The sequence below is a fragment of the Oerskovia merdavium genome (genome assembly GCF_014836755.1).
Lineage (GTDB): Bacteria > Actinomycetota > Actinomycetes > Actinomycetales > Cellulomonadaceae > Oerskovia > Oerskovia merdavium.
Window position 1 is genome coordinate 26547 of record NZ_JACSQF010000018.1, and the last position, 56717, is coordinate 83263.

At 72.3% G+C, this 56717-nt stretch carries 53 protein-coding genes and 2 pseudogenes (1 of these 55 only partly in view); 25 read left to right on the forward strand and 30 right to left on the reverse strand.

The features are described 5' to 3' along the window. Nucleotides 1-85: 85 nt before the first annotated feature. From H9641_RS15735 to rpmB, 5 genes and pseudogenes are all read right to left on the reverse strand, one after another. The gene (locus H9641_RS15735) at nt 86-367 is read right to left on the reverse strand and encodes an HU family DNA-binding protein (RefSeq protein WP_191805381.1); all 282 of its coding nucleotides are present in this window, start codon (nt 365-367) and stop codon (nt 86-88) included. 391 nt (nt 368-758) lie between these two features. Further along, nucleotides 759-1064, reverse strand: coding sequence for a type B 50S ribosomal protein L31 (locus tag H9641_RS15740; protein ID WP_191805382.1), 306 nt, complete (start codon nt 1062-1064; stop codon nt 759-761). Between the two features lie 48 nt (nt 1065-1112). Then, nucleotides 1113-1418 (reverse strand): 30S ribosomal protein S14, encoded by a 306-nt coding sequence (rpsN, locus tag H9641_RS15745; RefSeq protein ID WP_191805383.1) that lies wholly within the window; start codon nt 1416-1418, stop codon nt 1113-1115. A gap of 10 nt (nt 1419-1428) precedes the next feature. Continuing rightward, a complete protein-coding gene (gene rpmG / locus H9641_RS15750; RefSeq protein ID WP_056761099.1) occupies nt 1429-1596 on the reverse strand; it encodes a 50S ribosomal protein L33 in 168 nt (55 codons plus the stop codon). Next, nucleotides 1596-1825, reverse strand: a pseudogene (gene rpmB / locus H9641_RS15755) (50S ribosomal protein L28). The gene rpmG and the pseudogene rpmB overlap by 1 nt, the downstream one beginning before the upstream one ends. Before the next feature lie 113 nt (nt 1826-1938). On the opposite strand from rpmB, the gene H9641_RS15760 reads away from it, so the two are divergent. Next, nucleotides 1939-3204, forward strand: a complete 1266-nt coding sequence (locus H9641_RS15760; RefSeq protein ID WP_191805384.1) for a CobW family GTP-binding protein — start codon at nt 1939-1941, stop codon at nt 3202-3204. Nucleotides 3205-3324: 120 nt separating this feature from the next. Here H9641_RS15760 and H9641_RS15765 read toward each other — a convergent pair whose 3' ends face one another. The 5 genes from H9641_RS15765 to H9641_RS15785 all read right to left on the reverse strand — a co-directional run bounded on the left by H9641_RS15765 (nt 3325) and on the right by H9641_RS15785 (nt 13037). After that, a complete protein-coding gene (locus H9641_RS15765; protein ID WP_191805385.1) occupies nt 3325-7659 on the reverse strand; it encodes an endo-alpha-N-acetylgalactosaminidase family protein in 4335 nt (1444 codons plus the stop codon). A 52-nt stretch (nt 7660-7711) separates the two neighbouring features. Next, complete coding sequence (locus H9641_RS15770; RefSeq protein ID WP_318244633.1) at nt 7712-9622, reverse strand: glycoside hydrolase family 35 protein; 1911 nt, start codon at nt 9620-9622, stop codon at nt 7712-7714. Beyond that, nucleotides 9619-10566 (reverse strand): carbohydrate ABC transporter permease, encoded by a 948-nt coding sequence (locus tag H9641_RS15775; RefSeq protein WP_318244634.1) that lies wholly within the window; start codon nt 10564-10566, stop codon nt 9619-9621. The genes H9641_RS15770 and H9641_RS15775 overlap by 4 nt, the downstream gene beginning before the upstream one ends. Then, nucleotides 10563-11516 (reverse strand): carbohydrate ABC transporter permease, encoded by a 954-nt coding sequence (locus H9641_RS15780; RefSeq protein WP_191805386.1) that lies wholly within the window; start codon nt 11514-11516, stop codon nt 10563-10565. Before H9641_RS15780 ends, H9641_RS15775 begins: the two co-directional genes overlap by 4 nt. Nucleotides 11517-11726: 210 nt before the next feature. Continuing rightward, a complete protein-coding gene (locus tag H9641_RS15785; RefSeq protein WP_191805387.1) occupies nt 11727-13037 on the reverse strand; it encodes an ABC transporter substrate-binding protein in 1311 nt (436 codons plus the stop codon). Nucleotides 13038-13351: 314 nt separating this feature from the next. On the opposite strand from H9641_RS15785, the gene H9641_RS15790 reads away from it, so the two are divergent. Next, a complete protein-coding gene (locus tag H9641_RS15790; RefSeq protein ID WP_318244635.1) occupies nt 13352-14416 on the forward strand; it encodes a LacI family DNA-binding transcriptional regulator in 1065 nt (354 codons plus the stop codon). 29 nt (nt 14417-14445) lie between these two features. Here the strand turns inward: H9641_RS15790 and H9641_RS15795 are convergent, their stop codons facing one another. From H9641_RS15795 to H9641_RS15820, 6 genes are all read right to left on the reverse strand, one after another. Next, the gene (locus tag H9641_RS15795; RefSeq protein WP_191805388.1) at nt 14446-14883 is read right to left on the reverse strand and encodes a hypothetical protein; all 438 of its coding nucleotides are present in this window, start codon (nt 14881-14883) and stop codon (nt 14446-14448) included. A 346-nt stretch (nt 14884-15229) separates the two neighbouring features. Next, on the reverse strand, nt 15230-16540 hold the full coding sequence (locus H9641_RS15800) for a Dyp-type peroxidase (protein ID WP_191805389.1): 1311 nt from the start codon (nt 16538-16540) through the stop codon (nt 15230-15232). Beyond that, the gene (locus H9641_RS15805) at nt 16533-17141 is read right to left on the reverse strand and encodes a copper chaperone PCu(A)C (protein ID WP_191805390.1); all 609 of its coding nucleotides are present in this window, start codon (nt 17139-17141) and stop codon (nt 16533-16535) included. Before H9641_RS15805 ends, H9641_RS15800 begins: the two co-directional genes overlap by 8 nt. A 150-nt stretch (nt 17142-17291) precedes the next feature. Continuing rightward, the gene (locus H9641_RS15810) at nt 17292-17996 is read right to left on the reverse strand and encodes a copper resistance CopC family protein (RefSeq protein ID WP_191805391.1); all 705 of its coding nucleotides are present in this window, start codon (nt 17994-17996) and stop codon (nt 17292-17294) included. A gap of 100 nt (nt 17997-18096) precedes the next feature. Further along, the gene (locus H9641_RS15815; RefSeq protein WP_191805392.1) at nt 18097-18759 is read right to left on the reverse strand and encodes a hypothetical protein; all 663 of its coding nucleotides are present in this window, start codon (nt 18757-18759) and stop codon (nt 18097-18099) included. 10 nt (nt 18760-18769) lie between these two features. Next, nucleotides 18770-19384, reverse strand: coding sequence for a hypothetical protein (locus H9641_RS15820; RefSeq protein WP_191805393.1), 615 nt, complete (start codon nt 19382-19384; stop codon nt 18770-18772). A gap of 48 nt (nt 19385-19432) precedes the next feature. Here H9641_RS15820 and H9641_RS15825 point away from each other — a divergent pair, with 48 nt between their 5' ends. After that, complete coding sequence (locus H9641_RS15825) at nt 19433-20671, forward strand: amidohydrolase (protein WP_191805394.1); 1239 nt, start codon at nt 19433-19435, stop codon at nt 20669-20671. Between the two features lie 147 nt (nt 20672-20818). On the opposite strand, the gene H9641_RS15830 is transcribed toward H9641_RS15825, so the two are convergent. Then, nucleotides 20819-22219, reverse strand: a complete 1401-nt coding sequence (locus H9641_RS15830) for a glutamate decarboxylase (protein ID WP_191805395.1) — start codon at nt 22217-22219, stop codon at nt 20819-20821. Between the two features lie 245 nt (nt 22220-22464). Between H9641_RS15830 and H9641_RS15835 the strand changes: the two genes are divergently transcribed. Together H9641_RS15835 and H9641_RS15840 are read left to right on the forward strand one after the other, a co-directional pair. Next, nucleotides 22465-23148 carry a TetR/AcrR family transcriptional regulator gene (locus tag H9641_RS15835; protein WP_191805396.1) on the forward strand — a complete coding sequence of 228 codons (684 nt, stop codon included), beginning with the start codon at nt 22465-22467 and terminating at the stop codon, nt 23146-23148. A 109-nt stretch (nt 23149-23257) separates the two neighbouring features. Further along, the gene (locus tag H9641_RS15840; RefSeq protein WP_191805397.1) at nt 23258-23992 is read left to right on the forward strand and encodes a glucose 1-dehydrogenase; all 735 of its coding nucleotides are present in this window, start codon (nt 23258-23260) and stop codon (nt 23990-23992) included. A gap of 63 nt (nt 23993-24055) precedes the next feature. On the opposite strand, the gene H9641_RS15845 is transcribed toward H9641_RS15840, so the two are convergent. Beyond that, nucleotides 24056-24445: a TraR/DksA family transcriptional regulator gene (locus H9641_RS15845; protein ID WP_404821959.1), complete on the reverse strand. Its 390-nt coding sequence runs from the start codon at nt 24443-24445 to the stop codon at nt 24056-24058. Then, on the reverse strand, nt 24442-25320 hold the full coding sequence (locus tag H9641_RS15850; RefSeq protein ID WP_191805398.1) for a DUF3626 domain-containing protein: 879 nt from the start codon (nt 25318-25320) through the stop codon (nt 24442-24444). Before H9641_RS15850 ends, H9641_RS15845 begins: the two co-directional genes overlap by 4 nt. Nucleotides 25321-25452: 132 nt before the next feature. Here H9641_RS15850 and H9641_RS15855 point away from each other — a divergent pair, with 132 nt between their 5' ends. From H9641_RS15855 to H9641_RS15880, 6 genes are all read left to right on the forward strand, one after another. Then, nucleotides 25453-26001 (forward strand): SRPBCC family protein, encoded by a 549-nt coding sequence (locus tag H9641_RS15855; protein WP_191805399.1) that lies wholly within the window; start codon nt 25453-25455, stop codon nt 25999-26001. A gap of 126 nt (nt 26002-26127) precedes the next feature. Then, nucleotides 26128-27054 (forward strand): quinone oxidoreductase family protein, encoded by a 927-nt coding sequence (locus H9641_RS15860; RefSeq protein WP_191805400.1) that lies wholly within the window; start codon nt 26128-26130, stop codon nt 27052-27054. A 110-nt stretch (nt 27055-27164) separates the two neighbouring features. Continuing rightward, nucleotides 27165-27587 (forward strand): MmcQ/YjbR family DNA-binding protein, encoded by a 423-nt coding sequence (locus H9641_RS15865; RefSeq protein ID WP_191805401.1) that lies wholly within the window; start codon nt 27165-27167, stop codon nt 27585-27587. Between the two features lie 516 nt (nt 27588-28103). Continuing rightward, nucleotides 28104-29387: a sensor histidine kinase gene (locus tag H9641_RS20805; RefSeq protein ID WP_191805402.1), complete on the forward strand. Its 1284-nt coding sequence runs from the start codon at nt 28104-28106 to the stop codon at nt 29385-29387. Further along, entirely contained in the window at nt 29384-30055 is a 672-nt protein-coding gene (locus H9641_RS15875; protein WP_191805403.1) for a response regulator, read from the forward strand. The genes H9641_RS20805 and H9641_RS15875 overlap by 4 nt, the downstream gene beginning before the upstream one ends. Before the next feature lie 155 nt (nt 30056-30210). Continuing rightward, entirely contained in the window at nt 30211-30510 is a 300-nt protein-coding gene (locus tag H9641_RS15880; protein WP_056644373.1) for an SHOCT domain-containing protein, read from the forward strand. 107 nt (nt 30511-30617) lie between these two features. Here the strand turns inward: H9641_RS15880 and H9641_RS15885 are convergent, their stop codons facing one another. After that, the gene (locus tag H9641_RS15885; protein ID WP_191805437.1) at nt 30618-32114 is read right to left on the reverse strand and encodes a dicarboxylate/amino acid:cation symporter; all 1497 of its coding nucleotides are present in this window, start codon (nt 32112-32114) and stop codon (nt 30618-30620) included. A gap of 1045 nt (nt 32115-33159) precedes the next feature. Between H9641_RS15885 and H9641_RS15890 the strand changes: the two genes are divergently transcribed. From H9641_RS15890 to H9641_RS15905, 4 genes are read left to right on the forward strand one after another with little or no spacing between them, the layout of a single operon-like run. Further along, nucleotides 33160-34092 (forward strand): ABC transporter ATP-binding protein, encoded by a 933-nt coding sequence (locus tag H9641_RS15890; protein WP_191805404.1) that lies wholly within the window; start codon nt 33160-33162, stop codon nt 34090-34092. Next, a complete protein-coding gene (locus tag H9641_RS15895; RefSeq protein WP_191805405.1) occupies nt 34089-34934 on the forward strand; it encodes an ABC transporter permease in 846 nt (281 codons plus the stop codon). The genes H9641_RS15890 and H9641_RS15895 overlap by 4 nt, the downstream gene beginning before the upstream one ends. 22 nt (nt 34935-34956) lie before the next feature. Next, complete coding sequence (locus tag H9641_RS15900; RefSeq protein WP_191805406.1) at nt 34957-36426, forward strand: sensor histidine kinase; 1470 nt, start codon at nt 34957-34959, stop codon at nt 36424-36426. Beyond that, the gene (locus H9641_RS15905; protein ID WP_191805407.1) at nt 36423-37097 is read left to right on the forward strand and encodes a response regulator transcription factor; all 675 of its coding nucleotides are present in this window, start codon (nt 36423-36425) and stop codon (nt 37095-37097) included. Before H9641_RS15900 ends, H9641_RS15905 begins: the two co-directional genes overlap by 4 nt. Nucleotides 37098-37738: 641 nt before the next feature. Here the strand turns inward: H9641_RS15905 and H9641_RS15910 are convergent. Further along, complete coding sequence (locus tag H9641_RS15910) at nt 37739-39766, reverse strand: penicillin-binding transpeptidase domain-containing protein (protein WP_318244636.1); 2028 nt, start codon at nt 39764-39766, stop codon at nt 37739-37741. Nucleotides 39767-39949: 183 nt separating this feature from the next. Beyond that, nucleotides 39950-41155, reverse strand: a complete 1206-nt coding sequence (locus tag H9641_RS15915) for a MalY/PatB family protein (protein WP_191805408.1) — start codon at nt 41153-41155, stop codon at nt 39950-39952. 69 nt (nt 41156-41224) lie between these two features. Here H9641_RS15915 and H9641_RS15920 point away from each other — a divergent pair, with 69 nt between their 5' ends. Continuing rightward, the gene (locus tag H9641_RS15920) at nt 41225-41461 is read left to right on the forward strand and encodes a hypothetical protein (RefSeq protein ID WP_191805409.1); all 237 of its coding nucleotides are present in this window, start codon (nt 41225-41227) and stop codon (nt 41459-41461) included. A 27-nt stretch (nt 41462-41488) separates the two neighbouring features. Here the strand turns inward: H9641_RS15920 and H9641_RS15925 are convergent, their stop codons facing one another. The 5 genes from H9641_RS15925 to H9641_RS15945 all read right to left on the reverse strand — a co-directional run bounded on the left by H9641_RS15925 (nt 41489) and on the right by H9641_RS15945 (nt 45668). Continuing rightward, on the reverse strand, nt 41489-42328 hold the full coding sequence (locus tag H9641_RS15925) for a DedA family protein (RefSeq protein ID WP_191805410.1): 840 nt from the start codon (nt 42326-42328) through the stop codon (nt 41489-41491). A gap of 182 nt (nt 42329-42510) precedes the next feature. Then, nucleotides 42511-44253, reverse strand: coding sequence for a polyamine aminopropyltransferase (locus tag H9641_RS15930; protein WP_318244637.1), 1743 nt, complete (start codon nt 44251-44253; stop codon nt 42511-42513). Nucleotides 44254-44255: 2 nt separating this feature from the next. Beyond that, nucleotides 44256-44480, reverse strand: coding sequence for a DUF350 domain-containing protein (locus H9641_RS15935; RefSeq protein ID WP_191805411.1), 225 nt, complete (start codon nt 44478-44480; stop codon nt 44256-44258). A 94-nt stretch (nt 44481-44574) separates the two neighbouring features. Beyond that, on the reverse strand, nt 44575-45312 hold the full coding sequence (locus tag H9641_RS15940; RefSeq protein WP_191805412.1) for a DUF4178 domain-containing protein: 738 nt from the start codon (nt 45310-45312) through the stop codon (nt 44575-44577). After that, nucleotides 45312-45668 carry an S-adenosylmethionine decarboxylase family protein gene (locus H9641_RS15945; RefSeq protein WP_191805413.1) on the reverse strand — a complete coding sequence of 119 codons (357 nt, stop codon included), beginning with the start codon at nt 45666-45668 and terminating at the stop codon, nt 45312-45314. The genes H9641_RS15940 and H9641_RS15945 overlap by 1 nt, the downstream gene beginning before the upstream one ends. A 308-nt stretch (nt 45669-45976) precedes the next feature. On the opposite strand from H9641_RS15945, the gene H9641_RS15950 reads away from it, so the two are divergent. The 4 genes and pseudogenes from H9641_RS15950 (at nt 45977) to H9641_RS20315 (ending at nt 51076) form a co-directional block, all read left to right on the forward strand. Further along, nucleotides 45977-48289, forward strand: coding sequence for an arylsulfatase (locus H9641_RS15950; RefSeq protein ID WP_225220589.1), 2313 nt, complete (start codon nt 45977-45979; stop codon nt 48287-48289). An 80-nt stretch (nt 48290-48369) separates the two neighbouring features. After that, nucleotides 48370-49350, forward strand: coding sequence for an HAD family hydrolase (locus tag H9641_RS15955; RefSeq protein WP_191805414.1), 981 nt, complete (start codon nt 48370-48372; stop codon nt 49348-49350). A 152-nt stretch (nt 49351-49502) separates the two neighbouring features. Then, a pseudogene (locus H9641_RS20310) lies at nt 49503-50492 on the forward strand (SulP family inorganic anion transporter); the annotation flags it as partial. Nucleotides 50493-50674: 182 nt separating this feature from the next. Further along, entirely contained in the window at nt 50675-51076 is a 402-nt protein-coding gene (locus tag H9641_RS20315) for an STAS domain-containing protein (RefSeq protein ID WP_225220578.1), read from the forward strand. Here H9641_RS20315 and H9641_RS15965 read toward each other — a convergent pair. Continuing rightward, nucleotides 51063-52214: a serine hydrolase domain-containing protein gene (locus H9641_RS15965; protein WP_191805415.1), complete on the reverse strand. Its 1152-nt coding sequence runs from the start codon at nt 52212-52214 to the stop codon at nt 51063-51065. The genes H9641_RS20315 and H9641_RS15965 overlap by 14 nt on opposite strands. A 77-nt stretch (nt 52215-52291) precedes the next feature. Here H9641_RS15965 and H9641_RS15970 point away from each other — a divergent pair, with 77 nt between their 5' ends. The 3 genes from H9641_RS15970 to H9641_RS15980 all read left to right on the forward strand — a co-directional run bounded on the left by H9641_RS15970 (nt 52292) and on the right by H9641_RS15980 (nt 54444). Then, on the forward strand, nt 52292-52876 hold the full coding sequence (locus H9641_RS15970) for a sugar O-acetyltransferase (protein WP_191805416.1): 585 nt from the start codon (nt 52292-52294) through the stop codon (nt 52874-52876). Nucleotides 52877-52949: 73 nt separating this feature from the next. Continuing rightward, a complete protein-coding gene (locus H9641_RS15975; RefSeq protein ID WP_191805417.1) occupies nt 52950-53372 on the forward strand; it encodes a hypothetical protein in 423 nt (140 codons plus the stop codon). Between the two features lie 37 nt (nt 53373-53409). Next, the gene (locus H9641_RS15980; protein WP_191805418.1) at nt 53410-54444 is read left to right on the forward strand and encodes an LLM class flavin-dependent oxidoreductase; all 1035 of its coding nucleotides are present in this window, start codon (nt 53410-53412) and stop codon (nt 54442-54444) included. A 79-nt stretch (nt 54445-54523) separates the two neighbouring features. Here H9641_RS15980 and H9641_RS15985 read toward each other — a convergent pair whose 3' ends face one another. After that, nucleotides 54524-54898, reverse strand: a complete 375-nt coding sequence (locus H9641_RS15985; protein WP_318244638.1) for a UBP-type zinc finger domain-containing protein — start codon at nt 54896-54898, stop codon at nt 54524-54526. Next, a complete protein-coding gene (locus H9641_RS15990) occupies nt 54895-55584 on the reverse strand; it encodes a hypothetical protein (RefSeq protein WP_318244639.1) in 690 nt (229 codons plus the stop codon). Before H9641_RS15990 ends, H9641_RS15985 begins: the two co-directional genes overlap by 4 nt. 314 nt (nt 55585-55898) lie before the next feature. Between H9641_RS15990 and H9641_RS15995 the strand changes: the two genes are divergently transcribed. Both H9641_RS15995 and H9641_RS16000 read left to right on the forward strand, forming a co-directional pair. Beyond that, entirely contained in the window at nt 55899-56054 is a 156-nt protein-coding gene (locus H9641_RS15995; protein WP_157257399.1) for a hypothetical protein, read from the forward strand. A 161-nt stretch (nt 56055-56215) separates the two neighbouring features. Next, a protein-coding gene (locus H9641_RS16000) for a helix-turn-helix transcriptional regulator (protein ID WP_191805420.1) crosses the window boundary here: on the forward strand, nt 56216-56717 show its beginning. 2465 nt of this gene lie beyond the right edge of the window; only the first 502 of its 2967 coding nucleotides appear in the window; the start codon lies at nt 56216-56218; its stop codon lies off the right edge, out of view.

Below are 56717 nucleotides of genomic sequence, written 5' to 3' on the forward strand. Positions count from 1 at the left end.
GCGCGACGACGTCGGGCACCCGGGCCTGTGTGGATGGTGCGGGGCGCGGCCCCGCGGTGCGGCACGCCTCAGCGCGCCGCGGGGATCACTTGGTGACGGCCTTCTTCAGGAGGCTGCCTGCGCTGATCTTGACACCGAAGCCTGCGGGGATCTGGATCTCCTCGCCGGTGCGGGGGTTGCGGCCCGTGCGAGCGGCACGCTCGACGCGCTCGACCGAGAGCAGACCGGTGACCTTGACGGCCTCGCCGTTGGCGAGCGACTCGACGAGGACTTCCTGGAACGCGTTGAGGGCGTTCTCAGCGTCGGCCTTCTTGAGGCCGGACTTCTCGGCGATGGCCGAGACGAGCTCAGACTTGTTGAGCGACATGCGGATCCCTTCATCGGTTCACGCCTCGCGGTGGGCACCGCGCGACGTTGAGGTCTCAGTTTGCCAGCCGTGAGGCGGGACTTCGTGGACAACACTAAGGAATCTACGGGGGTTTGCGCGCGTTTCCGCGCCGACAGCGTTTCTCTGAGCGCGGAATCTTGCCTGTTTTGCCCCAGATGTGACCCACTGAACGCCCCCGACGCCTCCACGACGGCCCCTGCGCACAAGATCCGCACACGAGCGCGGCGTCCGACGAGGCCCTCCGCACCCTCGATCAGCACCGCCCGGCAGCCCCCGGCACGCCGAGAGCCGCCCACCCCGCAGGGTGAGCGGCTCTCCCGACCACGGTCACGACGCCCTGCCGAGGACGCCGGCCGTGCCGGACGACGACTCAGCGACCGTCGCTCTTCGCGGCGCCTCCCGTGGCGCCCTTGCCGTAGCGCTGACGGAACTTCTCGACCCGCCCTGCGGTGTCCACGACGCGCGCGGTGCCCGTGTAGAACGGGTGGCTCGCGCTCGAGATGTCGACGTCGACGACCGGGTAGGTGTTGCCGTCCGTCCACACGATCGTCTTGTCCGGGCGGCCCGGACCCGATGCGCTGGTCCCCGCGAGCGTCGACCGCGTCAGGAACGCGAAGTCGGCCGAGATGTCGCGGAACACGACCGGTCCGTACTCGGGGTGGATGTCCTTCTTCATGGGTGCTCCTCTACGACTCTCGACTGCTGGGCTCTCGACGGGCGTCGACTACCAGCTGGACTTGGTGACACCCGGCAGCTCTCCGCGGTGCGCCATGTCGCGCAGCCTGATGCGGGAGAGGCCGAAGCGTCGGTTGTACGCGCGCGGACGACCGTCGACCACGTCGCGGTTGCGCAGGCGGGTCGCGCTCGCGTCGCGCGGCTGCTTGCGCAGCTCGGTCGCGGCGGCCTCCTTCTCCGCCTCCGAGGCGCTGGGCGACGCGACGACCTTCTTGAGCTCGGCGCGCCGCTCGGCGTACCGGGCGACGATCACCTCGCGCTGCTCGTTGCGCGCGATCTTGGACTTCTTGGCCATGCGGCTCCCCTTACCGTTCCTCGCGGAACGCGACGTGTGCCCGGGCGACCGGGTCGTACTTGAGCAGGGTCAGCCGGTCCGGGTCGTTCCGGCGGTTCTTGCGGGTCACGTACGTGTACCCGGTCCCTGCGGTCGAGCGCAGCCTGACCACGGGTCGCAGCTCGGTGCGTGCAGCCATCAGACCTTCTCCCCTCGAGCGATGATGCGTGCGACGACCGCGTCGATCCCTCGACGGTCGATCGTCCTGATCCCCTGGGCGCTCACTCTCAGCCTGACATGCCGGCCCAGTGACGGCACCCAGTAGCGCTTGTGCTGGATGTTGGGGTCGAAGCGTCGCCTGGTCCGCAGTGCGAGATCGAGCGGCCGAACCCCGGCGAGGTGCCGAGCACCTGGCAGACGGCGGACATGAGCTTCCCTTCGGTGGGTCGTGGGACCCGAGAATACTTAATGAGAACCATTCTCGTCAAGAGGTATGCTCTCGACTGATGAGAACCGTTCTCTGTAGAGGTGGAGCGTCCAGATGCCCGCAGATATTCCCGGTGCCCCCGGCACGGCAGCGAGCCGCAGCGCGGCCTCACCGGGCCGCGTCCCGCTCAGCGTGCTCGCCACGATCGACCCGGTGCTGCGCGACACCACGGTCTTCGGGCTCGTGACCGACACCCCGCGGTCGGTCGTCCTGCGCCACGACATCCGGGCCGAGGACGGGACCCTGCGCCGCCTCGTCGTGGACGCGACCGGGGTCGTCGAGGACACGCTCGTCGACCTCGAGCACGCGTGCCTGTCGTGCGCGGTCCGCGAGGACGCGATCCCCACGCTGCGCGACCTCGCGCGCGACGGGCGCTGGGACCAGGTGCTCCTCGCCCTGCCCGTCTCGGCCGAGCCGCTGCCGGTCGCACGCGCCCTGGGCGGCGCGACCACGCCCGGCGGCGCGCTCGACGGGCTGCGGCTCGCCACGGTCCTCACTGTGGTCGACCTCGCCGCGGTCGAGACCGACCTCCTCGACGACGACCTGCTCGAGGAGCGCGGCCTCGCCCTCGCTGCCGCCGACCACCGGTCGGTCGGCGAGGTGCTCGCGGCCCAGGTCGAGTACGCCGACCTCGTGGTCACGACGGGCGTGCCCGCCGCGAGCAGCTCCGGCACGCCCACCCGACGCCCCCTGCCCGACGGCGCCTCCCACCCGGGAGCACCCGCGGCGGTCCGCGCGGCGCAGGACAGGCGACGCGCGGGCTCACGCACCGGGTCCGGGCTCGTCGACAGGCTCCGGGCAGACGACTCGACCCGGCTCGACGGCCTCGACGGGCTGCGCTTCGCAGACCTGTCCTCCGCGACGCACGACGCGGCCCACGCCGAGCGGCGCGCGCACCCGCTCGGGGTACGCGCCGTCGTCGGGCAGGACGAGGAGACGGGGACCTGGACGCTCGACCTGGCCTCCGACCTGCCGTTCGACCCCGAGCGGCTCCTGCACCAGGTCCGGCGCCTCGGGACCGGGCGGCTGCGCAGCCGCGGCGTGTTCTGGGTGCCCAACCGGCCCGACTCGATGTGCGCCTGGGACGGCGCGGGCGGCCAGCTGAGCATCGGCGAGATCGGGACGTGGGAGGACCTCGCGCCCCGGACCCGGCTCGTCCTCACGGGCGCGTCCGACTCGGCCGACGACCGCGACGAGCTGCTCGCGGCGTTCGCCGAGATCCTCGCGACGCGCGACGAGGTCGCCGACGGCGGGCTGCGCTGGCTCGGTCGCGAGGACGTGCTCGCACCCTGGCTCGGCGCGCGCACCAACGCGGTCTGACGACGAGGAAGGCCCCGGGAGCCGTCATGGGTCCCGGGGCCTTGCTCGTGGTGCTCGACGCGCGGCTCACGCCGTGCGCCGACCGTCCGCCGGGAGCACCCCCGGCGGACGCCTCGCGGGCTAGCCGCAGCTCGTGGCCGCGTACTCGCTCTCGATCGTGGTCGTGACCTCCTTGCCGTCGACCGTGGCGGTCGCGGTCACGGTCGCCGTGCCCGCCTCGATCGCGTCCTTGCGGGTCGCGAACGTCTGGCTGGCGCTCTTGCCCGGCTGGACCTGCTGGAAGGTCTTGGTGCCGAACGGCGTGGTGATCTTCACGTCGACCGGGAAGTCCTCCTCGTTGACCGCGCGGACCGCGAGCTGGACGCGCGAGGCCGTGCACTGGGCCTTGGCCGTCGTGGTGACCTCGAGCTCGGGCTCGGGCTCGACCGGGTCGGCGCAGGACACCTTGGCGGAGCCCCAGTCGGCGTGGTCGTTGCCGTTGCCGTCGCCACCGTCGGCCACGATCAGGTCGAGGTAGCGGACGCCGGTGACCGGGACGTTCAGGTCGACGGTCTTGCCGCCGCCCTTGAGCACCTCGGTCTGGGCGAGCTGGGTGCCGTCACCCACGACCTTGAACTGCACCGTGCCCTTGGTGCCCTGGACGTCGTCGACGCCCACCGTCGCCGTGAACGCGTCGCACTGCGCCGCGAGGAAGACCCGCACGGACGAGCTCGCGTGCGTGCCGAGGCCCTTCTCGTGGACGACGCCGCGCAGCGTGAGGGGCTTGCCGTCCTTCTCGCCCTGCTCGCCGTTGGACAGGTCGCGCTCGACCGGTCCCCACCCGTTGGTCGTCGACACGAACGGCAGGTCGCTGACCCAGTTCTCGCCACCGTTCGGCGGCACGACGACCCACACCGACTGGCCGGCCTCGACCGACCGCTTGCCGACGGGCGCAGCCGTGGTCGTGTACGTTCCGCCCGAGGTGAGCGTGTAGGCGTCGGCGGTGATCCTGCCGTGCGGGGTGACCTTCCACGTCGTGGTCAGGACACCGCCGGCCGGGAGCGTCGCCGCGGTCGAGGCGTTGGTCGCCTCGACCTCCCAGCCCTCGGGCACGTCGAGCGTCACGGCGACGTCGGCGACGGCCACGGGCTCGTGGACCGTGAGGCGCGTCGTGACGGTGCTCGCGACGTCGGGCTCGAACGCGACCGGTCCCGGGGACACGGTCAGCGACGCGCAGGCCGGGGTGGCCTCGGCCGGGCCCAGGTCCACGACGCGGAAGTCGTCGAGGATCAGGTCGGACTGGTTGCCGCCCGCCGTGAGCTTGCGCAGCCCCACCCAGGTGTCACCGCAGCCGCTCGCCACGACGTCCTCGGAGAACGTCGCGGTCGTGCGCTGCTGACCCAGCGGGGTCGCGTGGGTCTCGACCGACGCCAGGGCGCCGCTCGCGACCGAGTCGTAGCCCGTGACCCACTGGTACTCGCCGCCGTTGCCCGACTGGTAGTCGAAGGTCACGCGGTACTGGCGCCCGGCCTCGAGCTTCACGGTGCTGGGCACCGTGCGGTAGACGAGGCCCTTGTTCTCCTCGTGCGCCTTGAGCGACCAGGCTCCGGACAGCGCGTCGTCGACGAGCTTGCCGTTCCAGCCGGCCTGCGTGTACGGGGCGTTGCGCTTGGCGATGTGCGTGCGCGGGTCGGTCACGCCGCCCGCGTCGCCCTTGACGAACGGTCCCCAGCCCTGGGGCACGTTCTCGAAGTCCTCGAACGCGACGACCGTGCCGGTCTCGCCCTCGACGGCCGGGGCCACCGAGCGCGTGGCGCTCACGACGCGCAGGTCGTCGACCCGCACGACGGCGTCGCCCGCCGAGGCGGCGACCGTCAGCGTCGGGCGGGCAGGGCCCGTGACGTCGACGAGCACCTGCACGCGCTGGTAGTAGCGGTTGTTCTTCTCGTCGGCCGCGACCAGGTTCTTCGCGGTCGAGCGCTCGACGACGGTGCTCGCGGTCTGCGCGACTCCCTCGCCCGAGACGGACAGGGTGGTCGAGCGGGACTTCCCGGGCTGGACCTCGACCCACGCGCTCACGGCGTAGGTCCCGGTCGAGAGCTCACCGAGCTGCTGGCTCAGCGACGAGGCGCCCGCTCCGAGCGTCGCGACGCGCTGCCCGTTGGACAGCGTCTCGATCCCCGTGGTGCCGGTCGTCTCGTACGCGTCGAGCGTCGCGGCGTTGAAGCCGTGGTCGACGATGCCGCTCGCGGTGCCCCACGCGACGTCGTCGGCCGAGGGGGTCGTGACTCCCTGCGGGTACAGCACGTAGGGCTGGCCCGCGGTCGCCTCGACCGTGACCTTGCCGCCCGTGACCGGGACGTCCGCGACCTTCTCGCGGCCCGTCGTCGTGAGCTTGTACACGGTCAGGCTCGTGGCCCCGGAGAACTCGTCCGTGAGCGTCCACGTGGTCGAGCCGCCGGCCGGGTTGTAGTGGTAGAGCTTGCTGCCCTCGGCGGCCTCGCCCTCGAGCCCGGGGGCGTCGGACGCGTTCCACGGCAGGAGGTAGGTGCCGCCCTGGGCGACGACGGCGTCCCCGACGAGGATCTGCCGGTCGGCCGCGGTCGTGCCGCGCGCCGAGACGTCACCCGTGAAGTCGATCCGGTCGGTGCCCCAGCGCACGATCTCCTGGTGCTGGAGGAACTTGGTCGGGACGTTGGTCGTCCAGATGTTCTTGTAGAACGCGTTCCAGTCGGTCTGCCCGGTCCAGCCCTCGAACTCGACGAGCCGCGCGTTGCCGAGCAGCGGGTGCGGGTTCCAGGTGTCCTTCTCGGCGTTGTCGATGAAGCGCACGATCTGGGAGTTCAGGCCCTTGTTCGCGGCGCCGCCGTAGTTCTCGTCCGCGGACCAGTGGCTCCACAGCGAGCTGGCCTCGAACTTGTCCGACCACTCGGTCGCGATCTGGAGGTCGTTCGCGCGGGCCGCGTCCGCGAGGGCGCGCGCCTGCCAGCCGAAGTTGTAGTAGACGTCGACGTAGAGGAGGTCGAGGTTGCCCTGGGTCTCGTCGGCGAGCTGGCCGATGCGTGCGGCCAGGTCACCGCTGTTCACGTCCCGGCGCTGGTCGATGTAGTACGACTGGCCGAGCCAGTTCCAGCCCTTGGCCGAGGGGTCGACGAGCTCGTCCGAGAAGGCGTTCGCCTCGGCGTAGGCCTCGGTCGCGTTGATGTGGACACCGAAGTCCGCGTTCCAGTCGCCACCCTGCTCGAGCAGCGTGTTCATGTCCTCGAGGCCGCCCGCGCGCTCGTTGTAGTTGCCGCCGTAGTCGGGGTGCGCGGAGTCGTGCCCCTCGGAGCCGTAGCCCTTGAGGAGGGCCATCTGGCCCAGCCCGTCGGTCGCGAGCGAGATGCGCTTGACGTCGTCGAGCGTGCGCAGGAACGGGTGCGTGGCCTGCGAGGCGAAGTTGAACGGGATGTGGGTCACGACGCGGTCGGCGACCTGGTCCGCGCCCAGCGCCTTGGGGGCGGTGGCGCGGAAGGCGATCGCGCCGTCCTGCCAGTCGACCTTGTCGTCTGCGTTGGCGTCGGCCGTCACGACGACGGTCGCGTACGGCAGCTCCTCGGTGACCGACGAGCCCTGGGCCCGGTAGGTCCACGCGCCGCTCCAGACGCCCACGCGCACGCCGCCGTCGGCCGCGCGCGCCTGGCGCTGCAGACGGTTGCCGTCCGCGGCGGCCTTGCCGTTGGCCTCGTCGTAGACGCTGTTGGTCACGATCGTGGCCGACAGCGCGCTCGTGCTCACGATCGCGTACGCGGACCCGACCGGGTTCGCGTTGACGGGGGTCTGCCCCGTGACGGACGTGAACGTGTCGCCGACCTTGCCGCGGTCGGGGCTGATGACGGCCGAGGCGACCACGGCCGACGGGTCGGCCGACGAGACCGAGAGCAGGTCGTGCCCCGGGACCTCGATGGTCCCGACGCGGAACGCCGCGGTGTCGGTCACGCCCGTGACGCGGAACGTCACGGCGCTGCCCTCGACCTCGAGGCGCGTGTCGATGCTGACGCCCGCGAGGTCGGGGAGCGTCAGGCGGTAGTCGCGGCTGGTCTCACCGGGCTCGCCCGCCTCGACCACGACCGCGCGGTCGGTGCCGTTGAGGCGCACCTTCGTGACGGTCGCGGTGCTGCCCGCGAGCGAGGCGCCCGACGCGCGGTCGGTGTAGCTCAGGACGCGTGGGAAGTCCGCGGCGACCTGGACGTCGAGCTGCGCCGAGCGCAGCGTGGCCGCGCCCTCGACGCTCGCCGCCGCGACCTGCTCGGCCGTCAGGCCGAGGGCCGAGAGCGACGTCGCGCTGCTCGCCGGGGTGTGGCTCGCCGCGGCCGCGGCGGGCAGCGCCGCGAACGGCACCACCACCGCGGTCGCGAGGGCCACGAGGCTGCGGGCTCGGCGCGAGGCGCCGCCCGGCTGGGAACCGGCCCGAGGGCCAGGGGAATGTCGAACCATGTGCTGATCTCCTTCGATAGCAGTTCATCGGCCGTCCCCCGACCGACGGGCGTCACAGCTCTTCGACGTACTCCTCGGGCTCACCCAGGACGGCCGAGGCCGTCAGCTCGAGGTCGTGACCGACCGCGTGCAGCTCGAGGACCGTGACGGTGTTGCTCCCCGCGCGCAGCAGCGGCGCGGGGACGTAGAGGGTGTGCTGGGGGCCGCGCTCCCAGTAGCGGCCGAGCAGCACGTCGTTGACCCAGACGAAGCCCTTGGTCCACCCGGGCAGGGTCAGGAAGGTGTCGGCGGGCTCGTCGAGGTCGAGGGCCGTCCGTGCCAGGACACCCTGCGGCCCGACGGCGTCGCGGGGCCCGCTCGGGGTGGCCTCGGCGTCGGGCTCGCCCGCTCTCCACAGCTCGTCCACGGGCAGCAGGTCGAGAGGCAGCGACCGCGACGTCCAGCCGTGCACGATCCGGCGCTCGACCAGGACGTCGCCCAGGATCCCCTTGTGCTCGCCGAGCCGGGGCCCGTAGTTGATGCGCCCGAGGTTCTCCACGAGGATCTCGACCCGCACGGGCATGCCGTGCCCGTGGACCGTGAGGCCCAGGTGCGAGGTCTCGCGCTCGAGGACGCCGACCTCGCGGCCGTCGACGTAGACCGTCGCCCGGTCGTGCAGGCCGAGGACCGAGAGGGTGCTGTCCCCGGGCGGGAGGACCGGGGTGGCCGTGTGGAGCACGAGCCCGGCGTTCTGGCCGAGCTGCTCGAACGTCAGCGGCGACGGAGCGACCGTCGCGGCGCCCGATGCGCGCAGCGCGGGCAGGAGCGGGCGCGTGGTCACGGGCGGCAGGGTGCGCGCTTCGAGCTTGGGCGACGGCGCGATCCACCGGTCGTCCTGGGCGTCCTCGGGGATCCGGGTCCCGTGCGACGCGTGCTCGGACAGCACCTTGCGCAGCGCGAAGAACTTGGGGGTCACGCTGCCGTCCTCGGCCACCGCGGCGTCGGAGTCGTAGCTCGTGACCGTGGGCTGCAGGCGGGTCCCGTCGTGGTTGGCGCCCGCGGTGAGCCCGAAGTTCGTCCCGCCGTGCGCCATGTAGAGGCTCACCGAGCCGCCGAGGTCGAGGAGCTCGCGCACGTCGGCCGCGGCGCTGTCCGCGCCGCGCACGTGGTGCGGGTCGCCCCAGTGGTCGAACCAGCCGTTCCAGAACTCGGCACAGACGAACGGCTGCTCGCCGCGACGCGCGGTGAGCTTGTCGAGCGCCTGCCCGGGGCGGCTGCCGAACGTGGCCGCCGCCAGCACGCCGGGAAGCGTCCCGCCGTCGAGCATGAGGTCCGTGGGGCCGTCGGCCGTGAAGAGGAGCTCGTCGATGCCGCGCTCCACGAGCGCGTCGTGGACCCACGCCATGTAGGCGTGGTCGTCGCCGAAGCTGCCGTACTCGTTCTCGACCTGGACGGCCACGACCGGGCCGCCGCGGTTCGCCTGGAGCGCAGCGAGACGGGGAAGCAGCTCGTCGAACCAGGCCGCGACAGCGTCGAGGTAGGTCTCGTCGCTGCACCGCAGCCGGATCCCGGGGGTTGCGGTGAGCCATGCGGGCAGGCCGCCGTTGTCCCACTCGGCGCAGATGTACGGCCCGGGGCGCACCACGACGTCGAGGCCCAGGTCACCCGCGAGGCGCACGAACCGCTCGACGTCGCGCCACCCCGTGAAGTCGAACGTGCCGCGCGCGGCCTCGTGCCAGTTCCACGGAACGTAGGTGTCGACCGTGTTGAGGCCCATGGCGCGCAGGCGCAGGAGGCGGTCCTCCCACAGGTCCGGGTGGACCCGGAAGTAGTGGACCGAGCCCGAGAGCATCCGGTGCGGCACACCGTCCCGCACGAGGGTCGCGCCGTCGGCGCGCAGGGTCGACCGGATCGCGCCGGCGGCGCGCTGGGCCCGGCCGCGGGCGGGGCCCGAGGCCCGGTCGGCTGGGTGGTGCTGGCTCACTTGATAGCCCCCGCTGCAAGTCCGGAGCGCCAGAAGCGCTGGAGGGAGAGGAACGCGACGATGAGCGGGACGACCGCCACGAACGCGCCGATGATGACCATGTGCCGCTCGATCTGGCCGGCCTGGACCAGGGCGTTCCAGCTCACCAGCCCGACCGTGACGGGTCGCAGGTTCTCGGAGATGAGGACCTGCGAGGGGAGCAGGAAGTTGTTCCAGATCTCGACGAACTGGAAGAGGAAGATCGTGACGAGCGCGGGGGCCATCATCTTGAGGCTGACCCCGAAGAAGATGCGGCCCTCGTTCGCGCCGTCGAGACGCGCGGCCTCGATGACCTCGTCCGGAACCGAGCTCGCGGCGAAGATACGGCCCAGGTAGACACCGAACGGGCTCACGATGCTCGGCAGGAGCACCGCGAAGTAGGTGTTGACGATGCCCGTCGCGGAGAACATGAGGAACAGCGGGAGCGTGAACAGCACCTTGGGGATGAGGACAGCGCCGAGGACCACGCCGAACAGCAGGCCCTTGCCGCGGAACTCGTACTTGGCCAGGGCGTAGCCGGTCGCGACCGCGATGAGCGTCCCGAGCCCCGCGCCGACGATCGAGTAGAGCGCCGAGTTCGCCATCCAGACGGCGAAGATCCCGTCCTTGTAGGCGAACAGGTCGCCGATGTTGCCGAACAGGTCGAAGTTCGAGAACCACAACGGGCTGCCCGAGAACGTGAACCCGGCGTCCTTGGTCGCCGCGACGAACAGCCACCACAGGGGGAACAGGAAGTACACGGCGGTCAGCGCCAGCACCGCGGTGACCGCGATGCGGCTCGTGGCCGTGGTCTCGATCGAGTCCTTGCGCAGGCCGTCCGGGGTCCCCTTCGGGGCGGAGCGCTTGCGGCGCAGGCGGTTGCCCGCGGTCTTCTCGGCCACGACGGGCACGCTGCTCGTGGTCACGAGGACCTCCTGGACGTCAGACGGAAGAAGAGGACGGACAGCACGGCCACGCCGACGGCGAGGAGCACCGACTGGGCTGCGGCGTACGGGTAGTTGGCCGACTGGAGCGACGCCTGCGCGGCCATGATCGGCGTGTAGCTCGCGTCGATCGCCCCGGTGCTCTGCTTGAGCACGAACGGCTCGTTGTAGAGCTGCGCCGAGCCGATGATCGAGAAGATCGTGGTGAGCAGGATCGCGGGCCGCACGAGCGGGATCTTGATGCTCCACGCGGTGCGCCACGGCGAGGCCCCGTCGAGCTTGGCGGCCTCGAGCACCTCGCCCGGGACCCCCTGGAGCGCGGCGTAGATGATGATCATGTTGTAGCCCGTCCAGCCCCACGTCACGACGTTGGCGACGGCCCACAGCGCGAGGTCCTGGCTGAGGAAGTTGATGCTGATGCCGAACACCTCGAGCACCTGGTTGACCGGGCCGTTGGTGGGCGAGTACAGGAACGACCACATGAGCGCCGAGACGACGGTCGGCACCGCGTAGGGCGCGAAGCTCGAGAGCCGGAAGAAGCCCTTGGCCCGGGCCGAGGCCGAGTCGATCAGGAGCGCGATCCCGAGCGCGAGGACCAGCATGACGGGCACCTGCACCACGCCGAACAGCAGCACGCGGCCGATCGAGCTGATGAACTTCTCGTCACCCAGCGCGTACGCGTAGTTGAACAGGGGGTCGAAGATCTCCTGCGTGCCGCCCAGACCGAGCGCGTCGCGCTGGATCCGGAACAGGCTCTTGTAGAGCGCGAAGAGGATCGGTGCGACGTACATCCCGACGAACAGCACCACGAACGGTCCGACGAACCAGATCGCGTACCGGCTGGTCCGGCTGCGCGGGCGCCTGGGCGGCGTGGCCGCCGTGCGCTTGGTCTCCACCGGCGGCGGTGCCGCCGACGTCAGGCTCGTGGTCATGGTGGGTTCCTCAGGGGGATGCGTCGTGGTGCCCGACGACGTCACGCGCCCAGGTGCACCGGTGCTCGGAGGTGCGTGGCGTCGTCGGGCCTTCTGCTGCTGTGTTGCTGTGCTGCTGTGCTGCTCAGGTGCTGCTGTCGCGCTGCCCGGTGCGACCCGGCCGTCGTGGCCGGGCCGCACCGTGCGTGCGGGTCGTGCGGGGCCGTCAGGTCACTCGTTGACGGCGATGCCCTGCTGCTTGAGCTCGGACTCGGTCGCCTCGCGGGCTCCCGTGAGCGCGGTCGCGACGGTCGCGCCGCCCTCCTTGGCGTAGGCCTGCTTCATGCCCGTGGCGAGCGTGCCGACCAGGGTCGAGACGCCGGGGCCCCAGGCCCAGTCCTCGTTGACCTGCCCCGAGGCGGTCTTGAAGACGTCGGCGACGACCTGGCCGCCGAAGTAGTCGTCACCCGAGGTGAGGAGGTCGGACTCGAGGCCCGCGAGCGAGGCCGGGTAGACGCCGCCGCCCTCGATGAGGGCGTCGACCGAGCCCGGGTCCGTGCTGAGCCAGTTGGCCACGGTCCAGGCGGCCTCGGGGTCGTCGCAGCCCTTGAGGACCGCGGAGAGGCTGCCGCCCACGTTGCCGGTCTTGGCGTCCCCTGCCTCCCACTGCGGGAGCTCGGCCACGGCCCAGTCGCCGGCCGAGGCCGCCGCGGAGTCCTTGAGGATGCCGGAGAACCAGGCCGCGCCCACGATCGTGGCGATCGAGCCGTCACCGAGGCCCGCGGACCACTCGTCGCTCCAGATGCCCGCACCGATCAGGTCGGCGTCGATCAGGCCCTGCCAGTAGTCGGCCACGTCGAGGTTCTCGGGCGAGTCGGGCGTGATGGACCAGGCGCCGTCCTTGATCTCGTACCAGGGGGCGCCTGCCTGCCACGCGAAGCCCGAGTAGTCGTAGTCCTCGTAGGTGCCCGTGAGCTTGACCCCCGCGGCCTTGAGCTGCTCGCCCGCAGCCTGGTACTCGTCCCACGTGGTCGGCACGGCCACGCCGTTCGCCTCGAAGACGGTCTTGTTGTAGAAGAGCACCATGGGGCCCTGGTCCTGCGGGGCTCCGTAGACCTTGTCGCCCACCGTGACACCGGCCCAGCCCGCGGGGGCGTAGAGGCCCTTGTCGGCCGAGGCGAACTCGGTCACGTCCACGACGTTGCCCTCGGCGACGAAGCTGGGGAGGGTCTCGTAGCCCACCTGGGCGAGGCACGGGGCGTTGCCCGCGGTGATCGAGTTGCGGACCTTGTCGTAGCCGCCCTTGTTGCCCGGCTCGATCTGCGTGTACTTGATCTGGATGTCGTCGTGCGAGGCGTTGAACGCCTTGGCGGCCTCGTCGTACCCGGCGGCCCAGGTCCAGACCTCGACCTCCTTGACCTTGCCGTCGCCCTCGGCCGAGCCGCTGCCGGACGTCGAGTCGGACGAGCAGGCGGTCAGGCCGCCCACGGTGAGGGTGAGGATCGACGCGACCCCGGCTGCCTTGATGATCGATGACTTCATGACTCTCCTTCTGACCACACTGTGCTGAGGATGGAGCGGCGACGGCGCCGCGGTCTGCGTGGGGCACACTCTGACACAGGGTTGATATGGATCACAACCCTTGCAACATGTGGATGCTCGGTCTGCATGAATCCGTCACTTTTCCCTGCATGTTCTGACTGTTATGGTCAACATAGGTAACAGTTGGATGACGGCGACGTGGGCCAGGGAGGCCCGCGGTGTTGACGTCCACTACGCTGCGGTGCACACCCGTGGCCGCGCACACCGAGGTGCCCGACGCTCCGCGACCGGCCCTCACGCCCGAAGGAGAGCACGTGGAACCACCGTCACGGTCCGAGCGGTCCGAGCCGGCACAGAGCACCACCACGGTCGCTCCCCCGCGAGGCCGCGGCCCCGCCATGGCCGACGTCGCCCGCGTCGCCGGCGTGTCCGCGCAGACCGTCTCGCGCGTCCTGTCGGGGCACCCCAACGTCAACGAGACCACCCGCAACCGGGTGCGCGCCGCCGTCGAGCAGACCGGCTACCGCCGCAACAGCCTCGCCCGCGCGCTCGTGACCGGGCGCAGCAAGACCATCGGCGTCATCACGCACGAGACCGACTTCTACTCGGGCAGCGCCATGATGCTCGGCATGCAGCGCGCGGCCCGCGACGGCGGCTACTTCGTCAGCACCGCGAGCACCGCCTCGCTCTCGCCCGCGTCGATCGCGCAGGCCGTCGAGCGCCTCCTCGACCAGGGCGTCGACGGCCTGGTCATCGCCGTGCCCGTGCGCGACGACGAGTCGCTCGGCGACCTCATCCACGGGACCCCGACGGTCGTCGTGGACGGCATGCAGTCGTCGGCGACCGAGGTCGTCGCGGTCGACCAGGTCGCGGCCGGCCGCGCCGCGACCGAGCACCTCCTCGAGCTGGGCCACGAGACCGTGTGGCACCTCGCGGGCCCCGCGTCCTGGAACGACGCCAACGGACGTACGGCCGGGTGGCGGGCCGCGCTCGAGGACGGCCGCTGCACCGAGCCGCCGGTCCTCTACGGGGACTGGAGCCCCGAGTCGGGTTACCGCAACGGCCTGGTCCTGGGCCGCCTGCCCGAGGTCACCGCGGTGTTCGTCGCGAGCGACGAGATGGCGTTCGGGCTGATCCGCGGCCTGACCGAGATGGGCCGACGGGTGCCCGAGGACGTGTCGGTCGTGGGCATGGACGACATCGCGCTCGCGGCGTACTGCGCTCCCCCGCTCACCACGGTCCGCCAGCCGTTCCACCTGACCGGTCGCCTCGCGGTCGAGCACGTCATCGCGCTCATCGCGGACCCGACGACCGTGCACGAGCCCGAGGTCGTGCTGCCCGAGCTCGCGGTGCGCCTCAGCACGGCGCCGCCGCGCTGAGCGTCGCGGGCGCAAGCCCGCGGAGCCTCTCAGGCGATCCCGACCCACTCGGGCCGCAGCAGGAGAACGGCACCGGCACCCGCGAGGAACAGCGTCAGCGCCGGCCAGCGGAGCGGGCCACGCACGACGCGGTCCGTGTCACCGAGCGGCCGCGGTGCGCGACCCCACCGCCCGAACCCCCGGGCGCGGCGCAGGTCCGCGCTGTTGAGCAGGGCGCGCATCGGGCTGCCTCCTGTCCCCACGAGGAGGGACACGTTGAGCCAGGCCGCGACCAGGAGCATCCCCTGCCACGTCCCCGTCCTGCTCCAGGACCTGGCGCACCCTACGGCGGCCAGGACCGCGAGAGAGGCGACGAGCAACAGGATCGTGCCCGCGTCGCTGCGCCCGGCACGCACGACGCACGCACCGGCGACCGCGAGGAGAGACGCCACGTAGACGCCGACCGCGACGGCAGCGAGCTCTGTCACCGACGGTCTCCCCCGCTCTCGGCCGGGTGCGTCCCGACCGTCGCCAGGGAGCGTATCGGGCACCTCGACGTTCACGGCGCGGAACTGCCCCGGACGCGCCGGAGGCGGCCCGTCGCGTGAGCGCCCCCCTGCAGCGCTCACACCACGGGCCGCCTCCGACCCTCGCGCTCGTCACGACCCCCATCGACGACCGAGCACTCACAACACTCAGAGGAGGGGTCTCCTCGTTTGATGCAGAACGCCGACGTGACCCGCATCACATTCTGACATCGGGTGCCACGGGTCGCAGCAGGACGGCCCGAGCCGAGCGCCCACGAGGCGCCCCGCACGGGCCGTCCGGCCACGCTCAGCCCAGCAGCGGCTGCCCCAGGAACTCGCCCTCGGCGCAGCCCGGCGGGACCGCGAAGACCGCCGAACCGACCGGCGTCGTCCACTCGTTGAGCAGGTCCACCTCGTCGAGACGCCGCTGGACCGGCACGAACTGCCGGTCGACGTCGGCCTGGAACGTCACGAACACCAGGCCCGAGCTGCTGAGCGCGCCCGGGTCCGTCGCGACGTCGGGCGCGTCGTCGTAGCTGTACGCGCGCCGCAGGAACCGCTCGGCCGGGTCGCTCGTCCGGGCCCGCCGCACGTGCGCGGCGGGCCCGATCACGGTCAGGCCGTGCGGCCCGACCGCCTCGAGGTCGGGCTCGTCGTGCTCCCTCGCGCCCGTGAGCGGTGCTCCGTCGGCGAGACGACGCCCCATGACGGCCTCGCGCGTGGAGCGGTCGACCTCGTCCCACGTGTCGAGCTCCATGCGGATGCGCCGCACGACCATCGACGTGCCGCCCGCGAGCCACCCGTCCGTGCCGTCCGACCACACGAGCGGGGCGTCCGTGACGAGGTCCACGTTCCGCGTCCCGTCGATCTGCCCCATGAGGTTGCGCATGGTCCGCCCCGCGGGCTCGCTGCCGACGGACCGTCGGAAGCCCTTCTGCAGCCACCGCACGGACGCGAGGTCGCGCGCCTCGCGGAGCAGCATCCGGACCGCGTGCGAGACCGTGACCTCGTCGTCGGCGCAGACCTGGAGCACCAGGTCGCCGCCGTTCCAGCGGTCCTCGAGCCGGTCCACGGCGAACGCCGGGAGCGGCCTCAACCAGTCCGGGCGACGGTCGTCGAGCCCCGCAGCCGTGAAGACCGCAGGGCCGTAGCCCACCGTGACCGTGAGGCGCGCGGGTACCTCCGCGAGCTCGGGCTCGGTGTCGGTCAGGCCCGGACGCCCCTGGGTGAGGCGCACGACGTCGTCGGTCCAGATCCGCATGAGCCGTACCAGCGCGTCCCGGTCGGTGCCGGGGGCGAGGTTCAGCGCCACGAGCGTCAGGTACGCCTGGGGAGGCGTCTCGACACCCGCCTGACGCGGACCGTGGAAAGGCACGCGCAGGTCGCCGTGCAGCGCGGCAGGGGTCACGGTGCCCGACGACGCCGCTCCCGTCGCGGGAGCCGTGGCCCTCCCGGCCCACGCACCTCCCGCACCGGCGACCGCGACCGCACCTGCGGCCGCCCCGCCGACCAGGAACGCGCGACGCGAGACCCTGGCCCGGGAGGTGGAGGGCGCGGGCGGCGTCGGTTCGTGGTCGGAGTGTTTGCCAGGGCCCGGGCGGGGCTCCCGGTCAGCCATCGTGGCTCATGTCGTGACCCTCGTGACCCTCGTCGTAGTCCTCCTTGGCCCCCGCGAAGGTGCGGGCCGGGGCCGTGACGACGAGCGTCGAGCCGTCGCTCAGCTCGAGCGTGACCTCGTACTCGGCCCCGGGCTCGACGGGCGACGAGAGCTCCATGAGCATGAGGTGGTCGCCGCCGGGCTCGAGCGCGTGCTCGCCGCCCGCGGGGATCGTCAGCCCGCCCTCCTTCTCGCGCATGACCATGGCACCCGAGTCGTCGGTCGCCATCTCGTGGATCTGGACAGGAGACAGGTCGGAGGTCGCGCCGACGACCGTGACGTCCTGGTCGCCGTCGTTGTGCAGGACGGCGAAGGCCGCGGTCATGCCGGACTCGGCCGCCTTGATCCAAGGGTCGGTCGCGGTCAGGTGGTCGGCTGCCGTGCCCTCCGACGCGCTGCCGGACGCGGTGCTCGGGGTGGCCGCGCCCGACGAGGTGTCGGCCGAGGCCGAGCACCCCGCGACCGCGAGCAGCGCGAGCGTCGTGACGGCCGCGCCGAGCAGGGCCGTGCGCCGGGGGCGGACCGAGGCGCGGGACGTGGGAGTGGTGGTGCGTGCAGACATGGTGGTTCCTTCGAGGAGGCCCGGCGTCGTGGCGCGCGAGGGCGTCCCGCGGCGCGGGGCGTGCGCGGTCCGGGGCAGGACGGGACGCACGACCAGCGGGGTCGCGGGAGCGCCCGGGCGACGAGTCGCCGGGAAGTGGGTGGGGGTCCGTCAGTCCTGCTGGCGGCGGCGCACGATGAGCACCGCGACGACCACGGCCGCCGCGGCGAGCACGCCGATCCCGACGAGCAGCGGCGCGATCGAGCGGCCGTCGTCGTCGGTCTCGTCGGTCTCCTCGGGCACTGCCGAGGTGGTCGCCTCGGTCGTCGTGTCCTCGGTGGCCGACGGCGACACGGCCGCGGGCTCCTCGCTCGCCGTGGTCGGGGCGGGCTCGGGAGCCGCCGCGACCGCGAACGAGAACGTGCCCTCGATGGGGTGACCGTCCGAGGAGACGACGCGCCACGCGACCGTGTACGTGTCACCGGTCAGCTCGGCGGGCCACGGGAACGTCGCGGAGGTGCCCTCGATCGTGGGGCTGCCCTGCGCGACGACCGTCCCCGCGGTGTCGGTCACGACGACCTGGGGCTCGACCGCGAGCGGCTCGGTGCTGAACGTCATGGTCAGCGCCGCGGGGGCCGTGGCGAGCTGGGCGCCGTCGGCCGGGTCGGAGCTGATGATGCGGTCGTGCGCCTGGGCCGGGACGGCACCGGCGACGCCGAGCAGCAGCGTCGCCGCGAGCGTCGCGACGGCGGCAAGGACGGCGACCAGGAGCCGGGCCGGGCCGGCGAGAGGCGCGGGGCGCACGACGGCGGCCGCACGCGCACGGCGATCGGTGGGGGCGGTGGACGGGTGGGACCGGTTGGTCTGCAAAGACATGGGGAAGAAGCTCTCGATGAGGCGCGGCACGAGCTCGCGCAAGGGGTACCCAGGGGGCGGCCGGCCTCGTCGATCGTCCGCGCGCGAGCGCGGACAGGGGTCAGGAAGGAAGGGCGACGGGCCGGGCGAGCAGCGGCGGTCCGCGCGTCGTCGGGGTCCGCAGGTGGACCGTCGCGGCGCGGGACGGCGCAGCGACCGGGGTCGGGAGCCGGAGCGCGACGGGCAGCGGGGGCAGCAGGTCCGCGAGCGCCGTCCGCGGCGCGAGCCACGTCAGCAGCAGGCCGAGCGCTCGCTCGCCGTGCGCGACGACCAGCGCCACGACCAGGGTCGCGAGCACGTGCGCCAGGACCATCCACGCTCCCGCGGGGGTCTCGTGCGGGAGGTGCGCGACGCCGTCGGGCAGGAGGGGTGTGCCCGCGGCGCACGCCGACACCTGAGCCGCTGCCCCGTGCCCCGCGTGCCCGGCGTGCCCCGCGGCGGGACCTGCCACCGGGGCGCACGTGGCGCCCGCGCCGAAACCGAGGCCGTAGTGCAGCGCGACCTGGCCCGTGCCGAGGACCGCGACGAGCCGCGGGAACGTCAGGCGGAAGCGGGCCGCGAACGTCGCGCCGGCCATCGTGAACGCGGCCAGGGCCGCGAGGACCAGCGGGTCCGGGAGCGTGCCGCCGCCGACGCGGTGCGCGAGCGCCCCGAGGGCCAGCACCAGGGTCGCGACGAGACCGGCGCGCGCGACGCGCAACGGACCGGCGACCTGGGTGAGCACGGAGACCACCCTAGCGGGACATGACGCGGCGTCGGATCCGGCCTCCGGACCCCGGCGGACGGTCCCGCGAACGCGCTCGTACGACCGCCCCGGCCACGAGTCCCCAGAAGGCCGTCCAGCACACGCCGACGACGAGGACGGTGCGCGCCTCGTCGACGGCGTTCCCCCTCAGGGCCTGCTCGAGGTCCCCCACCTCCATCGCGACCGGCCGCTCGCCCGGCGCCACGACGACGTCGAAGGTCCCGTCGTACGAGCTCGCCGGTGGCGCGTCGTGCCAGCCGCGCCCGAGGCCCGTGGTGTCGACGTCGACGGACCGCAGCCGGGTGACGACCCCCGCCCCCTCGCCCGGGATCTCGACCACGGCCTCGGCGCGGTCGAGCATCGTCGTGCCCCTGCCGCCCGGTTCGACGCGTATGCGCGCGTCGTGCGCCGTCGCGGAGGACCCGGTGGCCGAGAGCTCACGGGCCAGCCCCAGGTCACGCACGGTCGAGCTCAGCTCCACTCCCCCGACCACGCCGACGAGCACCCCGATCCCCAGTGCCGTCCGCAGCCAGGTGTCCAGCCAGCGGGCGCGGCGTCGTCGACGCCGCTCGGCGGGTGACGCACGGTGCGCGGCGCGGCTCATGTGGCCCCCTGATGATCGTCGTGCCCGGTCGGGGAGAGGATAGAGCGCATGACCACACGCAACAGCATCGCCATCACGAACGGCTACGTCGTCCCCGTCGCCTCCGCACCCCTGGAGAACGCGACCGTCCTCGTCGAGGACGGCGTCATCACGGCCGTGGGCCAGGACGTCGTCGTGCCCGACGGCGTCCGCACGATCGACGCCGGGGGACGCTGGGTCCTGCCCGGCTTCGTCGAGTCGCACGGCCACATGGGCGTCATGGAGGAGGCCGAGGGCTGGGCCGGCAACGACACCAACGAGATGACCGACCCCAACGGCGCCGCGCTGCGCGCCCTGGACGCCATCAACATCGAGGACGAGGGCTTCCGTGACGCGCTCGTGGGCGGCGTGACGTCGGCCGTCATCAAGCCCGGCTCGGGCAACCCGATCGGCGGCCAGACCGTCGCGATCAAGACCTGGGGCGGGCGGACCGTCGACGAGCAGATCATCCGCGAGGCCGTGTCGGTGAAGTCGGCGCTGGGCGAGAATCCCAAGCGCGTCTACGGCGACCAGAAGAAGCTCCCCTCGACGCGTCTCGGCGTGGCGAACGTCATCCGCAAGGCGTTCGTCGACGCCCAGAACTACGTCGCCAAGCGCGACGCGGCGCAGGCCAAGGGCGAGCCGTTCGAGCGCGACCTCGCCAAGGAGACGCTGGGCCGCGTGCTCGCGGGCGAGCTCTACTGGGACCAGCACACGCACCGTGCCGACGACATCGCGACCGCGCTGCGCCTCGCGGACGAGTTCGGCTACAAGCTCGTCATCAACCACGGGACCGACGGCGCCGCGGTCGCCGACGTCCTCGCCGAGCACGACGTCCCGGTCATCTTCGGCCCGCTGTTCACGTCGCGCTCCAAGATCGAGCTGCGCAACCGCAACATCGCGAGCCTCGGGGCGCTCGCCCGCGCCGGCGTGCGCGTCGCGATCACGACCGACCACCCCGTGGTGCCCATCAACTTCCTGGTGCACCAGGCGTCGCTCGCCGTGAAGGAGGGGCTCGACCCCGAGGTCGCGATCCAGGCGCTCACGACCAACCCTGCCGCGTTCCTGGGGCTCGACGACCGCATCGGCTCGCTGCGCCCCGGGCTCGACGGCGACGTCGTGATCTGGTCCGGCGACCCGCTCGACGTGACGTCGCGCGCCGAGAACGTGTTCGTGACCGGCACCGAGGTCTACACGTGGGACCGTGCGGCGGCCGGTGGGCGCGGAGCGGGCCGGGTCGTGGAGCGCGGGGAGCGCTTCGCGGACTGACCCGTGGGGTGGGCCGGCCGCTCCCGGCCCGTCCGTCGGTGACGAGGTAGGACGTGCTGCGCGAGGTAGAACGCGCTGAGCACTACATCGCGCAGCGCGTTCTACCTCGCGTCCCGCGGGGGCCGCCCCTCGCCGGTCGCGCGCACCTCAGTGGTGGAACCCCTTGCTCACGGCCTCGACCGGCATGGGCGACTCGAGGGCGTCGAGGAACGCGATCTCGGTGCGGATGTCACCGAGCAGGCTGCCCGCCAGGTCGCGGCTCAGTCCGTTGCGCACCACGATGCGCTGGACCGTCAGGTCCTCGAGGTCCACGGGCATGGGGTAGGACGGCAGGAGCCACCCCTTCGTCCGCAGCCGCTCGGACAGGTGGTAGAGCGTCCACTTGTCGGTGTAGCCCTTCTTGAGGCTCCACGCGAAGACCGGGATGTCGCTCCCGTCGTTCCACAGGTCGAACTGCGGCATCTTCGCGATCTCGCCCGACAGGTAGAGCGCGACGTCCTGCGACGCCTTCTGCACCTTGTAGTAGCCGTCGTAGCCGAGCCGCAGGAACAGGTAGTACTGGAGCAGCACCTGCGAGCCCGGCCGGGAGAAGTTGAGCGCGAACGTCGGCATGTCCCCGCCCAGGTAGCTCACCGAGAAGACGAGGTCCTCGGGCAGCGCGGCCTTGTCCCGCCAGACGACCCACCCGAGCCCGGGGTACACGAGCCCGTACTTGTGCGCCGAGGTGTTGATCGACGCCACGCGGTCGACCCGGAAGTCCCACACGAGGTCCGGCTGGAGGAACGGCGCGATCATGGCCCCCGAGGCGCCGTCGACGTGGATCGGGACGTCCAGTCCCGTCGCGGCCTGGATCTCGTCGAGGGCGGCCGAGATCTTCTCGACCGGCTCGTAGGCGCCGGTGTAGGTGACCCCGAGGATCGCGACGACGCCGATCGTGTTCTCGTCCACGTACTTCTCGAGCTCGAACCCGTCGAGCACCTTGTGCTCGAGCGAGATGGGGACGTAGCGGGCCTCGACGTCCCAGTAGTTGCAGAACTTCTCCCAGCAGACCTGGACCGCGCTCGACAGCACGAGGTTGGGCTTCTCGGTCGACTTCCCCGCGGCGCGGCGCGCGTGCTGCCAGCGCCGCTTGAGCGCGAGCCCGCCCAGCATGGCGGCCTCGGAGGACCCGATGGTCGAGGTCCCGATCGTGCTCGCCGGGTCCGGCGCGTTCCACAGGTCGCCGAGGATCTTCCAGCACCGGGTCTCGATCGCGGCCGTGGCCGGGTACTCGTCCTTGTCGATCATGTTCTTGTCGGCGGTCTCGGCGTTGAGCCTCTGCGCGTAGGGATCCATCCACGTGCCGACGAACGTCGCGAGGTTGAGGCGGGCGTTGCCGTCGAGCATCGCCTCGTCGTGGACGATCTGGTAGGCCGTCTCGGGGAACGACTCCCCCGGCGGCAGGACGTTGCGGGGGAGCTCGGTCGCCTCCCCCGGCCGGGAGAACAACGGGTTCATGGCGACGACGTCGCGCTCCTCGGACTCTGCACCACGGTTCGATCCGGACATGTTCGTCCCCTTGGCAGGAGGGAGGGCGGGTCGGTCGATCCGCCCGACCATCCCACGGTAGGCCCGGACGGCTGCCCGGCGAGCCGTCCCGGCCATGCGAGGCAGGGCCGACAGGCCCGACTTTCCGCCCTTTCCCCCTCCTCGGAGCACCTAAACGACAGGCGTTGCCAAAATGGTTGCCCCGGCGTACTGTCGAAGTGTCAGCACGTTCCGCGGGCCCGTCCCGCACCCACAGAGGAGGCGACATGGACCCCCGCACCGAACGCACGACCGCAGCACTGCGGACCGCGGTCCTCGAGCTCGCCACCGAGCACGACATCGACGACGTCACCGTCTCCCAGGTCGCGACGCGCGCCGGGATCAACCGCGCGACCTTCTACGACCACGCGAGCAGCCCGGCCGAGCTCCTCACGGGCATCCTGCGCACCGAGCTCGACACGATCCGTGACGAGTTCTTCGCGGCGGTCGGCGTCACGCCCGACGGCGGAGCCCCCCAGGAGGGCGGGTCCGGCCCGGGCACGCCCCCGGCGGGCGAGGACACGACCACGGCCACCGCCGCGCCCCCGGACCCCCGACGGGTCGTCGACTCCATCACCCGGTCCGTCGCCGGGCACGTCGACGCGCACGCCGACATCTACGAGCGGGCTCGCGACGGGGGGCTCAGCGCCCCCCTGTTCCGGCTGCTCGCCGAGCACTTCACCGAGACGCTGCGCGCCTTCCTCGTCGGCCACCCGCACCTCATGCCGGTCTCCCACGACGCCGCACGCGCGGACGTCGAGCAGGCCGCCCACGCCTACGCGTGCTACGTCGGCCTCGGCTCGGTCGGGGCCCTCGAGGCGTGGCTCGCCACCCCCGTGCCGCGCGACCCGGAGTTCTTCCCCCGGATCGCACGCACCTCGCTCGCCACCTGGTGGACCGCGCCGAACTGACCCGGCGCCCCACCGCACAGGCGGGCTTCACCGCACACCGCACGCTCCGCCGTCGGGCACCCCACGAGGGCTCCCCCGACCCCGGGCACACCCGAAAGGAGGCCCCACCATGGGCCGCGTGTTCAACAAGGTCGCCATCGTCACCGGAGGAACCGGAGGCATGGGCGTCACCCACGCCAAGGCGCTCGTCGCCGAGGGCGGCAAGGTCGTCATCGCCGACCTCGACGACACCAAGGGCGAGGCGCTCGCCGCCGAGCTCGGCGAGAACGCCGCGTACATCCACCTCGACGTGACCAAGGAGGAGGACTGGGACGCGGCCGTCGCGTTCACGCTCGAGAAGTTCGGCCGCATCGACGTGCTCGTCAACAACGCCGGCATCGCGAACGCCGCCCCCATCACCGAGTTCACGCCCGACATGTGGCGCAAGATCATCGACATCAACCTCACGGGCACGTTCCTCGGCATCCACGCCGTCGCCCCGATCATGGCCAAGGCCGGGCGCGGGTCGATCATCAACATCTCCTCGGTCGAGGGCATGCGCGGCAGCGCGGGCCTGCACGGCTACGTCGCGTCGAAGTTCGGCGTCCGCGGGCTCACCAAGTCCGTGGCCCTGGACCTCGGCCCCTCGGGCGTGCGCGTCAACTCGGTCCACCCGGGCTTCATCAAGACGCCCATGACCGAGAAGATCAGCCACGACTTCCTGCCCATCCCCCTGGGACGGCCCGCCGAGCCCGAGGAGGTCTCGCAGCTCGTCCTGTTCCTCGCGAGCGACGAGTCGAGCTACTCGACGGGCTCCGAGTTCGTGATCGACGGCGGCCTCATCGCGGGGGTCCCGCACAAGTAGGCCGTCGCACCGGCCTCTCGGGCGGACCGGGGCGGGCGTGGCGGACACCCCGCCCGCCCGGGTCTACCTCGTGCCGCGCCCGGACCTGCCGTCCGCCGACGCGCACGCGATGCACAGCCGCGCAGTCGGTCGCGCCTCCAGTCGGGCCTCGCCGACGGGCCCGCCGCACGACTCGCACGTCCCGTAGGTGCCGGCATCCAGCCGGGCCAGGGCCGCGTCGACCTCGGCCGTCTGCTGCTCGGCGAGCCGTTGCAACGCACCGACCTGGGCTCGTTCGAACGCGATGGTCGCGCCGTCCGGGTCGTGCTCGTCGTCGGCGTTGGAGTCCTTGGACGCCTCGACGATCCCGGCCACCTCCCCGCGCAGCGCCTCGGTGCGGGCCGCGGCCTCGTCGCGCAGAGCGAGCAGACGCTCCCGCACGACGGCGTCACGCGCCCCGGGTGCGCCCCTCACCGTGGCCCCGGGGTGTCCGTCGCGGCGGCACCCGAGGCGCCCCCGTCCCCGTCGGGAGCCGTGCGCCCGAACCGGGCCACGGAGTGCCAGACCCGCTTCAGGATCTGCGGGTCGACGTCCGGCCGCCCCCTCCAGCGCCCGAGCACCGCGGGCGTGATCACCCCGTCCTCCGCGACCCGGGCCGCGAGCCCGACGACGTCGCTCCCCCGGTAGTCGGCGTGGCGGGCGATCGTCCCGACGTCGACCACGTACCCCGGGTGCCACTCCACGGCCAGGTCGACGCCGTGCAGCACCCCGCCGAGCACGTCGCGGTGCGACGGGTCGAGCACGAGCGCCTCGACGTCCCCCGGGACGGCGACCCCTCCGTGCACGTGCGACTCGACGTACCGGTCCAGCGGGTCGCCCGGGGCGCTCGCCCGGAGCAGCTCGACGAGCCCCATCCGCCGCGCGACCCCGAAAGCCTCCGGCCCCTGGGCGCTGTCCGGGAAGGCGAACGTCGCACGGTCCACCGTCGCGCGGCGCAGACGGAACCACGCGGACCCGAACCGAGGCGACGGCCCGTAGGGGTCACGGTCGAGGACGAGCGCCCCGTAGACCGGTCGAGACCCTGCGGGGGCGTCGTCGTAGGTCCCGCCGAACATCCGCTGCTCCCAGCGCCACCGATCACCGCGGCCCTCGGCCGTGAGGCCCCCGTTGCTCGTGCCCGTCACGAACTGCGACAGGTACGAGCCGTCGCGCAGGATGCGTTCGAGGGTCGGCTCGCCCCGCAGGTCGGTGTCGGGGTGGAAGTGCAGCGCGATGCGAGCGTCGTCACGGAGAGGAGGCCCGTCGAGCGCGCGCGCGAGCACGTGCTCGAGGGCGGCGCCGGGGTCCATCCCTCGATTGCACCACGGGGCGGCCGGGCACGGGCCGGGCACGGGCCGCGCTCGGGCCGCGCTCGGGCCGGCTCCGCGAGCCCGGGCGTCTCCCCTCGGCCCCGTGTGGGTTCCCCGTGCAAGGATCGGAGCGTGCCCGTCGTCGAGTCGTCCGTGATCGTCCCCGTGGACCCTGCCACCGCGTTCGCGGTCTCGCAGACCACTGGCGACATCCGGCTGCACTGGGACCCGTTCATCCACTCTCAGCGGTTCCTGGACGACGCGGCGGCACCCGCAAAGGGCGTCCGCACCCTCACCCGGCACCGCGCAGGCCTGCGGATGGTCAGCGAGTACGTCTCCTACAACCCACCGACGAACGTCGGGATGAAGATGGTCGAGGGCCCGTGGTTCTTCGCGAGCATGGCGGGCGGCTGGCGTTTCTCGCCCGCTCCGGGCCGTGACGTAGGACACCCCGAGCCCGTCACGACCAGGGCCGTGTGGCGGTACAGCTTCACGTGCCGCCCCGCCTGGCTCGCTCCCCTGGCCGAGCGCATCGGCTCGTGGCTCCTGAGCCGCGACATCCAGCGGCGGATCAACGGTTTCGCGCGTGGCTGCGCAGATCCCGTGGTCCTCTCCGCGGTCCGCGAACAGACCGCACCACCGGCCCCGAGGCCCGGCCTCGCGACGCCGGACCGCACCTGACCAGCAGCGCGACCCACCGTCGTCGGGCATGACAGGACTCCGTCCGGGATGGAAGAGTGGCAAACCGGTTTCGCGCGAACCGCACATCTTCCTCCCAGCGCCCCCACATCTCGAAGAGGTAGACCCATGAGCACCGCGATCTTCTACGACCGCCACGGCGATGTCGACGCCCTGCGCGTCGGCGACGAGCCCGTGCCGGCACCCGGTGACGGGGAGCTCGTCGTCGCGAACCGCGTGATCGGGGTCAACCCGGCCGACGTGAAGAAGCTCGCCGGGAAGTTCGGGGGCGGCGACGAGTTCCCGCAGGTGCTCGGCTTCGAGGCCGCGGGAGTGGTCGAGGCCGTGGGCGAGGGCGTCGAGGGCTTCGCGGTGGGCGACGAGGTCGTCTGGAGCGGCACGGGGGCCCAGCGCGAGAAGTCGGTGGTCCAGGCCGCCAAGACCCGGGTCAAGCCCGCCAACGTCTCGTTCGAGCAGGCTGCGGTCCTGCCCGTCGCTGCCGCCGCGGCGTTCTCCGCCCTGGCCCAGGCCGGGGTCGGTGACAAGGACGTGGTGCTGATCCACGGGGCGTCGGGCGGGGTCGGCTCGGCGGCGGTCCAGATCGCGAAGGCGCTCGGGGCGCGCGTCGTCGGCTCGGCCTCCGCGGCGAACCACGACTACCTGCGCGGGCTCGGCGCGACGCCCGTGGCCTACGGCCCGGGGCTCGTCGACGCGGTCCGCGCCCTGCCGGACGGGCTCTCGGCGGTGACGGCCGTCGTCGACCTGGTCGGGTCACCCGAGACCGTCGCGCAGACCGTCCAGCTCCTCGGACCCGACGGCCTGACCCGTGACGGCGGCCCGCGCGCCGTGACGCTCGTGGAGACCGAGGAGTCGCTCGCCGCGGGCATCGCGACCAAGACGTCCCGCAAGGGCGCGCTGCGCGAGGCGCTCGCGCTCGCCGAGGCCGGGCTGCTGACCCTGGAGATCTCAGCGCGCTTCCCGCTGGTCGAGGCCGCTCGGGCCGTCCAGCAGGTCGCGGACGGGCACGTGCGCGGCAAGGTCGTGCTCGAGGTCTGACGCGCGGCTCTCAGCTCTGGGTGCGGAGCTCTCGTGCGACACGCCTGGCGAGTCGCACGGGGGTTCCGCACCCGGCAGCGCGCGTGGGTAGCGCATGGTTCGCTGGAACCATGCCTGCCGCCTCCACGCCCGACGACGCCGCTCACCTCGGCGAGCTGCGTCGCCTGGCCCTGGCCTTCCCCGGTGCAGAGGAGCGGGTCTCGCACGGACGCGTGACGTTCCGGGCCCGCCTGCTGTTCGCGGTCCACGGCGGCATGACCAAGGCGACCCCCACGGCTCCCGCCCGGCAGTACCCGGACGCGCTGCTCGTCAAGGTGGACCCCGCCGAGGAGGCCGCGCTCGCGCAGGACCCCCGCTTCTTCGTGCCGGCCTACTACGGGCCGGCCGGCTGGCTCGGGCTCGACCTCGAGGCCGCACCGGTCGACTGGCAGGAGGTCGCCGAGCTGCTCGACATGTCCTACCGCGAGGTCGCGGGCCCCCGGCTCGTGGCCCGGCTGGACGCGGAGGGGTCGCCCGCGGGGCGTCGGTCGTAGCGAGGTCGGTCGTGGCGGCCGCCGGTCGTAGCGGCCGCCGGTCGTCGGGGCGTCGATCGAAGCGGGGTCGGTCGTAGCGAGGTCGGCCGTAGCCGGGACCGTCGGCGGTACGTCTTGCTTCGTCCGCTCCCTCCCGATCACTCTCCAGATCCCCGCTCTCCCCGCGAGGTAGAACGTGCTGCGCGAGGTAGAACGCAGCGCGTTCTACCTCGCGCAGCACGTTCTACCTCGGCACCAGCACCAGCACCCGGCACCCGCGTACCACCACCGCCGGCACCCCGGGCGGACGCGCCTTCCCGCCCCTCGGCGTAGCGTGGCCGCATGGTCGGCGACGGGAGGTCCGCGGGGACCCCGGGCACTCCGTGGGGCCCGCCCTGGCGTGGTGACCGGCCGGGACCGTTCCGCCCACGGGCCGGTGCCCGTGACGAGCACGGTGCCCCCGCAAGGCCCGGCCCGCACGGCCCGTGGTCCTGGCCGCACGACGGCAGCGAGAGCGGACCGAGCGACGACCCGACCGTGCCCGACGAGCTCACCGGCCCGTTCGACCACCGCCGACCGCGCCTCTTCCTCGCGATCGTCACGGCGCTCGTCGCGGTCGTCGGCACCCTGGGTGCCGCGCACGGCCAGCCCGGTGCCGAGCCGCTCGACGCGCTCGCGTTCGCCCTGCTGCTGGTCTCGCCCGTGGTGCTCGCGACCGTCCCGCGCCGCCACGTCCTGGCCGCCACCCTGAGCCTTGCCGCGACGGGCGCGTACCTCCTCCTGGGCTACCCGTGGGGGCCGGTGTTCGTCCCGACCGTCGCGGTCCTCGCGGGCGTGATGCTCGCGGGACCCGCCGCGCACGGGCGCGTCGTCGCGTGGTCGGGCGTCGTGGTGCTGGCGGGGATCACGGTCGCGGCCGCGACGCTGCGGGGCGGGCCGCCCACGGTCGCGCTGCTCGGGGGGCTGGCGTGGACGACGGTCGCGCTCCTCGCGGCCGGAGGCGTCAGGGGTCGCGTCGCCCGTATGGCCGCGGTCCGTGCTGCCCGCCGCGAGCACGAGCTCAACGCCGTGACAGCCGAGCGCCTGCGCATCGCGCGCGAGCTGCACGACGTCCTGGCCCACTCGTTGTCGGCGATCAACGTGCAGGCGGGCGTCGGGCTGCACCTCCTGGACCGCGACCCCGAGCAGGCGCGCACTGCCCTCGCCGCGATCCGGTCGACGAGCCGCGAGTCGCTCGACGAGGTCAGGACGGTGCTCGGCATCGTCCGCGCCGAGGGTGGCGAGGTCCCCCGCTCACCAGCATGGGACCTCGGGGCGCTGCCTCGCCTGGTGGGTCAGGTGCCGGGCGTCGTGGTCGGCCTGACGGTCGAGGACGCCGCGCACGACGCGGCCCCTCGCCTGGCCGGGATCGTCTACCGCGTGGTGCAGGAGTCGCTCACCAACGTGCAGCGGCACGCTGCGGGGGCCACGCGCGCGACGGTCGAGGTCCGGGTGGTCGGCACGGGCGAGGCGTCGTCCCCGCGCTCGGCCCGGCCCCGCACCCTCGTGGTCACGGTGTCCGACGACGGAGCCGCCCCCGCGGACCGGCCGGCGGACCCGTCGTGGGCGGGCGGGCTCGACGACCGGCTCGTCACCGAGGGGTACGGCCTGCGGGGAATGCGCGAGCGTGTGACCGACGCGGGCGGGACCCTCACGGCCGGCCCCGGACCGCGGGGCGGATTCCTCGTCGAGGCGAGGCTCCCGTGGGAGGCGCGCGGCGCCGTCGGGCCGGACGACGACGCCACCACCGACCAGAAGCCCGCAGAGCAGGAGAACCCATGATCCGCGTCGTGCTCGCCGACGACCAGAGCCTCGTGCGCGGCGGGTTCCGCGCACTGATCGACTCCGAGCCGGACCTCCAGGTCGTGGGCGAGGCCGCGACAGGAGACGACGCGGTGCGGCTCGCGCTCGACCTGCTGCCCGACGTCGTGCTCATGGACATCCGCATGCCCGGCCTCGACGGGCTCGAGGCGACGCGACGGATCGTGGCGGACCCGGCGGCGTCGGGCGTGCACGTGGTCGTCGTGACGACGTTCGAGCTCGACGAGTACGTGACCGAGGCGATCCGCAGCGGCGCGAGCGGGTTCCTCGTCAAGGACACCGAGCCCGAGGACCTGGTGCGCGCGGTGCGGGTCGCCGCGGGCGGGGACGCGCTGCTCTCCCCGACCGTGACCCGCCGGCTGCTCGCGCGCGTGGCCGACGCGACGCGCACCGTCGCCCCGGTGCCCGGACTGTCCGACCTCACGCCACGCGAGCACGAGGTCCTCGTCGAGGTCGCGCACGGGCTGTCCAACGAGGAGATCGCGCGGGCGCTCTACCTGTCGGAGTCGACCGTCAAGACCCACGTCTCGCGCGTCATGACCAAGCTGCGGGCGCGCGACCGGGCCCAGCTCGTGGTCGCGGCCTACGAGGCGGGCGTCGTGCGCCCCGGCTGGGGTCAGGGGCGCTGAACCCGCCGCGCTCCCTCGTCCGCGCGGTACCAGCGGGGTACTCGACAGACATCCCGGGGCCGACGACGGAGGCCGCCCCGGACGGAAGCCTGGAGACGTGGCCGCACCCCGCGGCCCGCACCGGCACCTCGCCGGACGACGACCAGGAGGCCCCCATGCTCACCACTCTCACGACCGCGACGACCGACGTCCTCGCCCACGGCGGCGCGGGCTGGGGCCCGGGACCGTGGTGGTTCGTCTTCCCGCTGCTGTGGTTCGCCCTGTTCGCCACGGTGATCTTCCTGTTCGCCCGCCGTGCCCGGCGCGGCGGACCCTGGGGCCACCCCGGCGGTCCGGGGGCCTGGCGGGGCGGAAACGACCCCGTCTCGATCCTGGGCGAGCGCTACGCGCGCGGGGAGATCGACGAGACCGAGTACCGCCAGCGCCTCGAGGTCCTCACGCCCCGGGACCGCTGAGCCCGACGAGCCGGACCTCCCGGAAACACCGAGTGCGGAGCAGGTGTCGTCGATGCGGCGCATCGACTTCACCTGCTCCGCACTCGGCGGGAGGGTGGGGCGTGGCGTCAGCGCGCCCCGACCAGCTCCTCGTCGGCGGCCGAGGCCGCAGGCTCGTCGGACGCGTTCGCGGCGGCGGTCGGGGTGGCGGCCTCGTCGGCCGAGCCGCCCTCGTCGTCCGTGAACAGGTCCTCGACGTTCACGCCCTCGTACTGCTCGAGGTCGAGGATGCCCTCACGCTTGGCCACGACGGTCGGCACGAGCACCTGGCCCGCGACGTTGACCGCGGTGCGGCCCATGTCGAGGATCGGGTCGATCGCGAGCAGCAGGCCCACGCCCGCGAGCGGCAGGCCCAGCGTCGACAGCGTGAGCGTGAGCATGACGATCGCGCCGGTCAGGCCCGCGGTCGCCGCGGAGCCCACGACGGACACGAACGCGATGAGCAGGTAGTCCGTGAAGGACAGGTCGATCCCGAAGAGCTGGGCGATGAAGATCGCGGAGATCGCCGGGTAGATCGAGGCGCAACCGTCCATCTTGGTGGTCGCGGCGAGCGGCACCGCGAACGACGCGTACTCGCGCGGGACACCGAGGTTCCGCTCGGTCACGCGCTGCGTCACGGGCAGCGTGCCGATCGAGGAGCGCGACACGAACGCGAGCTGGATCGCGGGCCAGGCGCCCTTGAAGTAGCTCGTGATCCTCAGGCCGTTGGTCCGCAGGATCACGGGGTAGACGACGAACAGCACGAGCGCGAGGCCGATGTAGATCGCGGCGGCGAACGTCGCGAGCGGGGCCAGCAGGTCCCACCCGTACGTCGCGACCGCGTTGCCGATGAGGCCCAGCGTGCCGAGCGGCGCGAGGCGGATGATCCACCACAGGACGGTCTGGATGATCGCGAGCGCCGAGCGGTTGAACGCGAGGAACGGGTCGGCCTTCTTGCCGGACTTGAGCGCCGCGATGCCGATGATCAGCGAGATGACGACGATCTGGAGCACGTTGAACGAGATCGAGGTGCTCGCACCGCTCACGGCGCCCTCGACCTGCTCGATCTGCGTGCGTGCCCCGATGCCCAGGAAGTTGCTCGGGATGAAGCCGTTGAGGAAGTCGAGCCACGACCCCGAGCCGCCCGGCTCGCTGCCGTCGGCCGCCGAGAGCGTCGTGTTGGCCCCCGGCTTGAGCACGAGGCCCAGGCCGATGCCGATCACGACGGACACGAGCGCCGTGATGGCGAACCACAGGATCGTCTGGCCCGCGAGGCGCGCGGCGTTGGTGACGTTCCGCAGGTTCGCGATCGACGCGACGATCGCCGTGAAGACGAGCGGCGGGACGATCGCCTTGAGGAGCGTCACGAACGACGAGCCGATCGTCGACAGGGTCGTCGTGAGCCAGTTCGGGACCTCGTCGGGGGTCCCGGCACCCGACGCGGGGCCCATCGACAGCGCGGCCCAGCCGAGCAGCACGCCCAGCACGAGCGCGACGAGGATCTGGACCGTGAAGGACGGCGCCTTCAGGCGGCGCTTGGGCGCGGGGGCACCGGTCGCGGACTTCTCCGGCGCGGCGGGGGCCACGGCCTGCGAGGAGGAAGAGGAGGAGGGCACGGTTCTGCTTTCTTCGTCACGGGCGCGTGGGGCGCCCAGGGATCGCGAGCATCGCGAGAGGGAGGGAGTGCAGTCGTCCCGGCCCGGAGGAAGGAGGATCCCGACGTCGGGGTCGCGAGGACGCGGGCCCGTGCGGGTCGCGTGCCTCGTGCGCAGCACGACCGGGGCGGGTCCGTGCAGCACGGGCTCGCGGCGGGCACGCCGAGGTCAGGAGGGTGGGGAGGACTGCTGTGCGGGCCGTGGGGCCCAGCGGTTCAGTGGGTCAACAACAGAGCGCGCTGGCGACTCGTCGCAGATCGACGTCACGGCGCGCGGTGAAGTTCCACCGGTTCAGCAAGGATTCGACTCCCGTTCGGGCCGGTCCGAGGACCGGCGGTGCGGGCGATCGTCGCCCGCGGCTACCGATAGTAGCCGAGGAAGGAACGTCGTCGGACCGTCGGTGTATTCCCTGGGACGCGGCGGCGTCTTCGCAGTTCGCTCCACAGCTCATCTCACGGCAGGAGGGCCCGATCGCGCGAAGAAGACGGTTGGCATGCGCAGACTGGGCCGAGAGGCGCCGCACCATGAGGCGGCGTCCTGGAGGCGCGCAACGGTCCGATCACAGTCGCACCACGCGTGCGAGGCACCCACAGCCAGCACAAGCTGTGCACTGACGAGAGCCCCCTGACGCTGCCCTCGCCAAGGTGCGACCCGCCTCCGGACCTACCATCTCCAGCGTCTCAGACCCTGCTCAACACCGCACAAGAAGACACCTCAACCGACGACACCTCCGACCGGCGCCCCGTCCCGGCCCCAATACACCTCATCCAGGGAACTCGAGTGCCGTGTCTCGTACACACGAACCGCCCTGGCATGACGCACGACGCCCCCGTCTCCCTCCTGCGCGAGGTACTGCCGCGAACGACAAGGTCCTCCTCAGGAAGGACCCGTGGAACGCGCGCATGTCGTTCTTGTGGAGGTCCTGGCGCGGGCAGCCCCGCTCCTAGCGTTGGAGGACACCGACGAAGGAGCTCTCATGATCGAGGCCATGGGCCTGACCAAGAAGTACGGGGAGAAGACTGCCGTCGACGGCATCTCGTTCACCGTGCGCCCCGGGGTGGTCACCGGGTTCCTGGGGCCCAACGGCGCCGGGAAGTCGACGACGATGCGGATGATCGTCGGGCTGGACCGGCCGACCGCTGGGACGGTGACCGTCAATGGCAGGCCCTATGCGCAGCACAGGGCGCCGCTGGGCGAGGTGGGCGTCCTGCTCGACGCGAAGGGGGTGCACCCCGGCAGGACCGCCCGGGAGCACCTGGTCGCCCAGGCCACGACCCACGGAATCAGGTCGCGCCGCGTTGACCACGTCATCGAGATCACGGGACTGGCATCCGTGGCCCACAAGCGGGCGGGCACGTTCTCGCTCGGGATGGGGCAGCGCCTCGGCATCGCAAACGCGCTCCTGGGCGACCCACACACCTTGATCCTCGACGAACCCGTGAACGGTCTCGACCCCGAAGGGGTGGTGTGGGTCCGCACCCTGCTGCGGGCACTCGCCGCAGAGGGCCGCACGGTGCTGCTGTCCTCACACCTCATGAGCGAGATGGCGCTGACGGCTGACCAACTGATCGTCCTGGGACGCGGGCAAGTGATCGCGGACGCCCCGTTGAAGGAGATCGTGGCCCGGGCGCAGACGACGACGGTCCGTGTGCGGACGCCCGCAGTCGCCGCGCTCACCGCACTGCTACGCCGTCCGGGCACCGAGGTGACGTCCGTCGAGGCGGACGAGCTGGACGTGACCGGCCTCTCCGCACAGGACATCGCGGACGCCGCGGCCTCCGCCGGGATAGCCCTGTACGGACTGACACCCGTGCAGCAATCGCTCGAGGACGCATACATGCAGCTCACCGCCGAGGCCGTCGAGTACCGATCGTTCGCTCCCCTCCCCACCGCCGGAGGTTCCCGATGACGACGTTCGCCCCCGCCGACCTGACAGGGCTGCCGCGCGTGATCGTGCGTCCTGCGACGTTCCGCCGGCTCGTCGCCGCCGAGTGGGTCAAGCTCCGCTCGCTACGGTCGACCTGGTGGATGCTCGCCGTCGGGACGCTCTTCCTGCCGCTGTTCGCGGTGTCCCGGACGGCGAGCATCGCCCAGGTCCCCGAGGCGGTCGGTAGCTCCTCGATGGTCGGGGCCGTCTACGTGACCTCGGGCGTGGCGCTCGCCCAGCTCGTGTTCTGCACGCTCGGCGTGCTGACCGTCACGGCCGAGTACGGCTCGGGCCAGATCCGCGCGACGCTCGTGGCCGCCCCGACCCGCCTGCCCGTGCTCGGAGCCAAGGTCCTCATGACGGTCGGGACGGTCGTGGCCGCCTCGATGGTCGGGGTCGCGCTGGCCTGGGCAGGGAGCGCCCGGTGGTTCGAGGCGACGGGGATGTCGATCGACCTGACCCGGGCCGAGGACCTGCGGATCCTCCTCGGCGTCCCGTTGTATCTGGCCGCTGCGACGGCTCTCGCGTGCGGCATCGGAGCGGTCGTGCGACACTCGGCCGCGGGGATCGCGGCCGTGCTGGGCCTGCTCCTCGTCGTCGAGAACGGGCTGGGCGCCATCCCGTGGACCCCGCTCCAGACGTTCGCCGCGCACCTGCCCAGCAGCGCCGGCACCCGGCTGCTCCAGTCCGACGCCGTCGGATCGGTCATCACGACATCGAGCACCACCATGCTGTCCCCCTGGGAGGGGTTCGCGGTCATGCTCGGATGGGTCCTGGTGGCACTCGGGGTGGCCGCCGTGCTGCTGCGCCGCAAGGACGCCTGACTCGTCTGGGAGAGTGCTCACCATGGTCGAGGAGAGAACGAACGAGCCCGAGGACGGCCAAGCGCCGGTCTTCACCGAGCTGTCGGCGCGCCGCCTCGGCCCGGTCCGGCGCTTCTTCGTCCGCCGACCGGCCGTCATGGACGTGCTGGTTCTGCTGGGCTTCGCCGCGTGGGCGCTGCTCATGGGTGTCGGTGCGGACTCGATGTACGTCCTGCACGCATACCTGGGCGGTGAGAAGGTGGCCGCGATGCAGTGGGCGTCCTTCGGGCTCACGCTCGTGGGAACGGTGGCGTTGTGGTGGCGCCGCCGTAGTCCACTGCTCGTGGCCGCGGTCATGACCGTCCTGGGCGTCGCGGCCCTCGCGACCACGGGTCTGGCCTGGGGGTTCGACGTCGGGGTGACGCTCGCGTTGTACGCCGTAGCGACCGAAAGGCGCCCGCTCGTGACGTGGACGGCGTTCGCCGGCGCCGTGGCCGCCCTGCTGGTGGGTGCGCTCGCGTTCCCGCTGCCCGCGAGGGTCGGTGCCATCACCCTGGGTCTGGGCGCTGCGGGCTCTGTCGAGGCAGACACGCTGTCCGCGCGGGCCACGGGCTTCCTCCAGAGCGCGGTCTGGTACCAGACCGCGGTCCCCGTGCTGGTGCTCGGGCTGCTGGCGGTCGCGGCTGGGACGAGCGTGCGCAACCGGCGGCTGCACGTAGCGGCCTTCGTGGAGGCCGCGAACGCGTTGGCGCGCGACCAGGAGCAGCGGACCCGGCTGGCCCAGGCGGGTGAGCGGGCGCGGATCGCGCGCGAGATGCACGACGTCGTGGCGCACAGCATCTCGGTCATGGTCGCGCTCGGCGGAGGTGCGTCGGCCGCGATCGACTGGGCTCCGGACCGTGCGCGGACCGCCCTCGGCGAGCTCGTGGCAACCGGCCGATCGGCCCTGGGAGACATGCGGCGGGTCCTGGGTGTCCTTCACGAGGGGGTGGGCGCGGACGAGCGTGAGGGCCTTGGGGCGGGCAAGGTCGCCGGAGACGGCGCAGTCGGGGACACACGACCGGCCAGACCAGGTCCGGTCCCCACGGGTCACGACGCGCTCTTCGACCCTCAGCCGGGCGGCATCGAGCTGGCTGCGCTGGTCGAGCGGTTCCGCACGGCGGGGATCCCGGTCCGGACGCAAGGGCTGGCGACGGACGGACTGACGGATCTCGACCCGAGCCTGCAGCTCGCCGTCTACCGCATCGTGCAGGAGGCCCTCACGAACGCCTTGCGTCATGCGCCCGGTACGCCAGGGGTCGAGGTCGAGATCCACCGCGACGCGGGCGGTGTCGAGGTCGTCGTCATGGACGGCGGGACCACACTCCCGGTCGAGGCGAGTCCCGGTTCGCAACGAGGGCTCGTGGGCATGCGTGAACGGGCCGCAGTGTTCGGCGGCGTGGTCGAGGCCGGGCGGTACGGTCGGGGGTGGCGCGTCCGTGCGCTCCTGCCTTGGGACGAAGGAGAGAGATGAAGGTCCTGCTGGTCGACGACCAGGCCCTGGTCCGGATGGGCTTTCGGCTCATCCTCGAGAGCGCGAGCGACATCGAGGTGGTCGGCGAGGCCGGTGACGGGCGCACCGCGCTTGACCAGGTCGTGGCGCTGCGCCCGGACGTCGTGGTCATGGACATCCGGATGCCAGGAGTCAACGGTATCGAGGCGACGCGGGCCGTGGTCCAGGCATACCCGGAGGTGCGGGTCCTGGTCCTGACGACGTTCGACCTCGACGAGTACGCATTCGCTGCGCTGCGCGCGGGCGCCAGCGGGTTCCTGCTCAAGGACGCAGCTCCGTCCGACCTGGTCAGTGCCGTGCGCACGGTGGCGTCAGGGGACGCCGTCGTGTCTGCGCGGGTGACCCGCCGCATGCTCGATCTGTTCGCGGACAGGTTCCCGGAGACGGGCGAGGCACCCGGCTCGAACGCCCCACACCCTCTGCTGACCGAACTCACACCCCGAGAGCTCGAAGTGCTGCGCGCCATCGCGGACGGCCGGTCCAACGCGGAGATCGCATCGCGTCTCTTCCTGTCCGAGACCACGGTCAAGACCCACGTGAGCCGCATCCTCACCAAGCTGCAGGTGCGCGACCGCCTGCAGGCCGTGGTGCTCGCCTACGAGACGGGGCTGGTCCAAGCACGGCTCGGCTAGGCCGCCCGGGCCTCGCATCGCTGGGAACGGCGATCAGCAATTCGTGGGCCCGTGGGTGTCGTGCTCGTGAGCACGAGCAACCCCGCGGCACCGTCCTCGGGAGCGATCTGGAGCTGGCCGATCATGGTGCCGGTGGCTTGGATCGCGCTCCCTGATGCCCTGGATCTTCCGCCGCACGATCGACCACTACCTCGGCAGACGCCGTCCGTACCCTTGCGCCGTTGCCGATCTCAGTCGTGCGCAGGTGGCCGGCCCACTCGGCGACGTCCTTGAACAGGTGTCGGTGGACGACCTGCAGTCCCTCGAGGTCGTGCGCCGCGGCGACACCGGCCTGGCGCTGGGAGCGCGTTGCGGCGTCCGAAGTCTCCGTCGTCGATCTCCTGGCGGGCGCACCCATCCTGAACCGCGCGGCCTCGTCGCTCGTGCGCCCACCCTCGAACTCGGTGCTCGCCCGGGTCTGGCGCACGTCGTTCTCCCGCAGCGCACGTTCCTCGTCGCTGATAGCCGTCTGATGCCCCTCTCGCCACCCGCAAACCTAGCCGGATGACAGCAGACCAGAGCACAATCTCGGGCGCTCATCCGGCTTCTCCAGCCTGGGCAAGGTGCGCCGCGCGGGCCGTGAGCACCGCGGCCGACCCCTGCTACTCGCCCGTGTTCGGTGCATCCAGGAACGCCTGCATGAGCGGCCCGGCCGTGCCCGAACCGCTGTCCCCGGTCTCGACGAACACCGCGACCGCGAGGTCGCCCTGGATCGCGATCATCCATGCGTGCGCCTGGCTGCCGTCGCCGTACTGGGCCGTACCCGTCTTGGCCGCGACGTCCCCGGGCAAGGTCTTGAGCGCGACCGCGCTCCCGTCGGTCACGACCGAGCGCATGAGGCTGAGCAGGGTCGCGGCCTCGTCCGCGGTGAGGGACGACGGCGTCGGGGTCTCGTCCGCAGCAGCGGTCACCTCGGGACGGACCAGGACGGGCGAGACCCGCGCGCCGTGCGCGACGCTCGCGGCGAGCGTCGCCATGCCGAGCGGCGACGCCTCGACCTTGCCCTGGCCGATGATCGAGGCGGCGTGCTCGGTCCCCTCGGCCGACGCGGGCACCGAGCCGAAGAACGCGGGGGCGCCCAGCTCGGACTCGACGCCCAGGCCGAGGTCCGCGGCCGCGTCGTGCAGGGCCTGCTGCGTGACGGCGTCGCGCTGGGAGATCATCGCGGTGTTGCACGAGTTGGCGAACGCGGTGCGGAAGGGCACCTCGCCGAGCGCCGACGTCGGGTAGCCCGGGACGTTCTGGAACTCGCGCCCGTCCACGGAGAGGGTCGGCGTGCACGACACGACCGACTCCGGGGTGAGGCCCGTGCGGAGCATCGCGAGCGCCGAGGCGACCTTGAACGTCGAGCCGGGCGCGTACTTCCCGGTCGTCGCGGTCGAGGTCCCGTCCCCTCCTGGGCCGCTCGCGGCGGCCAGGACGTTGCCCGTCGAGGGCTCGATCGCGACGATCGCGCTCGCCGAGGGCACCCCGGCCAGGACGGACTCGGCTGCGACCTGCATGTCGGTGCGGAGCGTCGTGGCGAGCGGCACTCCCGCGACGGGATCGACCGTGAAGACGTCGGTCACGTTCTCCACGGGGTCCGGCTCGCCGTCCAGGTCGGTGTCCTCGCCCGTGTCCTCACCCGCGCTCCCGTCGCCGACGATGCTCACGGTGATCCCCGGGTTCCCCCGCAGCTGGACGTCGTACTGCCGCTGGAGACCCGACAGCCCGACCGTGTCCCCCGCCACGACCTTGCCCTCCGACTCCTCGACGGCCTCGGCGGTCGCGTCCCCGACACGGCCCAGGATGGCGCGCGCGAACGTGCGGGTCGGCGCGAGGTCGAGCGTCCCCGGGATCACCGAGGCGCCGTCGACGGCCTGGACGGACGCGACGTCGATGCCCGCGGTGTCGTCCTGGCGGACCACGATGGCCTCGACGAACGCCTTGTCGCCTGCGCCCGCGACCTTCTGCGCGTACGCCTCGACGTCGATCCCGACCGCCGCGGCGACCTCGCGCGCGACCGCGTCCTGGCGGGCCGGGTCGAGGTTCATCTTGTCGACCCCGATCCGGTGCACGGGCCGCGGCTCGACGACGGGCGCGCCGTCGCCGCCGAGGATCTGCCCCCGCTCGGCGCGCACGCGCGTCACGGCCAGCCGGTCGCCGTCGGCGAGACCGGGGACCAGGACGTCGGGCTCCCAGGCCACGGCCCACCTCGCGGGCCCGTCCTCGCCCTTGGCGGGCTCCTGGAGCGCCAGGTCGACGGTCGTCTCGTACGTCCAGGGGGCGGCGTCGGTGACCTCCCAGCTGTACGCGAGGGTCGCGGTGGCCGCCTTGCCCTTGTCGTCGCCCTCGGCGACGACCTCGACGTCGGCCAGGGTGACCGTGTGCTCGACCTCCGCGAGGGGCTCGAGGACCGCGTCCCGGTGGGCTGCGACGTCGATGTTGGCCTGGGTGAACGTGACGCCCTCGAAGTCGCCCTCGGCGATCGCGGTCGCGAGCGCCGCGGCCGCGTCCTTGGCGCTGGGCGGGTCCTCGGTGCACGCCGTCAGGACCAGCGCAAGGGTGGGGACGAGGAGGAGGGCACCGAACCGCACGGGTACCCGCGCTCCGGTCGACCTCGTGCTCCGGCGCTGCTGCTCGAGACTCACGTGCTCCCCCTCACGGTGTGCCGGTCGGAGACCGACAGAAACGGCGATCCGGGCGTCGTCGCCCGGAGCGAGGCTAGCCCACCGGGCGCGGACGGGCGTCGTCGGGCCCGGCCCTGCACCACCGCACCCCCGAGCCTCCACACGATCCCCGCGGACGCCGCGCCGCTGCGGCGCGCGCCCCGCTCACCGTCCGGTCGAGGCGTCCTTCGCGGCCTGCCCCATGCGGCGCACGGCCTCGGTGAGCACCTCCTGGTTGGTCGCGAGGTTGAGGCGCACGTGCCCGGCGCCGCCGGGTCCGAAGTGTCGCCCGTCGTTGAGCGCGACCTTGGCCCGGTCGAGGAAGAACCGGTAGGGGTCGTCGGCGACGGACGACGCGTCGAGCCACGCGAGGTAGGTGCCCTGGGTGGGCTCGTAGCGGACCTGGGGCAGGTGCTCCTCGAGGAGGTCGGCGAGGAGCAGCTTGTTGCGCCGGATGCCTCGCAGGACGGCGTCGAGCCAGACGGTGCCCTGGGTGAGCGCCGCGACGTGCGCGATCACGGACACGTGCCCGACGCCGTGCACGACCTCCTCGGGGATCCGCCGCAGGTCGTCCGCTGCCTCGGGGCCGCCGACCGCGACCGCGGCCTTGAGGCCCGCGAGGTTCCAGGCCTTGGAGGCCGACAGGACCGCGATCGAGTCCTCGGCGCCGGCCACGGTCACGATGGGTGTGTAGGCCACCCCGGGCGCGGTGATCGGCGCGTGGATCTCGTCGGACACGATCCGCACCCCGTGGCGGCGGGCCAGCGCAGCGAGGCCCTCGAGCTCGGCGCGCGTGTGGACCGTGCCCGTGGGGTTGTGGGGGTTGCACAGCAGGTAGACCGCGCGGCGACCGCTGCCGGGGCCGGTCCCGTTGAGGGTCGCGCCGGTCGCGTCGGCGAACGCCGCGTCGAGCGCGTCGAGGTCGAGCCGGAAGTCCGCGGTGAGCGGCGCGGTGACGATGCGGCGTCCCTCGTTCTGCGTGAACCCGAAGAAGGGCGGGTAGACGGGCGGGCTGACCACGACCGCGTCGCCCGGCCCGGTGAGCACCTTGAGGACCTCCATGAGGCCGAGCATGACGTCGGGCACCATGCGCGTGCCCTCGGGGTCGAACGACCAGTCCCAGCGGCGCTTGGCGAGGTCGGCGAGGGCCTCGGCGTAGGTGTTGCCGTAGTCGTACCCCGTGTCCCCCGTACGCATCGCGGCCGTCACGGCCTCGATCACGGGAGGGGCGAGCTCGACGTCCATCTCCGCGACCCACAGGGGCAGGACGTCAGGCGCGTAGGCGCGCCACTTGAGGCTGGTCCGACGGCGGAGCTCGTCCTGGGTGAGGGCGTCGAGCGGGTTGTCGGTGGCGAAGGGCGAGGTGGTCACGGATCGAGCCTACGTCGGGGCCCGCGCGCCGACCTGGTACCGAGGTGCCAGGGCCACTACGTTGTCCGGATGGGCTTCCTCGGGTTCTACTCCGCGCTGATCCTTCTCTACGTCGTGGTGATCGCCGTGGTGGCCGTCCTGGCGATCTGGGCGCTCGTGCTCACGATCCAGCTCCTGCGGAGCGTGCTGGCCGAGCGCAAGGTCCGGGAGGCCGCAGCGATGCGTGCTGCGTACCCGTCGTCGGCGCCAGCACCGGCACCGACGGAAGCGGCGGGATACGGTCCGGCGCCCGATCGAGTCGACTGACCGGCACGCCCCGCCCGAGCCGGCAGCTCAGCCGTCCGTGCGACGCCCTGCACCCACCCGGGACCGCTCGAACACGCCCTTGGGCAGCGCGAGCGTCGTCGTGGGGGTCTTGGTGCGCTGGGCCGCGCCTTCCTCGGGGACGGGCGCGCCGTCGTCGGGCACCTCCGGGGCGAGGCCGCGCGCGTGCGCGGGCGGCGCGCCCCCGAGGACGGCCTTCGAGACCCGCATCACCACGAACGCGAGCACCGCGACCGCGACGGCCGCGATGACGATCTTCTGCAGGACGCCCGCGTACTCCTCGACGAGGTGCCAGCTCTCGCCCAGCGCGTAGCCCGCTCCCACGAAGATGCTGTTCCAGATGAGGCTGCCCGCGGTCGTCAGGACGACGAACTTGGGGAGCGGCATGCGGTCGACCCCGGCCGGGAGCGAGATCAGGCTCCGGAAGATCGGGATCATGCGGCCGAAGAACACCGCCATGCTGCCGTGCTTGTGGAACCAGGCCTCGGTGCGGTCGACGTCCTTGAGCTTGACCAGGGGCAGCCACCCGATGATCTTGCGCGTGCGCTCACGGCCCACCAGGACGCCCACGTAGTACAGGGCGATCGCCCCCACGAGCGAGCCGATCGTCGTCGCGACGATCGCCGCGAAGACGTTGAAGCTGCCACGGCTCGCCGTGAACCCTGCGAGCGGCAGGATGACCTCGCTCGGCAGGGGCGGGAAGAGGTTCTCGAGCGCGATCGCGAGCCCTGCTCCGAACACACCGAGCGTCTCCATGAGCGACACGGCCCACCCGGCGACACCCCCCAGGTCGGGTTCGCTCGCGGCGGCCGCGTGCACGAGGTCGGCGGGCAGGATCGAGAAGGGCATGCGCAGACTGTAGACGCCGAGGACCGGACAATTCGAACTCGGGCGTGTCACGTGTGGGGGACGTGCAGGACTGCCGCTGAGTGCGGAGTTCTTGTGCGACACGCCGGGCGTTTCGCGCAAGAACTCCGCACTCAACGGCGGGTGGCAGGGGCGGGCGGCAGCGGCAGACGGCCGGCGGCGGTTCAGTACCGCCAGCGCGACATGTCCTGCTGGTACGTCCGGTAGATCAGGGGCGAGAGCAACGTCGAGGGCTTCATCTCGACCTCGGGTCCCGGGTGGTCGCCCGCGAGCGTCGCGGTGGCCCGCAGCGAGTCGAGCGTGTGGAAGCGCAGCCCCTCCGGGAGGGGCGTGGCGCCGAAGAGGCGCGCTCCGCCGTCGGGCCCCAGAGACCCGGCAGCCTCACCCTGCCCCGGCGCGGCCGGGAGCGACAGGACGAACCCCCACTCCCCGAACGACGGCACGTTGACCGACAGCGGCACCACGGTCCGTCCCGGCGAGCCCGCGCGGACGGTCGCCGCGACCTGCCAGTAGGCGTTCGGCGTGAAGTACGACGACGTCGCCTGGGTCGCGTACACACCCCCGGGCCGCAGGTGGTTCGCGACCATGGCGTAGAACTCGGTCGAGTAGAGCTTGGCGATGCGCTCGTTCGACGGGTCGACCAGGTCGATCAGGACCGCGTCGAACGTCTGGTCGGTGGTGTCCATGAACCGGAACCCGTCGCCGTTGACGACCGTGACGCGCGGGTCGTCGAACGAGTGCTCGTTGAGCTCGCTCACCAGCCGGTCGGTCCGGGCGAGCTCGGTCACGGCGGGGTCGAGGTCCACGACCGTGACCTCCTGGACGCTCGGGTAGCGCAGGACCTCGCGCGCGAGCAGCCCGTCCCCTCCCCCGAGGATCGCCACGGACGCGGGCGCTGCGACCGACGTGAGCGCCGCGTGCGCGAGCGTCTCGTGGTACCTCGCCTCGTCGACCGACGAGAACTGGAGCTGGTCGCTCAGGTAGAGCCGGACGTCGTCGCCGAACGACGTCAGGACGAGCTTCTGGTAGGACGTCGACTCGTAGTGGACCACCGGGTCCTGGTAGAGCCGCGTGTTGATCGCGCCCTCGATCACGCTCGACGCCGCGAAGCACACCACGAGGAACACCACCGTGACCCAGCTGAACCAGGTCCAGCGCGTGCGCCGCCCCATGCGCCGCAGCATGAACACCGCGACCAGCACGTTGAGCAGCGCGACCGCGTACGCCGTCCGCATGAGACCCAGGTACGGGAGCATGACGAACGGGAAGAGCAGCGACGCGGCGAGCGCGCCGAAGTAGTCGACCGCGAGCACCTTCGACAGCAGCCCGACCGACTCGTCGCGCCCGTGCTCCTTGAGCAGCGCGACGAGCAGCGGGATCTCGACGCCGATCCCCACACCGATCGCGAGCGAGAGCAGCACGAAGACCAGCCAGTACACCTGGGTCAGGCTGAACGCGGCGTAGAGGATCAGGACCGAGCTGCCGCCCAGCAGGGCGAGCGCGACCTCGTTGCGCACGAAGTTCAGGCCGGGGTTCGTGGCCAGGCGCGTCGCGAGGAGCGAGCCGATCCCCATGCCGAACAGCGTCAGGCCCGTCGCGACCGAGAACGCGACGACCGAGTCGCCGAACAGGTAGGACGCGGCCGTGCCGAGGATCAGCTCGTAGATGATCCCGCCGACCGCGACGAGCAGCGCCGCCGCGAACACGGTCGGCTTGTCCATGCTGCGGCCCGACGGCGGCGCGTCGCCCGGGAGCGGGGCGGCGCCCGGGAGCGGGGCGGCGCCCGGGAGCGGGGCGGCGCCCGGGAGCGGCTCGCCCGGGAGCGGGGCGGCGCCCGTGGGCGGCTCGCCCGAGGGCGGCTCGCCCCCGGGGAGCGGCGCGGTCTCCGTCTGCGTCTCGCCGGCCACGGTCAGGAGAGGATCGTCCCCGCGATGATGATCCCGATGGCGATGGCCAGCCCGGCGATCATGATCCCGAAGGCCGTGTTGTGCTCGTCGACGAGCTCGCGGTGCAGGTTGAGCTTGAACAGGTAGTTGACGATCACGATCGTCACGACGAGCAGGACGATGCCCAGGACCGAGTAGACGATCGTGGACAGGAAGGCGTCGAGGCGCAGCTGGTCGAGGATGCTCATGGTTGCTCCAGGTGGGTCGGCGGGTCGGTGAGGACGGGTCGTGCTGAAGGTCTGGGGACCGGCGTGCCAGGCGCCGGACGGCGTGCTGGCCCGGCTACTTGCCGAGGCCGCCGCCACCGCCGCCGTAGACCGAGCGGCGGTAGCAGGTCTGGTCGTCGTCCTGGGAGACGACCTGGTCCGACGGCGCGGCCTGCTCGACGGTCCGCGGCGTGCAGTAGGTGTCGTCGCGCGGGCCGCACGAGCTGAACAGCATCGTCGCGAGGACCCCGATCGCGAGGAACGCACCGACGGCCTTGACCGACACGTTCCGCGGCGCGATCCGCTTGCCGAAGTGGGCCTTCTGCCCCGCGACGTCCAGGACGGTGCCGTGGTAGAGGTCGATGACGCGGTCGTCGAACTTCTCGAGCGAGAGCACCATGTCGTTCGTGCGCAGCTCGGCGTAGGCGACGGGCTGCCCGACCGTCAGGTCGTAGGTGAACGAGCCGTCGAGCGACCGGATGGTCCCGACCCCCGCCTCCGTGACCGTGGTCCGGTAGGTCCGGCCGCTGAGCGTGACGTCGACGACCTGCCCCTTGCGCATCCGGGCGGGGTCGAGGCGCTCGGTGCTCTCGGCCGGGCGGTAGAGGGTCACGGCCTTGGTGTAGTGGTCGTACTCGACCCAGAAGTCGAGGTTCTCGTACCCGAGGACCTCCCACTCCTCCCAGTAGTACGTGATGCCGTCGCTGGGGTCCTGCTCGCCGTAGACGACGACACCCTGTGGCAGCGAGCGCCACGGCGGTGCACCGATCAGGTGCTTGCCGAGCGTCATGCGCGCCTTGGGTCGGGGCGCCATCAGAGGAGTGTCCGGACGGTCACGCCCGCGGCGGAGAAGGTCTCGCGCAGCAGGCTGCGCGTGTCCTCCTCGAAGGTGCCCGACGACGGAGCACGGCACGTCGTGAGGGTCAGGTAGGCGGTCCCCTCCTCGGGCCACGTGTGGACCGCGAGGTGGGACTCGGCCAGGAGCGTCGCCATGCTGAACCCCTGGGGGGCGAACCGGTGCGAGGTCTCACCGAGCGGGGTGAGCCCCGCATGGTCGACGACCCGGGAGATGCAGGTGCGGACGGTCGTCTCGTCGTCCAGGAGCGCGGGGTCGCCTCCGGAGACGTCGAAGACGTAGACGAGGTTGCGGTTGACCTGATCGGTCGGCACGTGATCTCCCTGGGCTGGCTGGCCGGGTCACGCTAGCGGACGCCCGACCTTCCCGGAAAATGCGGACGCCTCCTGGGACGCGAGTTCACCCGAGCGTTCGCCGAGCACGCTCGATCGTTCCGGCCTAGCGTGTGTGACCGGGGCCACGGCGCAGATGCTGAGGGCCCTCTGCACGTCTGCTCCAGCAGTACCTCGACGTACCGCACGACTCGACCACCCGGTCCGGTGCTTGGCGCCGCCTGCCGTCCCCCGGACCAGCGACGACACGGAGGCGACATACGAAGAAGCCGTTCAGCGGGGAGATCAACCTGGACGTCCGGGACTCGACCCCGGACTGGGAAGCGTTCCTCCCGCCCAAGGCACCGGCGGGGGCGCCCAACGTGCTCGTCGTGCTCTACGACGACACGGGCATGGCGTCGTGGTCGCCCTACGGCGGCCGGATCAGCATGCCGACCATGGACCGCCTCGCCCGCGACGGCCTGACGTACTCGCAGTGGCACACGACGGCGCTGTGCTCACCGACGCGCTCGACGTTCCTGACCGGCCGCAACCACCACCTCAACGGCTTCGCGACGATCTCGGAGTCCTCCACGGGGTTCCCGGGGTACAACTCCCACATCCCCCCGTCGAACGCGACCATGGCGCACGTCCTGCGGGACGCCGGCTGGTCGACCTTCTGGGTCGGCAAGAACCACAACGTGCCGATCGACGAGTGGACCGCGGGAGCCTCGAAGAAGAACTGGCCCCTGGCCCAGGGGTACGACCGCTTCTACGGCTTCATCGGCGGTGAGACCAACAACTGGTACCCGTCGCTCGCCGAGGACAACCACTACATCGACCAGCCGTACCTGCCCGAGGACGGCTACCACCTGTCGAAGGACCTGGCGGACCAGGCCCTCAAGATGATCCGGGACGTCAAGCAGACCGAGCCTGACAAGCCCTGGTACATGTGGTTCTGTCCTGGTGCGAACCACGCCCCGCACCACGCGCCGCAGGAGTACATCGACAAGTGCAAGGGGAAGTTCGACGACGGGTACGAGGCCTACCGCGAGTGGGTCCTGCCGCGCATGATCGAGCGGGGCATCCTGCCCGAGGGCACGGCGCTCACCGAGCTCAACCCCATGCCCGACGGAACGTTCTCCCCCACGGACGAGGTACGGCCCTGGGCGTCGCTGAACGACGAGGAGAAGCACATGTTCTCCCGGATGGCCGAGGTGTTCGCCGGGTTCAGCGAGTACACCGACGCACAGGTCGGTCGCGTGGTCGGCTACCTCGAGGAGTCCGGTCAGCTCGAGAACACGATCATCGTGTACTGCGCCGACAACGGCGCCTCCGGGGAGGGCAGCCCGAACGGCTCGGTCAACGAGGGCAAGATCTTCGGCGGCTACCCCGACGACGAGGCGCAGAACCTCACCATGGTCGACAAGCTCGGCACCCCCGACACGTACAACCACTACCCGACCGGGTGGGCGGCCGCGTTCTCGACGCCGTACAAGATGTTCAAGCGCTACACCTACCAGGGCGGGGTCGCCGACCCCCTGGTCATCCACTGGCCTGCGGGCATCGCGGCCAAGGGCGAGGTCCGCCACCAGTACCACCACTCGACCGACATCGTGCCCACGATCCTCGAGGCCTGCGGCGTCGAGTTCCCCAGCACGTACAACGGTGTCGAGCAGACCCCGCTCTCCGGCGTCTCCATGGTGCCGTCCTTCGGCGCCGCCCCCGACGCACCGACGAACAAGCAGACGCAGTACTACGAGATGTTCGGCCAGCGAGGGATCTGGCACGAGGGCTGGAAGGCCGTCACGGTGCACGGTCCGGTGAGCGGCAAGGGGCACTTCGACGACGACGTGTGGGAGCTCTACCACACCGAGGTCGACCGTTCGGAGTCGCAGGACCTGGCGGCGCAGCACCCGGAGAAGCTCGAGGAGCTCAAGGCGTTGTGGCTCGAGGAGGCCAAGAAGAACGACGTCCTGCCCCTCAACGACCTGCAGATCATCGGCAACCCCAAGGACTTCGAGACCTTCGTGGCCATGGAGTTCCACCAGCCCGCTCCGCCGAGCGGTCGGTTCGTCTACTACCCGGGCACGTCCGAGGTGCCCGAGCGCTCTGCGGCCAACACGCACGGCGTCTCGTACAAGATCGCGGCCGAGGTCGAGCTCACGCCCGACTCGCAGGGAGTGATCTTCGCCCACGGGTCGCGATTCGGCGGGCACGCGCTCGTCATCAAGGACGGCCAGGTGCACTACGTGTACAACTTCCTGGGCATCCCGCCCGAGGACCGCGTCTCGGCGCCTGTGCCGACCTCGGGCAAGCACATCATCGGCGTCGAGTTCATCAAGGAGGGCATGGGCGAGAACCGCGAGGGCGTGGGCCCGGTCAAGCTCTACATCGACGACCAGCAGGTCGGGGAGAAGCGCATCCGGACGATCCTGGGGCACTTCTCGCTCTGCGGCGAGGGCCTGACGATCGGGCGCGACAGCGCGGACCCCGTCTCGTCGTTGTACGGCTACGGCTTCGACTTCACGGGCGGCGAGATCGCTCAGGTCGTCTTCGACATCGCCGACGACGCCTACCTCGACCTCGAGGCGCACCTGGCAGCCGCGATGTCGCGCGACTGACCCCACCGTGCGCCCGGGGCGGTCGGCCTGATGCCGACCGCCCCGGGCGTCCCCGTACCCGGCCCGTGAGAGGACTTCCGATGACTGCCCTTCCTTCCTGGCGTGACACCCCCGCTCGGGCCGCGATCCTCGACCTCGTCGACCGGGTCGCGAACGGCCCCGACGCGCTCCCCCCGGCCGAGCGCGTCGCGGTCTTCGACAACGACGGCACCCTGTGGACGGAGAAGCCCGTGCCGGTCCAGCTGCACTTCCTCGTCGAGCAGTGGGCGCGCGCGGCGGCCTCCGACCCCGCGCTGGCCGAGCGCCAGCCCTACCGTGCAGCGGCGACCGGGGACCTGGCCTGGTTGGGCGGCGCGGTCGACAAGCACTACGCGGGAGACGACTCCGACCTCGGCGTGCTGATCGAGGCCGTCGTGGCCGCACAGGCCGGCCGCTCGGTCGGCACTTATGCGGACGCCGTCCGGGAGTTCCTCGACGAGGCGACGCACCCTGCCCTCGGCACGCCCTACCGGTACGCCACCTACCAGCCCATGCGCGAGCTCCTCGACCTCCTGCGCGACAACGGCTTCTCGACGTACATCACCTCGGGCGGGGACCGCGACTTCATGCGGCCGTTCACCGAGGACTTCTACGGCGTGGCCCCCGAGCAGGTCGTGGGGTCGAGCCTCGGGCTCACCTACGACGCCGAGAAGGGTGACGTGGTCTACTCCTTCCTGGACGACGGCCCGGAGAAGCCCGTGCGGATCTGGAGCAGGATCGGCCGACGGCCCGTGCTCGCCGTCGGCAACTCCGACGGGGACGTGCCCATGCTCGGGTACGCGTCCGCCCACCCGCTCGGCCTGGCCGTCCTGATCCACCACGACGACCCGGACCGCGGCGACCTTCCCTACGACAAGGGGGCCGAGCAGGCGCTCGCCCTCGCCGCCGACGAGGACTGGACCGTCGTGAGCGTGCGCGACGACTGGTCGCAGGTGTTCCCGGTGCCGCCGGTCGCCCCCCGGGTCGGCGCGACGGGCGGTGCGCCGGTGGCAGTCCCGCACGGCGGGGTGGAGGCTCCGTGACGTCGGCGCCCGCAGCGCCACGGCCCCGGGCCACACGCTCGGCGACGCCCGGCGTCCAGCTCTTCCCCACGCTGCGCGGCTACCGCACCTCGTGGCTGCGCGCCGACGTCGTCGGCGGGCTCTCGGCCGGGGCCGTGGTCGTGCCGCAGGCCATGGCCTACGCGACCATCGCGGACCTGCCCGTGAGCTTCGGCCTGTACACGTGCATGGTCCCGCTCGTCGTGTACGCGCTGCTCGGCGGGTCGCGAGCCCTGAGCATGAGCACGACGTCGACGATCGCGACACTGTCGGCCTCGACGCTGCTCGCGGCAGGGGTCGCGGCCGGTGCCGAGGACCCGGCTCGCGCGGTGTCCACGCTCACGCTCCTCGTCGGCGCCCTGCTGCTGCTCACCCGGGTCCTGCGCCTCGGGTCGCTCGTCGAGAACATCTCGCAGGCCACGCTCGTGGGGATCAAGACCGGAGTGGGCGCGACAGTCGCTGCGGCCCAGCTCCCGCACCTGCTCGGGGTGCCCGCCGACCCCGACGCGACCGGCTTCTTCCGTGTCGTGGGGTCCGCGCTCGGCCGGCTCGACCAGGCCGTGCCCGCGACGGTCGTGCTCTCGGTCGGGAGCATCGCGGTCCTCGTGCTGCTCGGCCGCCTCGCTCCGAGGGTGCCGGCGCCGCTGGTCGTGGTGGCCGCGGGCATCCTGCTCGTGGCCTTCGCGGGGCTCACGGACCACGGCGTCGCGGTCATCGAACCCGTCCCGCCGGGACTGCCGCTGCCCGTCCTGCCGGACCTGTCGCTCGTCGGCCCGATGCTCGCGGGGGCGAGCGCGATCGCGATCATGGCGTTCCTCGAGACCGTCGCGGTGGGCCGCGGGGTGCGCCGGCCCGACGAGCCGCAGATCTCGCCCGACCAGGAGCTCCTGGCCAACGGCGTCGCGGCGGTCGTCGGGGCGTTCTTCCGGGCCATGCCGCCCGCGGGCGGGTTCTCGCAGACCGCGGTCAGCCTGCGCGCGGGGGCGCGCACCCAGGCCGCGGGGCTCGTGACCGCGGCCCTCGCCGTCCTGGTCGCGCTGTTCCTGGCCCCTGTGCTCGACGACCTGCCGCAGGCGACGCTCGGCGCGATGGTCGTCGTCGCGACCGTGAGCCTCATCAAGGTCGGGGACTTCGTGGTCCTGTGGCGGATCAACAGGGTCGAGTTCGCGGTCGCGGTGGTCACGACGGGGATCGGGCTCGTCGCGGGGCTGCTGCCCGCGGTCGGCGTCGGCGTCGGCCTCACGCTGCTGCTCGTGCTGCGCGAGCTCGACCGGCCGCGGGGGACGACTCCGAGGAGGACGCTGCCGTGGCCCGCGAGGTCGCGCGCGAGGCGGCGCTCGAGTCGGGCATCGCGCCGGGCGTCCTGGTCCTGCACCTCGACGCGGGGCTCTACACCGCGAACACCCGGCCCACGGTCGAGCGCGTTCTCGCCCTGGCCCGTGCCAGCAGCCCGACGCCGCGCGCCGTCGTGCTGGAGTCCGGCGCCCAGCGCGGCGTCACCTCGACCGTGCTCGACGGTCTCGGGGACCTCGACCGGCAGCTCGCCGGGATCGGCTGCACGCTCCTGCTCGCACGGGTCCCCCGCGCGACGGCCGACCGCGCCATGGCTTCGCCCTGGTTCGCCGCGCTCGTGGCCGACGGGCGGCTCCTGCCGAGCGTCGACGCGGCGGTCGACGCGGTCCAGACCCTGCCGGCTACGCCCCGGTGATCAGCGCGTCGAGGCGCCTGATCGGGTCCCAGGCGCCGTCCTCGCTGTTGGACACGACCACCAGCGTCACGCCGGGCTCGCCGTCTCGCCCGGGGTAGTGCCGCACGATCGCGCTCGACCCCGTGTTGATCCCGTCCTTGGAGAACGACCGGACCGTCCCGTCCGCCGTCACCTCGATCTCGAGGCCGAACGCGAAGTGCACGGCCGCCGTCTGCCCCGGCCCGGCACCCTCTATCTCGTGGTGCAGGGCTTGCGGGGTCACGAACGCCTGAGTCAGGTCGGGTGGCAGGAGCTCGCCCGCGCGGACGGCGTCGAGGAAGCGGACGAGATCGGCCGCGGTGACGTGCGCGCCGCCGTCGGGCGAGCCGATGGGCGGGTAGCTGTAGATGTTCTGCCGCCAGCCCACGATCGGGGGTGCGTCGCGCTCCCCGGCGTGGGCACCGTCGTCGGGCGCGCCGTCGTCGGGCGCGGGATCGCGGACGGGCTCCCAGCCCTCCGCGACGTCCGGGACCGCGTCGCGCATGTCGAAGAAGCCCGACGACGTCATGCCCGCGCGCGCGAAGACGTGCTCGCGGACGTAGTCGCGGTAGGTGAGGCCCGTGGCGTGCTCGAGGGCCAGGCCCGCCAGGACGTAGCCCACGTTGCAGTAGCGGCACCCCTCGCCCACGGGGAACATCGGGGTCTTGTGGACGAACTGCGGCAGGAAGTCCGCGGTCTGCGTGACCGAGTAGCTCGGCTTGTCGACCCACAGTGCCTCGTAGGACTCTCCCGCCTCCTCGTCGGCGTCGTCCGCGATGCCCGAGGTGTGCGAGAGCAGGTGCCGCAACGTGACCTCACGCGGGATCCGGGTGCCGTCGAGGTCGACGTGGTCGTGGATCGAGGTGTCCAGGTCGAGAGTCCCCGCGGCGACCTGCTGGAGGACCGCGACCGACGTGAAGAGCTTGGTCACCGAGGCGACGTCGAAGCGCGTCGAGGCCTTGACGGGGACACCCCAGCGCCGCGAGGCCACGCCGTAGGCCCCCTCGAAGAGGGTCCCGCCGTCCTGGGACACGAGCACGACGCCCGAGAGCTCGTCCCGCGCGGCGGCTTGCCGGAGGTGGTCGTCGAGCGCGGAGAAGGCCGCGGGGGTAGTGGTCATGCCCTCGACGGTAGGCCCGCCGGGCAGGGGCGGGCCAGGGCAATTCCTGCTCGTTCGGGGCGTGGCAGGATCGAAGGATGGACCTCGAGGACTTTCTGGACCACGTGAACCGCGGCGAGCTCATCGAGGGCGGGTCCGAGCAGCACGCCTTCATGCACGGGGCGGCCCAGGAGGCGCTGCAGGTCGTCGCCGACCTCAACTCCGGGTACCGCACTCCGGACGAGGTGCGCGCGCTGCTCTCCCGGCTGACGGGGGTCGTCGTCGACGAGTCGGTCACGGTCTTCCCGCCGTTCTACTGCGAGTTCGGCAAGAACCTGACCCTGGGCAAGGACGTGTTCCTCAACAGCGGCTGCCGCTTCCAGGACACCGGGGGCATCACGATCGGCGACGGGACCCTCATCGGGCACGGGTGCACCCTGACGACCCTGAACCATGCCGTCGACCCCGCCCGCCGGGCGGACATGATGCCGTCGCCCATCAGGATCGGGCGCAAGGTCTGGCTCGGCGCCGCGGTCACGGTGGTCCCCGGCGTGACGATCGGTGACGGTGCGATCGTCGGCGCCGGGGCGGTCGTGACGAAGGACGTCCCAGCCGACACGATCGTCGCGGGGGTTCCCGCGAGGATCCTGCGCACCACCGGCTTCGACGCTTCGCTCGACTGACGGAGTGCCCGCGCCCAGGGCCTCATCGGCCCTTCCGGTGCGAGCGCTGGGCCCGCCACCCTAGGGTGGGGCCGTGCGCCCCCGCCTCGTCGCTGCCCTCGCCACCGCCGCCGCCGCCGCAGTCGGTGGGCTCGGCTCGGCGTGCGGGGTCGTCCCCGGCACGGACGCGGCGCCGACGCCCACCGAGCCGCTGGGGCCTGCAGCGGTCTACCGCAACGTCGGGACCGAGGGCCTGGACGCGCTGCTCACGGGCGTCGTGAGGATCGACGACGGATGCCTCTACGTCGATGGCCCGGAGGAGTCGGGACGGTACCTTCCCTACTTTCCCGTGACCGACACCGCCTGGGAGGACGACGCCCTGGTCTGGAACGGCGAGCGGTACGTCGACGGCGACCCGATCTCGCTCGGTGGCGGGGAGATCGGGCCGGGTGGGCTGACCGATGCCGTGGCCCCGGCGGGGTGCGACGATTCCCCCGCATGGCTCGTCGCCCCCTGACATCCCCAGAAGCCCGACCGTTCGAAGGAGAACCACGATGCCCCGTCCCCGCCTCGGCGTGATCGTCCCGCGCGACCTGCCGATCGCCGACCTGCTCCCGTTCGCCCTGCGTGCCGAGGAGATCGGCCTCGACGAGATCTGGGTGGTCGAGGACTGCTTCTTCCGGGGCGGGATCGCACAGGCCGCGACGATCCTGGCCCGGACGCAGTCGATCCGCGTGGGTATCGGGATCCTGCCGGCTGCCGTCCGCAGCCCGGCCATGACCGCGCTCGAGGCAGGGACGCTCGCCGAGCTCCACCCCGGGAGGCTGCTGCTGGGGATCGGTCACGGGATGCCCGAGTGGATGCGGCAGATCGGCGTGTGGCCCAAGAGCCCGCTGACCCTGCTCGAGGAGACCACGGGCGCGGTCCGTGCCCTCCTGCACGGCGAGCGTCTCAGCGTCGACGGACGCTACGTACAACTCGATGATGTTGCGTTGTACAGCCCTCCGGCGTTAGCCCCGCCCGTCCTCAACGGGGTGCGCGGACCTCGGTCGTTGGAGGTCGCGGGCCGCGTCGCAGACGGCACGATCCTCGACATGCCCGTGACCCCCGAGTACCTGGCGACGGTCCGCGCGGCGGTCGGACGAGGCCAGGCCGCGGCGGGCACGAGCGCCCCGCCCGAGCACACGCTCGTCGCGTTCAGCCTCGCCGTGGTGCACGACGACGTCGCAGCGGCCCGCGAGATCGTCCGGCCCGCACTGGCCACGTTCGGCGCCGCGGACTGGACCGCGCAGATCGACCCGCTCCCGTTCGCGGCCGCGTTCCGGGAGCTGCGCGACTCGACGCCGACCCCGCAGGAGTTCTCCCGGGCGCTGCCCGACGAGTGGATCGACCAGCTCGCGATCGTCGGGCCCCCCGACGTCGTCCGGGCGCGGCTGTCCGCGCTCGAGGCGAACGGGGTCAGCAGCGTGGTGGTCGTTCCCACGAGCCCCGACCCGGACCGGCCCGACGACCCGTTCGCGGCGCTCGACGCGCTGGCGCGGGTGGTCCAGGACTTAGCGTCTTCCGCGAGCCCCTGCGCCGAGAAGTGAGTTGATGCCCCTGATCCGCGCGGATCAGGGGCATCAGCTCACTTCTCGGCGGAGCCGGTCCAGCCGGCATGCTCACCGCTCAATGGATCAGGTCTCGCCAGTTCGCGGGCACGCGGCTCGCGGGCCCCGGTGTCGTCTGGTCCTCGGGGTGCGCGAGCGGGGGCGCCGGCTCGGGCCCGTCGAACGCCTGCGCGGTCACGTAGTCCCAGTACCAGTCCTCGCCCGGCTCGTAGCTGCGCATGAGCCGGTGCCCGGTCTGGGCGAAGTGCGCGGTCGCGTGCTGCGACGGGGACGTGTCGCAGCACCCGACGTGGCCGCACTCGGCGCACCGGCGCAGGTGCACCCACCAGCCGGCCGCCTGCTCGCACTCCACGCAGCCCGGGCCGCTCGGCGGCACGGTCAGGTCGAGGGACTCCTCGAGGCTGGGTGGTCCGGCGCTCTCGGCCGCCGTCACACCTGCGCCCCGACGCTCCGGACGATCGGCTCCCAGTCCTTGGGATCGAGCGGCTCGGCGGGCTCGGCGGCCGCCCATCCGCGTGCGGCCTCGATCGTCGTGGAGAGCAGGTCGTAGAGCGCGTCGTCGGCGTCCCGGGAACCTGCCTCGGCGAGGCCCTGGACCGCTGCCGCCACGATGCTCGGCGCAGCGTCACGGGCGAACCGTGCGGGCCTCAGGCGCGACCCCTTGCAGAACGACTCGGCCCACGCCGCGGTGCGGGGCACCATGGCCAGCGCGTCGACCGAGGCCTGCGTCCGGGTACCCGGCTCACGGTCCTCGAGCTGGTCGAGCATGCGCTCGCCCGCGATGATCGCGACCGCGAGGACGTCCTGACGGTCGCTCGGGGCGACGGGCAGCGCGGTCTGCGCGGCACGCAGGGCGATCCACACGCTCCAGCGCGGGTCGTCGCTGCGCAGCCCGATCACGTCCGGGATGAGCAGGGCCAGGCGGGGCCGGGCCGTGTCGCTCGTGAGGTCGTTGACCGCTCGCGCGAGCATCGCGACGAGCGGGTGCGTGCACTGGGGATGGTCGCTCCAGCGTTCGCCGGCCAGGTACGACGCGAGCTCCATGAAGCACGCGCCCTTCTTCGGGTTGCGGTGCTTGCCGCGTCCTAGCATCGGTAGCACGTCGTACGTCGATGTCACGAGGGCACCTCCATCAAGGGGTCCGGTCCATTCCAGTCTGCGACCGCCTCCCGGAGTTGGCAACGGGTGGGAACCTCCTCGCGGACGGCCCGACGGCGGCGCGCCCGTCGGGCGGCTCGGCTCGCCCCCCACGGGGTCCGGGCACATCGTCCCGAACCCTCCTAAGGCACCTCAGACCACCTCAGGTGAGATGCGCCGTCGGGCCTGAGGTGGTGCGCGCCCAGAACCTGCCCGGTCGACCGATACGCCACCGCTCGCCTCAGCACCAGAGTGAGGGTCAGGCGGGCACCAGGTCCGCCGGAACGGGGAGCATCATGAACGAGTTCAACGGCCCGTCTCTGGAGACGGACTTCCGCTACCACCAGCAGCTGGTCCGTGCGGACTTCTCGCCCGGGGAGAACGTCCTCCTGCGGTGGCTCCGCAGCCACGTCGGCAGTCAGCACGCGAGCACCACGGGTCAGGGCGGATGACGGAGCCCTCCTCCGGGCGGGTGAGCCGGGGACGACGACCGCCCTCGGCACCACCCAGCACACCGTTCGCGGACGGTCCGGAGGAGGACTTGGTCACACCGGGTGCGGAGTATCAGGAAACTTCGTGGCAGCCGTCTGTGGCCACTGCAAGGATGGGCGGTATGCCGCGCCCCTCCCAGGCTCATTTCGTCGCAAGACAGCACCAGCTCGACGTGATCGCCGCAGCGGTGCGCCGTGCTGCCGCCGGGGACCCGGGCGCGATCCTGCTCGGAGCCGACGCCGGGGTCGGCAAGTCACGCCTCCTCGTCCGGGCTGCCGAGCTCGCGCGCGAGGCCGGGGCGACCGTGGTCGTGAGCCACTGCGTGGACCTGGGCGACGTCGGGCTCCCCTACCTGCCGTTCACCGAGGCGCTGTCCGAGCTCCGCGCGGCCGACGAGGTCGTCGACCGGACCATCGACGGTCGCCCCGCGCTGGGCCGGCTCCTCGACGCCGGCCCCTCGGCCCTCGAGGGCAACGGCGAGGACCAGGCCGGGCGCCTCCAGCTCTTCGAGGCCATCACCGCCGCGATCACAGCCCCCGGGCGCGCTGGGGCGCCCCTCGTGCTCGTGATCGAGGACCTGCACTGGGCCGACCCGTCGACGCGCGACGTCCTGCGCTTCCTCG

Bases quoted from the DNA above. Each gene is read 5' to 3' on its own strand.
- H9641_RS15735 (WP_191805381.1), bottom strand. From the start codon at position 367: ATGTCGCTCAACAAGTCTGAGCTCGTCTCGGCCATCGCCGAGAAGTCC.
- H9641_RS15740 (WP_191805382.1), bottom strand. From the start codon at position 1,064: ATGAAGAAGGACATCCACCCCGAGTACGGACCGGTCGTGTTCCGCGAC.
- rpsN (WP_191805383.1), bottom strand. From the start codon at position 1,418: ATGGCCAAGAAGTCCAAGATCGCGCGCAACGAGCAGCGCGAGGTGATC.
- rpmG (WP_056761099.1), bottom strand. From the start codon at position 1,596: ATGGCTGCACGCACCGAGCTGCGACCCGTGGTCAGGCTGCGCTCGACC.
- H9641_RS15760 (WP_191805384.1), top strand. From the start codon at position 1,939: ATGCCCGCAGATATTCCCGGTGCCCCCGGCACGGCAGCGAGCCGCAGC.
- H9641_RS15765 (WP_191805385.1), bottom strand. From the start codon at position 7,659: ATGGTTCGACATTCCCCTGGCCCTCGGGCCGGTTCCCAGCCGGGCGGC.
- H9641_RS15780 (WP_191805386.1), bottom strand. From the start codon at position 11,516: ATGACCACGAGCCTGACGTCGGCGGCACCGCCGCCGGTGGAGACCAAG.
- H9641_RS15785 (WP_191805387.1), bottom strand. From the start codon at position 13,037: ATGAAGTCATCGATCATCAAGGCAGCCGGGGTCGCGTCGATCCTCACC.
- H9641_RS15800 (WP_191805389.1), bottom strand. From the start codon at position 16,540: ATGGCTGACCGGGAGCCCCGCCCGGGCCCTGGCAAACACTCCGACCAC.
- H9641_RS15805 (WP_191805390.1), bottom strand. From the start codon at position 17,141: ATGTCTGCACGCACCACCACTCCCACGTCCCGCGCCTCGGTCCGCCCC.
- H9641_RS15810 (WP_191805391.1), bottom strand. From the start codon at position 17,996: ATGTCTTTGCAGACCAACCGGTCCCACCCGTCCACCGCCCCCACCGAT.
- H9641_RS15820 (WP_191805393.1), bottom strand. From the start codon at position 19,384: ATGAGCCGCGCCGCGCACCGTGCGTCACCCGCCGAGCGGCGTCGACGA.
- H9641_RS15825 (WP_191805394.1), top strand. From the start codon at position 19,433: ATGACCACACGCAACAGCATCGCCATCACGAACGGCTACGTCGTCCCC.
- H9641_RS15830 (WP_191805395.1), bottom strand. From the start codon at position 22,219: ATGTCCGGATCGAACCGTGGTGCAGAGTCCGAGGAGCGCGACGTCGTC.
- H9641_RS15835 (WP_191805396.1), top strand. From the start codon at position 22,465: ATGGACCCCCGCACCGAACGCACGACCGCAGCACTGCGGACCGCGGTC.
- H9641_RS15840 (WP_191805397.1), top strand. From the start codon at position 23,258: ATGGGCCGCGTGTTCAACAAGGTCGCCATCGTCACCGGAGGAACCGGA.
- H9641_RS15850 (WP_191805398.1), bottom strand. From the start codon at position 25,320: ATGGACCCCGGCGCCGCCCTCGAGCACGTGCTCGCGCGCGCGCTCGAC.
- H9641_RS15860 (WP_191805400.1), top strand. From the start codon at position 26,128: ATGAGCACCGCGATCTTCTACGACCGCCACGGCGATGTCGACGCCCTG.
- H9641_RS15865 (WP_191805401.1), top strand. From the start codon at position 27,165: ATGCCTGCCGCCTCCACGCCCGACGACGCCGCTCACCTCGGCGAGCTG.
- H9641_RS15875 (WP_191805403.1), top strand. From the start codon at position 29,384: ATGATCCGCGTCGTGCTCGCCGACGACCAGAGCCTCGTGCGCGGCGGG.
- H9641_RS15880 (WP_056644373.1), top strand. From the start codon at position 30,211: ATGCTCACCACTCTCACGACCGCGACGACCGACGTCCTCGCCCACGGC.
- H9641_RS15890 (WP_191805404.1), top strand. From the start codon at position 33,160: ATGATCGAGGCCATGGGCCTGACCAAGAAGTACGGGGAGAAGACTGCC.
- H9641_RS15895 (WP_191805405.1), top strand. From the start codon at position 34,089: ATGACGACGTTCGCCCCCGCCGACCTGACAGGGCTGCCGCGCGTGATC.
- H9641_RS15900 (WP_191805406.1), top strand. From the start codon at position 34,957: ATGGTCGAGGAGAGAACGAACGAGCCCGAGGACGGCCAAGCGCCGGTC.
- H9641_RS15905 (WP_191805407.1), top strand. From the start codon at position 36,423: ATGAAGGTCCTGCTGGTCGACGACCAGGCCCTGGTCCGGATGGGCTTT.
- H9641_RS15920 (WP_191805409.1), top strand. From the start codon at position 41,225: ATGGGCTTCCTCGGGTTCTACTCCGCGCTGATCCTTCTCTACGTCGTG.
- H9641_RS15925 (WP_191805410.1), bottom strand. From the start codon at position 42,328: ATGCCCTTCTCGATCCTGCCCGCCGACCTCGTGCACGCGGCCGCCGCG.
- H9641_RS15935 (WP_191805411.1), bottom strand. From the start codon at position 44,480: ATGAGCATCCTCGACCAGCTGCGCCTCGACGCCTTCCTGTCCACGATC.
- H9641_RS15940 (WP_191805412.1), bottom strand. From the start codon at position 45,312: ATGGCGCCCCGACCCAAGGCGCGCATGACGCTCGGCAAGCACCTGATC.
- H9641_RS15955 (WP_191805414.1), top strand. From the start codon at position 48,370: ATGACTGCCCTTCCTTCCTGGCGTGACACCCCCGCTCGGGCCGCGATC.
- H9641_RS15965 (WP_191805415.1), bottom strand. From the start codon at position 52,214: ATGACCACTACCCCCGCGGCCTTCTCCGCGCTCGACGACCACCTCCGG.
- H9641_RS15970 (WP_191805416.1), top strand. From the start codon at position 52,292: ATGGACCTCGAGGACTTTCTGGACCACGTGAACCGCGGCGAGCTCATC.
- H9641_RS15980 (WP_191805418.1), top strand. From the start codon at position 53,410: ATGCCCCGTCCCCGCCTCGGCGTGATCGTCCCGCGCGACCTGCCGATC.
- H9641_RS15995 (WP_157257399.1), top strand. From the start codon at position 55,899: ATGAACGAGTTCAACGGCCCGTCTCTGGAGACGGACTTCCGCTACCAC.